Raw genomic sequence first — 57,671 nt, forward strand, 5'->3', positions numbered from 1 at the left:
ACTGCAGCATAAAAAAATTCCGAGCAACCAGTTTAGGTTACTCGGAAATAAAAGTCTAACTTTTTGGGGTCACTACAGTATCAATTAGTTCTAGTAAGGCTTTTTTCTATACATATTATGTTCTGTATGTTTTCAACAATTCGTGTAATTTTTGTATATATAGAGATAATTAGTACTAAACATGTACTATATTACACCAATCAGCATAGATAATATCTAGATTTGTATAGTTTCTATACATTATCCATTCATTATGAATACACTTGAATAGTAATGTTACTAGCTTATATCATTATCCGCTATAGGATTATTGGTTAGCACTTTCTTGAGCTTTTTTGATTTCCATGTATTTAACCATGCCATCCACAGCTTTTTTAGCTTCGCGCATCGCCAATACTACAGTAGCAGGTTTATGTACAACGTCACCACCAGCGAAGACGCCGTCACGGTTAGTCATGCCATATGGATCTTCAGATGTAATGATGTAGCCTTTTTCGTCTACTTTTAGGTTATTACCTTCGCCGATAAGACGAGCATTTGGTTTATGACCAGCAGCGATGATAATTTTATCTACAGGCATAACTTGGAACTTACCAGTACCGTGGATGCCTGCGCCATCTTCGTTAAGAGCCATCACTTCATATTTGAAGCCTTCTACCTTGTCTTTACCTTCTACGCCTACTGGAGAAGCGAACCATTGGAATTGGACGCCTTCAGCACGAGCCTCTTCGTATTCAGACAATAATGCTGGCATTTGTTCTTGGCTACGACGGTATGCCACAGTAACAGATTCACAGCCTAAACGTACGCATGTACGAGCCGCATCCATCGCTACGTTACCACCGCCGATGATAATTACGCGATCGCCTTTTTTAACAGGAATTTGAGCTTCATCAAGCTCGCCATTTTCCACTAATTGTACATTCGTCAACAAGTACATTGCTTGGAATACACCATGCACTTCATCGTTTTCCATGCGTACTTCTTGAGGAATATGTGTACCAGTACCGATAAAGATGGAGTCAAAACCTTCTGCGAAGAGTTCATCCAATGTTTTATCTTGACCGATAAATGTATTACATACGAATTTAACGCCTAAACCTTCAAGACGAGCGATTTCACGACGTACAACGGATTTAGACAAACGGAATTCTGGAATGCCAAATAAAAGTACGCCACCTGGTTCAGATTGACCTTCGAATACAGTTACCTCGTAACCAAGTTTAGCGATATCACCTGCTACGGACAAGCCTGCAGGGCCAGAACCTACAACGGCAACCTTACCAAGATCTTGTTTAATCTTCTTAGGTTTGCGAAGTTCATTGATACTTTCAAAATCAGCAGCAAAGCGTTCCAATTTACCGATATTGATAGGCGGTTTTTTCGCCTTGTTCATGATACAGTTACCTTCACATTGGTTTTCGCGTGGACATACGCGGCCACAAATGGATGGCAAGTTTGTACGTTCTGCCAAGATATCATTGGCTAAACCAAAGTTACCGTGTGCAATAGCTTGGATAAAACGAGGGATCTCGTTTTCAATAGGGCAACCCATACGGCACAATGGTTTTGGACAATTTAGACAACGTTTCGCCTCAGCGAGCGCTTCCTCCATTGTATAATCCGCATCAAAATGTAGTGGTTTTAATTCGTTACTCATGGCACATGCCTCCTAACAAGGATCCAGTACTATACTTATACAGCGTTGCATGTACCTGAACAATCCGATGAGCCCTCTCACATAGGGATGCCGCCACATGCTGCTAAGATTTATCTTTTGTAACCATTCGATAGACGTGTGGTCACTGGTCAGACACACACTATTCTATAGTATATTCTAAATTGTGAAAGTCCCAACAGTCAAGCAAATAAAGCACCTTTTGTATACGAATATAGCCCCTATTCATGCAAGGATTGCATAGAAACGAATGGTAAGGTAACAGCAATTCTTAAGTGTATATTTACATATATATCTATGCATGTATACTGATAATAGACAGAATAATTGATTTGCACCACATTAACATACACTCATAGATGTTGGTGACACCGAACTGATATATATAATTACACAAGATTTCTTATGAATCTAGCAGAATGTAAGAGGTTCACTATGAACACAGTAGACTTTACTAAAACATACTATATTGATCGACGCGGTTCTCATTCCCGCAAATGGGACAGCGAGCATTTAAAATTCAGCCGTACTGACCTATTACCACTATGGGTAGCCGATATGGACTTTATGCCGCCTCAGTGCATTCAAGAGGCCATTTGTAACTATGTGAAAGCCAATCCTCTAGGCTATACCATGATAAATCCGGATTATATAGAGGCAGTTATGAGTTGGTACAAACGCCGGCATAACTGTAGTCTTGAGCAAGAATGGCTCACCAGCGCGCCCAACGTCATTACAGGGATCATGTGGTGTATTGGGGCTTTTACCAAAACCAATGACGCCATCGCCGTTCTAAGTCCTGTATATGGCGCCTTTGATACAAGCGCCAGCGATGCCCAACGTCAAATCATCGCTATTCCTATGAATCGCACTGAAGATAATCGCTACACCGTCGATTACAAAGCCTTTGAAACAGCGATTACCAAGCACGATATGAAATTGTTCATTCACTGCAATCCGCACAATCCTGTAGGCCACGTATGGACTGAACAGGAAATGGCTCAGTTATTCAGCATCTGCCAACGGCACCATGTGCTCATCATAAGTGATGAGATCCATCAAGACCTTATCACGGGACCAACGCCCTTTACATCTGCCTTGACGGTAAATAATGGGGCCTATGCAGATAGCATGATTGCAATGTCTTCCCTCTCTAAGTCATTCAATATGGCTAGCTTGCACCACGCAGAAGTTATCATTCCTAACGAAAAACTACGAAGCCAATTCAACGCCTATAAAGCTCATGTGTACCACACAGACTCGGACGTTATTGCCGAAGCGGCCATCACCGCAGCCTACACGCATCCAGAGACGGAAGCATGGCTCACAGATGTACTGGCTGTCATTCGTGAAAACTATGAATATCTGTTCCGAGAGCTTGGTATGGCATTACCACACATCCGCATCAGCCCTATGGACGGCACCTATTTGGCTTGGATCGATTTCGGCGCCTATGTAAAGGCGGAAGATATGCATGACCTATTCGAAAATAAATGCCACATCGCACCTAGCTTTGGCGAATGGTTTGGAGGCGAAGATTACGCCACCTTTGTGCGACTTAACTTAGCTACAAGCCTTGAAAATATTAAGACTGCTATCCATAATATAATCAAGTACGTACGTCCTTAATAGGCACCTCTCATCAGGAAATACATTAATTCAGGAAATACATTAATCATATTAGAGAATTCATTTCGTACAAATAAAAGAGGCTGCTCTAGCATTATTCAATGTTAGAGCAGCCTTTTTGTATCAAAGTTTCACTGTATCACACAACTAGTATTACACTAGTTTTTATTTAATTCTAGCGAAATGTTCCTTTGCAAATTGCATGTCTTGTACAAGTTCTAATGTACCAATATAGTTATTGTTTTGATCGCGTACAGCCATGTAGTTTACATAGAATGGACGGCCTTGTTTTTCAAGCCATACAGCTACATTATCGCGGTCACCTTTACGGAAGGAATCGATAATACCGCGTACAATTGGTTCAACCTTTGGTGGATGGCAGGAATACACATCACGACCGATAGCTGTAGTAGGACGTTTAAATACCTTTTCACCATCGTTGAAGTAGCGGTTGATATCTTCATGGTCAACGAAGGTTACTTCCATTGGCATTGTGTTGAGCATAGCATCAAGTTGATCTACAGTTAGCGTACCACCAATTAAACCAATAGCATTGTCATCACCACTTGATTTTGAAGTTTGTGTAGCTAATGCTGCATCAGCCTCTGGCCATGCAATGCGTTTTACGCCAAAGATTTCTTCATACTGTGCTGTATCTTTGTAGATTTGGTACCATTCTTCTTTACTGAAGTTTTCTGCACAGATTGGGAACAAGATATTTTGTTCTTTGTAGATCATTTCTTGAGCACGTGTAAGAAGCTCATCAAAACGTCTATACCAGTCGTCTACACTTTGACTAGATTTTGCTAAATCGCCCAATTGGTCGCGAATGTCGCCATCAACAGTCCACATAACCATGGATGGACCACCGATTGCATAATCTACTTTCAATTTTGGATATAATAAGTCGCCTTTTTTAGCATAGTGAACAGATACTTGGCGTACTGTATTTACATCATCGATGGTTGCTGTTTTATCTGCTACTTTAGGACGAATAGATTCAATCAACTCATCAAGGGCTTTATTTTCCTCTGTTAATTGGTTGAGCGGATGACCTACAGTTTCTACCAATATTACTACGCTCTTGCTCTTTTCTTGAGCCTCTAGAACAGCCTCTACCTTAGCATGTTCAGCATCCATTTGTTCATGAATAGTAGAACCATGGAACAATGCAGAGTGAAGGTCGCATAATTGTTGTACCTCTTCTAAAGGTGTACCTTCGCGCATAAGACCTTGTTCGGCTTTCATGATTTCACTCGCCTCAACATGTTTGAATTGGCTCGCAAAATCTTCACGAACAGAACCAAGCTCTTCACCTGTGCCCAAACGTTTCAAGAAACCTTTCAATTGCTCTACACGTTCGCTATCTTGTACAGATGCATCAGCATCAACTTTAGAACTGTCGTCAGACTCAGCTACGTCTACACTAGTAACATCTTCTTTGGCAGTACTATCTTCAACTTTAGAAGTTACTACTGTATTAGCGCTACTCTCAGCAGAAGCACTTGCGCCGGCATTAACACTTTCGCCATGTAAGTTAGGCATTTCACCTTCCAAGGTAAAGCCTGCTTTCATAAATGCGCTCACGATATCTATCATGGATACGCCTTTCATTTTAGCCCCTTTAGGAATGGTCATAATTTTGCCTACAGAGTTCAACATCACCTTATTAGTGATTTCGCTGAACCCTAAGCTTTTCATAATCTCTGTTACTTCAGGATATTCTTTTACCAAATCATATACAGATTTGGACAAATCTAATTTCTTTTCCATTTTGATCCCCTCGTGTCAAAAATATTGTTTATTACATATGTGAGTAACCCTCTATACGTCTTCGTATACAAGGCAATTTACATTCTGAAAGGTTTATCTAAAATAACCTATGACACTATGATAAACGATATCGATTGGAAAATCTGTATCCATGGCTATACTTTTGAAAGATATTCCAAAAATATTGAAATTTCATATAAAAATAACGGATAGCTGAGAATTCAAAGTCACCTAAGCAATCAAAGCGCTTTGAACCAACTATCCGTTATCTATTAAAATATATATCTATTTTTTAGAAAGATGAAAGTTCTGAGAGATTTATTAGCTATGTTTCAATGCTTTTTCGTAGTTTTCAGAAACCTTATCCCAGTTAATAACGCGGAAGAATTCCTTGATATAGTCTGGGCGACGGTTTTGGTAATGCAAGTAATATGCGTGTTCCCAAACATCTAAGCAAAGGATTGCTGTTTTACCTTCTAGTAGAGGATTATCTTGGTTCGCAGTAGATGTCACTTCTAGTTTGCCATCTTTGTTTACCACAAGCCATGCCCAACCAGAACCGAAGCGTGTAGCCGCTGCAGCGGAGAAGCTTTCAACAAAAGCATCATAACCGCCAAGATCAGCGTCGATAGCCTCTTTCAAAGGGCCTTCCAATTTAGATGTGTCTGGTTTTGTCATGATGTCCCAGAACATAGTGTAGTTCTTGTGACCGCCACCGTTATTGATAACTGCTTGACGGATATCTTCTGGCACATTAGCGATATCACCGAGAATACAATCTACACAGCCATAAGCAAGATCAGGATATTTTGCGATAGCAGCGTTCAAATTATTAACATACGCTTGATGGTGCTTGTCATGGTGCAATTTCATTGTTTCTGCGTCGATAACAGGCTCAAGATAATCATAAGCATATGGTAATGGTGCGAGTTCGAAAGGTTTCATAATAGTCCTCCTTAAATATAGGGCACGAACGATGTTGAAATGTATCTATCATTCTTGTGAAAGCGTTTCGATGCACCTGCATCTATATTTTATTTAATTGATATAAATTATCATTCTTTATTTATTGTACATTGTATATAGAAAATCGTCAATGTATTTTCCCATAGAAAAAGGCTATAGGATTTCCTATAGCCTTTGAGTTCGTTTACCAATATAAAGCACTCTAATATAGCTAGAACACGATAACTACTCAACAATACATTGGCACATTTTCATTGTTGTTAATGCTGCTTGGTGGGATTCTTCTGTTACACCCGCACAGCAGCTAGAGTCTACATAAACAGGGATTTCTGGTAAGCCCGCTTTCAGTATAATCGCATTAGACACAACGCAAATATCAGTGCATAAACCAACGAGCGTAATGGACTCAATAGGATTTACCGAATTCATGCCTTCCAATCGAGATAATAGTTCAAAGGATCCGAAGTTTGGCTTGTCGATAAAGGATACAGGGCTCATGATAGGACGACCTTCTGCTGCTTCGATTAAGCCAGGCACAATATGCCAACCCTCTGTATTCTTCACACAATGTGTGACAGGCAAGAACTTTCCCTCTTGGCTTTCAAGATAGTTAGTATCATGCGTATCGCGTGTAAATATTATAGGCCCGTCAAAGTTCTCAATTTTGTTGCGCACATTATCTACGATTAACTGTGCTTGCGCTGAACCAAGGGCGCCATCTACGAAATCTTTTTGCATATCGATAACAACTAGAACCTTTTGCATAGTTCCTCCTGTATATAGTCTACATAGAATACATTAATTATTCATTTCACTACTAGTTATACTCTTAATTTTTAATAACATCAACGACAAAAATTTATGCTTTTTCCTCAGCTAAGGCATGACGCACGCGGTGTGGCTCATTATGAGCTAGTTTTCCTGCTGCCGCAGCTGCCACGGCCCCCACTAAATCATCGAGGAATGTATTACAATGACCACCAGCCTTGCTATCTAACTTTTTAATGATGCCAGGCTTAACCTTATCTAGATAGCCATAGTTCGTAAAGCCTATGGAACCGTATAAATTAACGATGGAAAAGGCTAAGATTTCGTCGATACCATAGAGGCTTTCATCATTAACCACAATACCTTGCAAGGGCTGAGATAATTTATTTTGTTCCGTCAACTTGTCTAGCTCAATGCCCGTAATAATTGCATTATGTACCTCTCGTTTTGAAAGGACCGACGCCACATGTTCACGGCATTCTTCAATTGTTAGATTAGGCATATATGGTTTTTGAACATATAAAACGAGCTCTGCAATATCCTCTAACGTAACGCCACGCTCCGCCAGAAGATCGTAAGTATATTTCTCTAAATCCTTTGTAGATTCCATAACCGCTCCTTTATTTTTTATGAGGGTGTTCACCTGATACGATTACAATACTAACTGGAATTGTCACAACTAATGCTTCATCAGTATCCACATGCTTTGTATGCCAAGCGGCCTCTTTTGCAGCCTCTTCAAAGATAGGATATGCATCGCGGTCTAATTTCCAATTATTAGGCCCCGCTTCAACGGCTACAATATTCCCTTTATCATCTGTTTTAATTTCTAGAGGAACAATCAAGGTGCCATCGGCACTCGTCTTGAAAGCCTCACTAGGAATGACTACATTATAAGAAATTTGTTGCTGTAATTCATAGGTACGCTTATCTGTGGGCTTTAAATCTGCCGCTAAAGAGCTAATATTCCCCATCATAGACGCCAATACAGCTAATAATACAACCCTTTTAAACATAGTTTTTCTCCCCCAAGTACTTTCCACTACACGCAGTATACGTTGATTATACCACGAAAAAATCCCTACCGAACGTATCGATAGGGATTTCTTAAATTAGATTTTCTTAACCATTTCAGATTTCAATGCCATCGCACCGAAACCATCGATTTTACAATCGATATCGTGGCCATCGCTCGCATCAGTGATGAGGCGAATGTTTTTAACGCGCGTACCTTGTTTCAATACGCCAGCGCCTTTTACTTTGAGGTCTTTTACAACAACAACTGTATCGCCATCAGCTAGCTCGTTGCCGTTAGCATCGCGAATGATACCTGCTTCAGCTGCAGCTTGTGCATCAGCCGCTGTCCATTCATGTCCGCACATAGGACAGATAAACATATGACCATCTTCATATGTGTACTCGTCGCCACACTTAGGGCAGTTAGGTAAATTTGCCATTTAGATCTCCTTTTCTCACTACATAATGAAAGTATTATACCATATAAAACTTTATTCCACTAAAATATTATAACCACTCTATAAAATAGTTATATCTCTATTAATCAATGCTTATTGTATCGCATATTAGTTCGCATTATAATAATAATGTAGCCTACGAGGTTGGGAAAATTAAAATAGCCCTTCGTTACAGCTCGTAGCTAGATAAAACGAAAAGGCCATTTCCTGATTTTTTCAGTTTTTTGAGATGAGCCTGACGTCTCTACTCGCTCGGCTATCTACTCATATTATAGGTTGAATACCATATATCGTCAAATTATGATTAATAAGAGGCACCTACCTCCATATTGATACTATAACTATAAATATCTACAATACAAAACTACTTAATTCCATTTTTCTCTACTAAAGTTTCATACAACTTCAATTTATCTTCTAAATTATTCTTATAGCCTTCCAATCGTTTGATTTCGGCATCAATAAATCGATAGTGTTCTTGCAACAGGGTCATTCTTTCACGGGCCGTATGAGCTCCGGCATACCGTAAGTCCGCATATCGCTTGATATTCGCAAGCGGCATTCCCATGTCTTTCAGCCGTTTAATAAACTGCACAAAGCCTACATCCTCCGCATGGTAATTGCGAATGCCGTTCTGTCGCTCGATGTGAAGGAACCCCTGATCCTCATAATATCGCAATGTAGAAATAGACAGTCCTACCAATTTTGAAAATTCACCGATTTTCATACTTTCACCACCTTGACCTCAAGTATACTCGAGCATATATCATACGTCTAGACGGAGGTAATAATTATGAAAGAAACACGTTTTAACATCGGTATGAACACATTGAAACAGATTGACGGGTTGCACGGCGAGGAGGTATATAACACAATTCATGAGATTTCACCGGCCATAGCCGATTTATTGGTCGAACTATTCGGCGACATCTACACGCGCCCCAACCTGGATTTCAAGGAACGGGAACTGATTACTCTCGCGTCCCTGTTAACGCTGGGCGGTTGCGAGGCTCAGCTGAAAGTACATACCAATGCGGCACTCAACGTCGGTATTGCGCCCGAGCAAATCGTAGAGGTCTGCACCCATTGCATCCCCTATGCGGGATTTCCACGCGTGCTGAACGCACTGTTCACGGTGAAAGCGGTCTTTGAAGAACGAAACATACTGTAATTAAGGAACGACAGTAATAAAAATCTATTAATAAATATTAGTCTATTTAAAACTAACAAAGGGAGACTCTTGATAAAGTCTCCCTTTTATTCGTGTAAAAGTTGTACGAAATTAATTCGTATTTTTCAATATTCAAAATCCGCTATATACTAATAACGAAAGAGCCATTAACGTGAGTTAGGTTCATCTCCGTCTTTTCGAGGGAGGTGACATTATGACTGTATACGAAGCATTATCATTAATGATTTTATTCGCTACCCTCGTAGTGTTAATTCTTAAAAAGTAACTAGTAAATAGCTACAAAATAAGATAAACCTAACGTTTAAGACTAAGTACTGCAATACTTAGACACGTTAGGTTTATCAAATTCGTAATTCTTTGATGAGCCTAACGCCTAGAACACGTTAACTGGCTCTTTTGTACTTATAGTATAGTCTGAATTCTAGAGGCTGTCAATTTACATCGTCCTTAGAGGATATTATAAAATGAAAAGGAACATAAATAACAAGATCTTCTTTAACATCAATATACCCTATATTCCAAACTGTATCTTTTGCAGACTGTACTAATTTTGAATATATCTCATCATTAGATATATTCTCATTTGAATCTAACTCAACAGAAGTAATACGTCCTTGAGAATCCGTTCTTATCATTAATGTAAAACTATAATCTTTATCATTCTTCGTTCTAAGGACTTCAGCCGGAACCTTTAACTGAGAATGTATATGCTCATTAAGAGAGCGTTGTATATCAAACGTATCCCTCTGATAATCAGCAAAAGCATTAATAGGACTCAAAACAACTAGCAATAAAAATAAATATAAAACTCTAACCATAAAACTTCACCAATCATAACACACAACATAAAATTATTATTGAGTTTTATATTAACAAAACAAATAAAATATGTCCATTCAGTCTAAGTTCCAATTAATTTACAATGATGTCATATTTACTTATCTAGTTCAAATTGACTATATATGATAATCCCTCTATTAATTAATTAATAGATAGATAGTCGACGAGTGGTTCCGTCAGGCTCATCCCAAAACATTATAAAACATGCAGAAATGGCCTTTCGTTTTCAGCTACCAGTTGGTAACGAAGGGCTATTTGTCGTTATTACGACAAATCATCACTATCAATGCTCTAAAGGAAATAACTACAAAAGGGAGACTCACAACGGAGTCTCCCTTTATTCATCTATACCAAATCAACTAAACATCTACAATCCTTGCAGAAGTTGTAAATAATCTTGCCGTTGACTAAATATATTATATATGCGCACTTCTTTTTCATCATCAAAGACACGATATAGAATAATATTTTTATTAATAATCAACATACGATAGTTTTTATTACGTAAAACAGTATGTCTTGGAATCATGCCCATATAAGGATTATCCGCTAATAAAAGAATTCTATCCTTAATCTCTTGATAAACAGACTTGGCAGTTTCATTGGAAAAAGATTGCTTTACATGCAGAACAATATGATGCAATGCCTGATCGGCCTGCGCCATAATAATGATACGATAAGCAGTGTCTTCCATAACTATTCCGCCTCAGCTAACAACTGTTCTATGCTGACAAAAGTATCCTCAATAGGACCCATTCTACCTTTTCGTTCATCTTCCTCTGCCAAAGCAATAGCCTCTAATAATTCTATCTGTGCTTTCAATTTATTATAGGTTTCATATCCCATACATACCGTATCACCACGACCATTTACCGTCATAATACAAGCTTCATCCCCTGTTTTCAAAACTGTAGAGATTTCATTATATTTATTTCTTAAATCCGACGATGGCCGGATACTTTCACGTAATAACCCCATAAAAGCACCTCCTCATATACAAATTATATCATAATTTGTATATGAATTGTGAATCACTAATCCTATCCCAATCGTTTACGCAAGATAGCATAGAGAATCATGCTAATAATAACGCTCATAACGGCTTGAATAGTATTGGTCACAATACTAGCAATGGCTACGCCTGGATCAAATACAAAGTATTCGGCGATAAAGTAGCCCGCTACGATGATAATGCCACCTATGATGGTTGCCACCAAGGCAGAGGCAGTTGTCTTATTGTTATAGACAGTACCGACAAGATAGCCTTCAATGCCTTTCACCACGAGAGTGATTGGTACAAAGACTGCGTAGCCGAGGAATAAATCAGCTAACGCTGGGCCGATAGCACCAATATAGGCGCCGTATTTTCGACCTAATAATAGAGCTGACGTCATAATAACGACATCTCCAACATTGAAATAGCCGCGAATGCCAGGTACTGGAATTTTCGTGTACATGGTAAACAGTGTTGCGAGGGCAATCAATACGGCTGTGAGTACTAACGCGGACGTAGTACTGCGGTTTTGAACGTGTTGCATAGCGTCCTCCTTATAAAAATAGACATGTGACTATATCCATCACATGTCTATACTATATACCTTTATGATAACACCTGCAAATACATGGAATTAACTATAAAAAATACTATTAACAGTACTCTTCAAAACGTTCCTCTACATTGTAGAGAACCTCGCAATCACAACCGCCACCTTCGTTGATAATCCAGTCTAATACGCTTTCAACATCTACCTTTTGTTTTTCTAAAAACTCTCTTGTGAAAGTCAGACTATGATCGCAACCGTCATTTGTTTCTAATTTCTCGTCTACATAATCAAAGAGATTCCAAAATAATTCTTCGTCCATAGGTAAACTATCTTGAAAATTCTGTTTTTCTTTAGCTTTATAGCCTTTCAATAATTCCTTTTTACGCGCTTTATCCATTATGATTACTCCCTTTTATGTCTTATAAGTTATAGCTCATGACTTATATCTCAAGCCTTATTTCTCATATAATTCTGGTCGTTCTAAAACTGTGCCATATTTTAATTTTGGTAGTTTAACGAATTGAGGATACAACTGCTTAACCTCTTTACAAGATTTTAACGTAAGATGTTCTAGATTATTGAGTTCTAAAATGGGAGAGTAGTCTGTATCCATCACTTTAGCGGTCAAGAAGCTAAAAAATCGCAGCTGTTTCATATGACGTAGGAATCCCAAAGATTGAACCTTAAGAATTTTAGGAGCTGCGAAATCACCTTCTAGAGCAAGACTTTCAAGGTGCTTCAGATGCGCTAATGGCGTATAATCATCAATTTTTTGAAAGTTCTCAATCGACAGAGCCACTAAATTTTCTAATTTTGATATAGGCTCTAAACTCGATACGCTTCTACCGGACCCAATGTGTAAATATTCTAGTTCTTGTAAGTTCTCTAATTTTGAAATATCTGGATAGACGCCCCATTTTATATGTAATTTTTTAAGTCTACGTTGAGCACACACCGCATCAAATAAGTCCTGTGACATTCTTGTACAAAACATAAGCTCTGTAAAAGTATCTGGATTATTTACTAGGAAATCACACCACTCCATCCAAATTCGCTTCTTATCTTTAGCAGAATAGTTTTCATCTAGCTGTGTGCAGTTGATTATTAACTTATCTTCACCATTATATTCAGAGACCTCTACCACAGATTTAGGCCGTGCGTCATCCTTATGATAGTAGTCAAATCCATATTTAACTTGCTTTTCTGTTAACACTGCCATGTTACAATTCCTCATCTTCGCCAGTCGCATAATTGGTTTGTCTACAACTGGATCCATAGCCAACAAATTTTAACGACCTTAGCAAATCGATACAAGCACATGTCCATTAGCTTCGAGCACTTGTTTATAGAAGCGTTTCATTTGCTCGAAATCATGAAGAAGTTCGTCTTTGATTTCTTCCTCTTCCTCATCGTAATCCCAGATATTTGGATATAGCTCTGCCTCTTTGCAGGCTGCCATATCAAAAGATTCGAGGGCTTCTTCCATATCAAACTGCTCTAGAGCCGCCACGATATCTGCTAATTTATCGTGTTCGGTATACGCTAAGTAATCCGATATTTCTTCAACAGCTGTTATGCCAAGTACAACTTGGCTAAGAGGGTTATTATCATCCTTATGGTCTGTTCCTACGCCAGTTAGCACAAAGTGAAGTACATCCCACATCTTATCGATATCGAGCAATAATTCATCATCGTCATTCCACTCTTCAACGCTTTCAAGAATTTCCTCTTCTTCTGAGCCCATAGCTTTAAGCTCTTTTAAATTCGCATCGCTTAAACAGCTATAATTTGCAATTAGTCCCATAATTTAATCCTTTCATAAATTCTTCTAACCATTAGAAAAATAAATTTTCCGATTCTGTAACGCTTCCATCATCTTCATGGAAATAGCAGGTATATACAGGTTCACGATGCGCCGCGTCATAGAATTTCTGTAAAATAGGTGAAAGTTTCATTTCTATTGGTATATGTAAAGCTTTCATAATGGGTTCCCAAAGTTCCATTGGCGAATAAGAGATAATATGAGACTGCTTATTCTGACCATATTCTTCAAGTGTTGCCGCATCAGAATACTTACTTGAGTCACAGTAATCATGCCAACAAATACTAAAAACGATTAAATGAAATAAATCGTCCATACTTTCAGCTAAACGACCGGCGGCACCCTCGCTACTCCAATACCCTATGGATCCGTCCTCCAATAGATGATATTCACCGCCAGCGCCATCTACAGCAAATGCCATACCGGGCACAGAGAACGTGCAGCGACCTTCAGCCGTATCTCGTTCCTCCAGCGTATCTAGCAAGCGAAAATCGAATAGCGTATCAAAATCTTCAGCTAACTTGGCATCATTTCGCAATATATCTAAATAATCCATCTTACACGCTCGTATTAGCAGAAATTATTCCGAGCAATTTAGCCTCTCCTTCATTAGATGTATCTAATAGCGGAATAGCTAATAAAAGCACTTGCTGGGAGTAATAATAAAAGCTAAAAAATAAATCATCAGGGAATACGTCCTCTTCCTCATATCTAAGAACATCATCGTCTTCATCATATTCTTCCGACCAAAGGTATTCTTCGTTGAGCATATCCTCAAAGTTCGGCAATGGATCTGCATGCTCTAGCATAAGACCATCTCGAATGCACTCAGCAATCACAGTAAACAACTCAACCAACTGTTCTGCTAAATACTGAGCCACCTCATTATGAGCTCTCTCTTCCTGAGCTTTCTTAAAAATACGAAGCAAGAAAATCATGGCAAATGGTGTAGCATGCCACAATGTCAATTGGTGCTCAATATTCTGTGCTAATGCCTCACCAGCCGCATCAACAACTTCTATGCTTTCCATATTCCACAACACATCAAGCTCTGTAGGAAAGTCTGTAGCACGGCCGTAGGTTGTGGTTAACCGGTGCCACGGTATATCACTGACTTGTACAGTTTCTATATATTGTTTCGTCACAGTATCCATTATAGTTATACCTTTATATATACGCCCATGTAGTAACGCCTTCGCCCAATGATTATTTCTCAATAACCTCTTTCACCAGTTCATAGGTATCTATAAGACGTAGTTTTCCAATCCGCGGATTATCTATAATCTCCTCATAAATATCCTCAAGCGTTCCTGCTGGTGCTAGTTTCCATAGTTTACACGGATATAGTTCAACGCTTCCAATGACTTCCAAATGATCTAGCAATAGACCTAGGTCTTTATGATTAAACCAACAATCTGTATCGATACCAAAATTTGTATTATCTTTCCGGCATGCGATTTGGCTGTATAGAAACTCTTCCATTGTAGGTTTTTCTTTTTGTAAAAGCCGTGTACAGGCTAAATGATATTCGATTTTCCGCGGCGATTGATCCACCTCAGAAACGAATATAGCACCATAGTTTTTTTCAAACTTAACAGCTAATACATCGCCCACCTTAAAATGAGGTTCTCTCTTCGTTTTAGATTTACGAACCTTAAGCGGCTTCGGATTTTCGCTTTGTAGCTGCGTAGCTAACTTATCTAATACCTTTTGACGCTGCTTAAGAGCCTTATCATCGATTTCTAGCCAAAACTCATGAGGACCCTGAGCGATGATGTCTAAGGCTTTCTGTTTAATGTCAGCTGATAGATGCCCTATCTTCCACAACGAATAGGCCACTGCAGTCCAATAAATCTCTGTGTAAAACTCATCAGTACAAAAATTTTGTTCCTCACTTAAGATTTCAGAAATTATGGTATCAACACTGACGCCATCCTTGTACCGCTCAACAATGGCATTATAAATATCATGACCGTCATCACTATCTATGATTTTCACACCGTCAATCGCCATAAACGTCTCCTTTAGGACAACAGCTCTTATTCCATCTCGCCGTGAGTCGCTATAAATTCATCCTTAATCTGTTGCAGTTCTTGCTTAGCAACCATGTATTGTTTTAAATCAATTTGTCCCTTTTCTTTTTGTTCAGTTAAGGCTTTTTCTTTGTTTATGATTGTAATCCAATCTAACTGTACACTAAAGTCAGTATTCACACCTTCACTATTTTCTCGTAATGCCAGTAGTGCAAATACTTCGTCCATATCAAGATTAAACATGTTACTTTTAAGATTGATAGGTTCAAAATAATAACGAACCGTATCTACCCCAAATTCGTCGTTTAATTTAGCCCATTCTGCCCCTGAAAGCACGGTAAACCCAAGCGTATCGTTTCCAAGGCTTTCAGTAAACCAACGCACCTCATAATCAGGTTTAACAAATTCGTTGAAGTATTTGATGGTCACATCCCGATTTTTCTCATCACCGTAAGGAATTAAGAGTTCTTTATTGCCCTTTTGTAGCACAATATCATCACCATAAGGCTTGCCATTACTAGCGGTTTGAATGTCGATAGGCTCATCCACCATATCATTAAAATAGCGCACCACATCTTCGTCATCCTCGCGCCAGTCAATCCAGATGATAGCTTCAGAATCAAATAAATCATCTAAATCCATATCATGACTGAAGAAATCTTTGACTAATGTATACATATCTTCCATGGTCTCTCTCCTATATATCACTTATATTTTTAGGTAGTCTACAACACCAGCATCCCCACTTTAATACAACTCTATAAGGTTTCATAAATCACATCTTGTTGAACCGTAAAGTTTTCATCAAAAGAAACCAAAACATATAGATGTCCTGCTGGGGATTCACCTATATCATAGCCTAGCGCAAATGCGTCGTAACAACCTGATTTATCTAACATTATATCCGTTAGTGTTAGCACAACAGACTCTTCTTGTGGTATTTCCTTTTGTATGAGTTCCTGTGCTAATTGGTCTAATTCATCTAATTGAACATATAATTGTTTCCACATTGGTAGTGAAAGCACCTCAGCCTCAGTATAACTAGTACAACTAATATTGATTTTTTGAAAGGCTTGCGCTTCATTCTCTAAACAATTAGTGCCCAATCTGCGAGATACAAAGTAAACTCCATACGGTTCTTCATACCAGCTTTCAACATTCCATAAAGTCATTAATTCCGATTTTCTCATCAGGACGCTCCATTAGTTAATCATCCTGCAATATCCGCATCAACAGGGTTCCCATCCGCATCAATATGAGCTATGATACAGTGCCCCCAGAAGATATCATCGTCGTCATAATAGACCTCTATGGTGCCATCGTTGCGGAATGCCAATTCGCCCATCGTAATACGCTTAGCAAATACATCTGACGTAATCGGACCTTGGTCGTCATTGTCGAGCCAATCATTAGCAAGGTCTAGCAATTTTTCACTAATATAGGTACTAATTCGTTGTTCAAATGCTTTGAAATTATCGATTGTATTGAAAGCAGCCAATGCTACTGTGCAGCTTTCATCAGACCCCTCATCCACATCAAGGGTGAATGCATAATCATCAATTCTCGCTGTGTAATATTGATACTCTCGATTTAACAGGAAATCACCCCTGTCAGTATGAAGGTATTTAGGTGTTTTCAAATAAGCCGACAACGCCTCTAGCTCACTATGTTTAGCATGCTCCTCTAACACCTCAAGTACATAATAGCGATTATTCCAAGAAGGACGCATATAGCCCAAATCCTCTAAAGGCTTTGCTTTCTTAACTAATAATTTATAGACCCCATGGGGCTCAAAAGAATAACCCCATCTATCGTCAAGTCCCTCAATAATCCACGTCAAAATGCCTTCGCTACGGTCAAGCACGCCAGTTCGAGTATCTAGGATAGCATCGGTAGACACTAGTGGTCTATGGTACTTATCTAAATAAGGACTAGCCCCATTCGCATCACTGCGAGGCAATGCATAAATCTCAAACTCTTCCGCCTCAAACTCTGCTTCATATTCTGGTACACGTACAATACTCATATGACTCTCTCCTGTTCATCACATTTTACAGTGCAAACTATTTACAGTTTAGAACTCCATCCTTTTATAGATGATGCCATAGTATAATTGCTTCTATAACATTAAAATGTTCTATTGCATCACAAGCGCTCAGCTACATCGATTCTATGTAATAGCTCTTTAGCTAGTTCTTGGGCTATTTTGAATTCCTCATTTGAAAGCACCAGAAGTACAAAGCTATCGGTTCCGATGTCCATGCCTGCTAACGTATAGTTTTCCCATTTAGAGTTAAGATCTGCACACCAGTCCATAATAACTTGATCTTCATCTAATACTGCTGTATCAATAGTTAGATTTTCACTAGTATCTAAAGACTTATTACATATTAACTTCTGTACATAATAAATAAAATCCTCTAGTTCACATTTACAGTCTAACTCTACGGCATATCCTTTAGAGACTAGTTTCTCATAGAGGTTCCACCAGCTATCTTCTAATTCTTCCAAGGAGCGCAACTTAACCTTGGTCATAAACGACTTAGCTTGTTTAGCATCGCCTAACAACAACGTTGCTAACTCTGTAAATGTCGATCGCATCTGATCGATATCTAGATACACTGCTTCTACACACAAACTACAATCAGGTACTCTGCGTTTTTTCATAAAAGCCCGCATCATCTTCACTGCATCAGGATAACTTACATCAGCCATACGATACGTCTTACCATCTATGTCTAAGAATATATCTACTGCATCTGGTGTTTTTCCTACACGCGCTTTCATGGCAGTGCAACCATCGATGGCATGAGGTGGGTATACCTCCATGTACATATAAAATCCATCATGCATAGCCTGTAAAGTATTATCTATTCCGACTATATTAAAACCATTTCCATTAGAACCAGGGCTCTTCAAGCACCATTCTTCGTATTCATCAAATAGTTTTTCTTGAATCCAATTGTAAAATCTCATATACTACTCTCCACTATATACTGTCGCTTACATTTAATGTTTAACTGAGTATGTATCTTAATTATATCATTAAGAAGAGACACTTATCACCGAATTATATCTAATTAACATATAGACTTTCAGTAATAAAAATAAGTTCTAAAACATAGCTTACACTATACAAATAATACCTTAATAATCAAAACCAAAAAGAGCCAAGAATTAAATCTTGGCTACTAAAAAGACATAATCCTGTATAAAAACTTATGCCTATTAATGATATTTTGGTGCGCCTAACCGGAATCGAACCAGTGACACGCAGTTTAGGAAACTGCTGCTCTATCCTACTGAGCTATAGACGCATGTATACTTTATTATATCGTTTTTAATAAAGTATACGCAAGGCGTCCTTATTGTTGTAGGTATTGGTTATTCACTTGTTTTTGTTCTTCTGGGCTTAGGTTTTGGTAGCCTTTTGCTAAAGCACTGACCCAGGATCCATAGGCAGGATTTGGGAATACCACAAATGTAGTACCAAAGTCTTCTTTATGTTCATCGATGATAGCGTTTCTTTCAACTAAGGTCTTACCTTTTGTACCAATTGGGAAGTCACCGGCATTATCACCCATATACAAAATTACGGCGTACTTCTTAGTAATGGCATCAAAACGAGGTTGTTTGTCTGAGTCTTTTTCAAATAGTAGTACATGTTCTTTATCGACGGATGGGAATCCTAGTTCCTTAAAGTTTTGTACTGTTGCATCATAGTTAACAGGTGCATAGCGGTTTGAAACGTAGAATATTTCAACACCTTGTTTATGTACTTCATTTAGGAACTCAACAGCACCAGGCATGGCTTGCGATTTACCTTGATGCACAGCTTGACGCCACCAAGGAGCATCGAAGCGACCATTGCCATTAGCAACGCTTTCACCCATCAGTTTAGTATTATCCACTACTGTTTCATCAGCATCAAGAACGATAGCAAGAGGTTTTCTTTGATGAGATGGATCAGTAACGGCCATCTTAACAAGATTTAGCGCCACATTGTACCCTTGATACGCTAGTGCTCTGTACTCTGCAGAGGTGCGCATCCATAAGAGACCCATTGTTTCTGTTTCGGCTTGATACTGCTGTTTTTGCTTCAATGCTGCCTGCTCATCTAGCGGTACTGCAGCTTTTGTGGCCTCACTATTAGCAGCTACCGTATTCGTAGCCACTATACTATTAGTCGGTTGAGTTGATTGAACCTGCGTTACCATCACTGTAGGAACTACAGGATTTGCTTTCACCGTCGTCGGAGAATCCGCCTGCACTACAGAACCTACGCAAAGACTGCCGCCAAAGCAAGCCACCGCTACATACCATGCCAAACTACTACGTTTCATAATTGCCTCCTATCCACATTGGCTCTCTGTATACATACAATACATAGTGTAATTCTACATAGTTATGCAAAATCCCTCTATGGATTTGTATGTATTCCCAAAATAATAAAGAGTCTATACATAATATCTCCAGTCAATTCAGTTTAGGTAGCTGTATAAACTCTTTTAGAGATACGTAAATACATCTCTAAATCTGTCTACACAAAGAATATGCTATAATACAGCTGTTGATAGTATTAGAGAGTTCTTATAAAAAAGAGGTATATGTAATGAAAGTATGTAAACGTTCAATTATTACCAGTTCACTATTAGCTATATTGGCTATATCATCTGCGTACGGGGCTACACCAGTACAGCCAAGTGAAAGCACAGATACTGCAGTGGTTGATATGGATTATTCTAATATTCCAGAGTTAAAAAAATCTATCGAGAGCGCAACACCTGCTATGATACAATCTACGCTTGATGCTTCTAAGGGAAAACCTACTAAAGATAAGCCCATCTATTCAACAGTGACTATGTCTGGTAACCGTGTTGTATCCGTAAAAACTTACAAAACTAAAGAAGAACAAGAAAAGGCCATGTTAAAAGAGCGTAAACGCTTAGACAAGGTCACTGCAGAACGTCAGGCTAAAAGAAAAGACGAAACACGCACAGATATGCTAAAAGGTTTAACACCAATACCGTCCTATCCACCTGTTAGTGAAACACGCGTATTACAAAGTGAAATGTTCTCTAGACCATTTGGTAGACAACTCGATTTGCGTTTAGTAGAGGCCTATACACAAGATTATGACAAGGCAAAACCTGGCGATATTTATGTCTATGCAGATTATGTGGACTACACATCTAAACAGCTATTAGGTGAAAAAGATGGCACCACTGCTATTTCAGCTATGATTCTACGTGTACTCATGAGAAAAGACGAAAACAAAGCTTTCAGCATCGATGTAAATGCGTACTTCATAAATCCAACAACACATACCATTTCCATAAGTCGTTCTGAAGATGCAAAGGGTATCGATATCAAGAAAGAGGAAAGAGCTGAAGCTGTATTTAAACTACCATCACACCAACTACAAGCCGGCGATCCACAGTATGAAATCGCTAAGCTTATGTATCAGGACCTAACTAATAAAAAATTTGATTAACAATATTTAAATACACTCACCACGACAAAAGCCCCACCTTACTATGAACTACATAGCAAGGAGGGGCTTCGTTTTAGTTTAAGGAAGTTCTTTTAGTCGTTTATGTTGTTTAGATAGAATATCATTTACATAAATAGTTATATAATGTGTGCAAGTTTATAGGATTGTTTTATGTTCTTTTAAGGGGTTATTTATGTAAATATAAGAGAGTTTTGTAAGGGATTTATTAGTTAGAGAGATCTATTAATTTATTTTACATCGCTGAAATCGATGTTCATGCCCAAGGCTTTAGCTACGCCTTCACCATAAGCTGGATCACATTGGTAGCAATGTTTTGCATGGCGTTCTTTAATGAAATCAGGTACACCATCCATAGCTGCTGCTGTGTTTTTAAACAAGATTTGCTGTTTTTCAGGGCTCATGAGACGGAACAATTTACCTGGTTGTGTGTAGAAGTCAGAGTCATCTTCGTAGAAGTCGTATTGGTATGCTGCACCAGATACGTCTAGACCAGGGTTTTTGAATTGTGGTTGTTCAGCCCATTCGCCAAAGCTATTTGGTGCATAGCCAATTGTGGAACCATGGTTACCATCTACACGGCCTTGACCATCACGATGGTAGCTGTTTACAGGGCATTTAGGCGCATTAACAGGGATTTGATGGTAGTTTGCACCTAAACGATAGCGTTGTGCATCGGCATAGGAGAACAAACGACCTTGAAGCATTCTGTCAGGGGAGAAGGATACACCAGGAATGATAGTAGATGGTGCAAATGCAGCTTGTTCTACATCTTGGAAGTAGTTTTCAGGGTTGCGGTTAAGCTCCATTACGCCTACTTCGATCAATGGGAATTCATCATGGTACCATACTTTTGTTAAGTCGAATGGGTTGTATGGCATGTTATTAGCTTGTTCTTCTGTCATCACTTGGATGTATAATTTCCATTTAGGGAAATCACCGCGTTCAATAGCATCGAAGAGATCACGTTGATGGCTTTCACGGTCATTAGCCACAATCTCAGCCGCCTCAGCATTGGAGAGATTTTCAATCGGTTGTTGGCAAACCCAGTGGAATTTAACCCATACGCGTTCATCGTTTTCATTGATAAGACTATATGTATGGCTACCGAAACCATGCATTGTGCGGTAAGATTTAGGAATACCACGGTCACTCATTACAATTGTCACTTGGTGAATAGCTTCTGGCAAGCTAGTCCAGAAATCCCAGTTTGCTGTCGCATCGCGAAGATTTGTCTTAGGATTACGTTTTACAGCGCGGTTTAAATCAGGGAATTGCAATGGATCGCGGATGAAGAATACAGGTGTGTTGTTACCTACGAGGTCCCAGTTACCTTCTTCCGTATAGAATTTTACAGCAAAACCACGAATATCGCGCTCTGCATCAGCGGCACCACGCTCACCGGCAACGGTGGAGAAACGCACGAATAACGGCGTTTGCTTGCCTACTTCAGAGAAAAGTTTTGCTTTTGTATATTTAGTAATATCATTAGTTACTGTAAAAGTACCGAATGCACCGGAACCTTTAGCATGCATGCGACGTTCAGGAATTACTTCACGCGCAAAATGACCTAATTTCTCCATCAACCAAACGTCTTGCATCAAAACAGGACCACGTTTACCTGCTGTTGCAGAATTGCGATTATCCGGCACAGGAGCGCCAAAGGCTGTTGTTAATTTCTTTTCTTCACTCATGTTACAAACTCCTACTTAGAAATACAATATAAGAATCTTCTATATTTACATATTAAATAATTATCCATTAGATAATTATTACTAACGGATAATTATTATTGTTATATAAATCATAACATAGTTTTGTTGGAATAACAAGATTAACTTTCCATTAATCATATATACATAATCTTAATGAATATACCTATCAACAGCCTAATAAGTAACATAAAATCCTATCATACTACCTTTGCCATCTAGTATTTTAAGATACACGCCTACTTAATTAAGCATATATAAAGAAAAAACACCTTATAATCAACAAAGCGATTATAAGGTGTTTTTATTATGCTGGACGACTCCAATCAACTTGCACGTCGATAGCTTCCCACATGCGTGTTAAAGCTAATTTTAAGTTGTCCAAAGATTCTAATGGTTTTACGTTCAACCGTTCATACGTATCAAGACCTGTAGCATGCTCAATAGCATGTTCATCGTTCAAGTAAGCGAGAACCTTATCTGCCCATTCTTGTTCAGGTAACTCTACGGATACTGTTTTTGCTTCTGTATCATAGGATAAGAAGCCGTTGCTGTTGATGCCATAATGGATGGCTACACGAAATAAACTCATATCTATACCTCTCTTGCGGTAATTTTTAAACACTATATCCATATTGTAACATGAATAAATATATTAGCGAAAGTATTCAATATAAACTTTATAAGTCTATTGAATCGAGTTATATATCCTCGTTAATGTCGCCTACATCACCATTTTTATCTAGGCCAAAGCCCTTATCCATTTTAGTAAATTCCACATCCTCATTAGTAGACTGTGCATCTACTGCGGCCTTTAGTTCCGATCGTTTTCTACGCGTTCCATTGTCTCCGTGAAAGCGCTGCCATAATGCACCACTCATAACGGCCGTTTCACCAAATTTAGACTCTAATGAATCTAATACCCCAGCCAGTTTATTTTCAGTTTCATTTTTAGGTGATTCAAAAAGACTATCTTGCATAGGCACCTCTTCATCGAGACCACTCACGGTAAGGCCTAATAAACGGATAGGACCCGGAGGATCCATAAAGGCAATCTCACTAGAATCACCATAGTTTGAACTACTATAGTTTGAATTAATAGATTTTAAATTTGTAGATTTAACCTTCGTAGTAGCTCCTAACACTTCAATGTCTTTCTTTGTGCCGTTCGGTTTTTTACTGGTCTTATCTTGCATGAGTTTATTCCACAAGAGCAATGCGGTTTCAAAAAACACATGCTCATGGTCTGATGGCGTATTTAATCGCTTTTGGCGGGATACGGTGGTGAAATCATCGTACCGAACCTTAATGGACACGGTGTGACCTAAGAGGTTACGTTTTCTTAATCGTTTTGATAAGCGGTTCGCAAAGTATCTAAACTCTAGTTCTATAGCACTGCCATCCATTAAATCTTCTTCGTAGGTTTCTTCAGCTCCGATAGACTGTATTTTACGATCTGTTTCCACCGGTCTATCGTCAATCCCATTCGCTAGCTCCCATATGCGGCGCGCCTGATTACCTACGAGGGGAATTAAACTGCTTTCATCAGGTAACGCTTGAATATGACGCATCAAGTGAAAGCCACCGTTTTTCAAGATTTTCTCCGTACGAGGACCTACTCCCCAAATGCGTTTAATCGGTAACGGAGCTAAGATTTCTTTTTCACGGCCATAAGGTATGACTACAAGGCCGTCGGGCTTATCTAAATCGGATGCCAATTTGGCAAGGAATTTATTCGGTGCTAGCCCTGCAGAGATGATGAGTCCAGTTTCCTCAAACACTCGGTCTTTAATGGCTCTGCCCAGTGCTTTTGGTCCACTATACATGGTAGACATACCGCTAACCTCGAGGAAGGCTTCGTCGATAGATAGAGGCTCAATGTGAGGAGTAAATTCTTTCATAATAGAAAAAATCTGATGGGATACCTCTTTGTAACGATCCATACGCGGGTACACATAGATGCCATCGGGACAGAGTTTCTTAGCACGAGAGATGGGCATGGCGGAGTGAACGCCAAATTTACGAGCCTCATAGGAGCAGGTAGCAACGACGCCACGTGAAGAAAGACCACCCACAATTACGGGGTGGCCTTTATATTCTGGATGATCCAATTGTTCGATGGACGCGAAAAATGCATCCATATCAACATGCATAATCCATCGTCTCATTGTTACGCTTCTTTTTCGTGCTCAGAAATACGGCAGTATTTAATTTGCGCGCAAATACACTCATCCTTAGATTTATATAGTTGAGGGATGATTTCTAAAATATCGCTAAATGTAGCTTCATTAATGGAATAACGAGTCCATAAGCCATTACGTTGAGAGTTAACTACACCTGCATCAATTAAGATTTTCATGTGGTAGCTCAACGTAGATTGGGACAAATTGAAGCTAGCTAAAATATCAGCTGCACATAATTCATTGCAAGACAACATATCGATGATGTGTAATCTTGTTTCATCGCTTAATGCCTTAAAAATCGTAGCTAAACGTTCATAAGAAACTTCAACCATATCTTTAACTCCTCAAATCCGTATCAAAAAATGTCAATCTACTTTCTTGCTCTATTATATACTATTTCTTAATGTAAATCTATTTTTTTCTTTATATTTGTATCTTAATAATTTATTATGAATATCAAATTCACATAGATGAGTAATTTTTACCACATTATAAACTGATTTAAGCACGTTGCAGTTTGTATATTGTGAATATTTTAAATAAATTTTCATCTCATAGATTTATTTAGTTATACACCAAATTGTATATATAAAGATTTTATGCAATATTTTTCTATAGAATTTTCGATATACACCTTTTACGATAACCTTATAGCATACTTCGATATACCGCACTATATTAGCAACCGAAAGGATTAGATGTATTATACTTTTTTTGTAGTCTAAATCATTTCATTACAAAAGGCTCCTCTTAGAGGAGCCTCATCTGTATAATTCTATAAATCGATTGCATAGCAGTAAAATTTTAGAAATTATACCGCTACATCGATGCTATCGAATGCAATCATTTGTATTATATCAAATTAGTATAACCTAGAATACGTTTACTAAATCGATAGTTTGATTACGGTTAGGGCCAACGGATACGATACCCAAAGGTACGCCTGTTACTTCTGCAATGCGTTCTACATATTTGCGAGCATTTTCAGGAAGGTCTTCGTATTTACGGATACCAGAGATATCAGTTTCCCAACCTGGTAATGTTTCGTAAACAGCTTCGCACGCTTCAAGATCTTTCAAGTTAGCTGGGAAGCCTTCTACGTCTTTACCATTCAATTTGTAACCTACGCAGATTTTCAATTCTTTGAATGTATCAAGAATATCCAAACGAGTGATTGCAAGGTAATCAAGGCTGTTAAGACCTGCAGCGTATTTTACAACCATAAGGTCTAACCAGCCGCAACGACGAGGACGACCAGTTACAGTACCGAACTCATGACCAAGTTCGCGAAGGTTATCGCCAGTTTCATCAAGAAGCTCTGTAGGGAATGGACCTGCACCAACGCGTGTTGCGTAAGCTTTTACTACGCCGAAGATATTTTTCAAGTAGTTTGGACCAATACCAGCGCCTGTGGAAGCACCACCTGCGATTGGATGAGAGGATGTTACGAATGGATATGTACCATGATCAAGGTCAAGCATAGTAGCTTGCGCACCTTCGAATAATACCTTTTTATCCTCTTTAACTGCTTTAAGAACAGCAATATTAGTATCTGTTACATATGGTTTCAATGCTTCAGCATATTTGATGTAGTCAGCTAAGATTTCATCATAGTTAACAGGTTCTGCATCATAGACCTTAGTAAGCATTTTGTTTTTGAATTCTACGTTGTATGCTAATTTTTGTTTGAATGTATCCAAATCATACAAATCACAGATACGGATGCCGATACGATTAATTTTATCAGCATAGCACGGACCGATACCGTTTTTGGTAGTACCGATTTTAGCATCCCCTTTAGATGCTTCCTCTGCATTATCTAAAGCGATATGATATGGCATAATAACATGCGCACGATCAGAAATATGAAGGGATTTTGCAGATTTACCTTGTTTTTCAAGGCCTTCAATTTCTTGTAACAATACTTTAGGGTCAATTACAACACCAGTACCAACGATATTTTGCTTGTTATCATATAAAATACCGCTTGGTAAAAGTCGAAGCGCAAATGCTTTGTCATCTACTACAACAGTATGACCTGCGTTATTACCACCTTGGCTACGCACTACAACGTCCGCACGTTCCGCGATCCAGTCAACGATCTTACCTTTACCCTCGTCACCCCATTGAGTGCCAATAACCATACTTGTTGCCATATCTATATCCTCCATGTGAAAGTCTAAATAATTCACTAACATTATACAACAATGTTCGGACTCTGTGAAAGTATTTATACAAATTCAATCTTTAGTTTCTTCCCAAAAGCACGCGCTATTTTGGTTCTTTTAGCCATAGGCTCATGAGGAGCCCCATAAGTCCTACAGGTATCAATGTCATCAAAGCTGTTTGCACACCATAGATATCGGCTAAATGGCCTACATACGGAGCTACAAGGCCACCTAAAGTAATGCCTAGGCCTAAGGTAATTCCCGATGCAAAGCCAGCGTTTTTAGCAAGGTATTTTTGACCGAGTACGGTAATTGGTCCATATTGCGAAAATACGCCAAAGGCCATCGGTATCATAGCACCGAAGAAGCCCCATATATTTGGGACAAAGATAAATACTAAAACGGATGGCAAGAATATAAGATTACCTAAACGTACCGTTTTAAGGAAGCCTAATTTATCGGATAGAGCCCCACCCATATAGGTAAGGACTGCCCCCATTGCAAAGTACATGGTTAGAGCCAAGCTAGAAGCGCTAGCTTCACCGTTAATAACGGTAATATACAAAATAGGAATAAAGATAGATAATACGGAGAACAATATAGATCGAGAAGCTATGACAAAGAATAGCTTCCCAAAGCTCGCCCAATCATTTATACCCGCGCTGGTAGATTTATCAGAATTTTTACTTTCACCAATCGCATCGGTATCCGGAGAGCCTGTAAAGGCATATACATATAGTAACACGCCAATTAATGCAATCGCTGTGAACAACCAAAGGAATTGACCGCCAAAGATGTACACCCCACTAGCAAGAAGCGGCCCCAGTGCAAAGCCAGCGCTGCCGCCTACTGCAAAGCGCCCCATAGCACTACCGATTTCATGAGATTGCGTACGCTTCACAAGGAGCGCCGCCTCAGGATGGAATAGTGCGGCCCCTACGCCAGCTAAAAGTGACAGGGCGAGAATCATTTCATAGCTCGTAGCTAGTGCCATAGAACTAATGGACACGAGAGTCACCGTAAAGCCGGCAGGAATGAACCAAGGTACGCGCCACCGATCGGCCACGTAGCCCAATGCGGGCTGCGCAATAGAGGCCACCACGGTGTTACAGAAAATAATGGTAGCCGATTGATAGTAATTAAGGCCAAAGTTAGCGATAAAAAACGGTATAAGCGCCGCTAGAGATCCTTGTCCAAAGTCATTAATACAATGAAAAATAGGTGGTCCGTATTTTCGTATGATACGTTTCATATAACCTCCTAAGATAAATAAAAACAGGTAGATATAGCCAACACCTAATGCATGTGCCATAGGCTGATTAGTCTATACCTACCCTAGTCTTTCATATGTTATATGGGAAGTACCCTACAATTATAGGCCAAAGCGAGCCATGATTGTATCAACATGTTTTAACAATTTATGAGGATCGAAGCATGCATCGATTTCTTCAGCAGTCATGTATTTCTTGATGTTTTCATCAGATTTAAGACCTGTAGCGAAATCTTTGCCTTCAAGCCAGCGTTCCATAGCGTATTTTTGAACCCAACGGTATGCTTCGTCACGTACTGCACCTTTATCTACAAGGTGAGTTAAAATTGTTTGGCTGAATACAAGGCCACCTGTAAGGTTGAGGTTTTTAAGCATTGTTTCAGGATATACCAACAATTTATCGATAGTGCGGATTGTTAAATGAAGCATGTAGTTCAATGCAATTGTTGCATCTGGCAAGATAACACGTTCTACAGAGCTGTGAGAAATATCGCGTTCATGCCACAAAGCTTGGTCTTCGTAAGCAGATTGAGCGTAGCCACGAAGCAAGCGAGCCATACCGCAAATTCTTTCACATGTAATAGGATTACGTTTATGAGGCATTGCGGAGGAACCCTTTTGTTTAGGGCTGAAGTATTCTTCTGCTTCGCGCACCTCTGTACGTTGCAAGTGACGGATTTCCAAAGCGATTTTATCTAATGTGCCACCTACAACAGCAATAGTGGACAACAATTCAGCGTGACGGTCACGTTGTACTACTTGCGTAGCGATTTTAACAGGCTCAAGACCTAATTTTTCGCATACATATTGTTCTACGAATGGATCGATGTTGGAATATGTACCAACGGCGCCGGATAATTTACCAACAGCAACGCTTTTACGAGCATGTTCCATGCGTTCGATATCGCGTTCTACTTCAGCCATCCACAATGCTAATTTCAAGCCAAATGTAGTTGGTTCGCCGTGAATACCATGTGTACGGCCGATCATAGGTGTGTATTTGAACTCAGCTGCGCGACGACGCAATACGTCGTGCAAGCGTTTCAAATCTTCAATCAAGATGTCGCATGCTTGTTTCATCATGTAACCAAGCGCTGTATCTTTAACGTCAGTAGATGTAAGGCCAAGGTGGATATATTTAGCCGCTTCAGGACCTACGTATTCGCCCACTGCTGTTACGAAGGAAATGATATCGTGGTTTGTTTCCTTTTCGATTTCATGAATGCGTTCAACGTCGAAATTGCCCTTTTCACGAATGGCTTTAGCCGCTTCTTTAGGGATAACGCCCAACTCAGCTTGTGCCTCGGATGCCAATGTTTCTACCAATAACATTGTGTCGAACTCGTTGCGTTCGCTCCAAATATGGCCCATTTCTTCTCGTGTATAACGTGGTATCATGATGTCTCCTTTGCATGATAAAAGCTAGATTTCTTATACAATAATTGTACCATATGTGAAAGCTCCATTCAATGAATGGACCTAAATTTTCCGAATGATAATTATATTAAATTTACTAATCGTTCGTATTTATTGAAAGTGACAGCCATTCATTAAAGTCTTATGATACGTTTCGACTTATAATGACTTTACTTATAATGACCTTACTTATGATGTCTTTTCTAAGTAAACAATTAATAGAATTGAGTTATATTAACTCCGTCTCTATGTATTCGTGCTAATAAAATGATATACTAGAATTATCTGAAATATACATAAACTTGTATATCATTATGGGGAGGCTTTCATGGCAAATTTAAATCGCAAAGAGCGTCGTGCGCAGCGCAATGAATCGAATACTATAGGCATGCTATTGCGCCTATTCTTTGGACTCAGCTTTATCGGCTTGGCTGTAGTTCTATTTGGAGAGTTTGATCTCAATTATGTGTTCTCTATCTTTACAGCAGATATTATCGTATCCTTAATTTATGTAATACTCAACAAATCTCGCATTACTACATCCTTAGCGGTTAACACCAATGTACGCGTTATCATTGCGTTTCTCATCATGCTAGTGACAATGTTCTTCTACGCCTTCGCGTTATGGCGTGTCGATCAATTTAGTGCACCTATGCAAATCACATTATTTATCGGTGGTGCTATCGTATATCTTGCAGTGTTCAACTCTACCAAAACAATGCTTACAAACCAAGATTAATAAGATATACAAAAGTAAAAGAGGCATATCTTACATACATAGTATGTGATATGCCTCTTTATTGTCCCATAACGACAGGGATTGTTAAGGTTTGTATACGTCCAGAGTTGTTGACGATGCTACCACTGGTTTTAACAATGCGCAGTGCTTCTTCCATCACATCAGGCGGCACGCCGTCCACCACGATGCGCGGTGTGTTCTGAGCAACAATGACATGTCCATCTTCACCAAAGTTTACCTTCACCGTAACAGTTCCTGCCACGGAAGATCTCGCCCCTTGTTCTTGCACGCGACGAAGATATGCACTTGGATTGATAGCTGGTTGTCGTAATAGCTCTTGCTGACCTGGGGTCAACAAACTCCACGCAAGATCTGATAGGAATGACAAGTCAGCTGATTCCGTACGACCATCACCATTGGCATTAGGGTCAGATGTAACATCCTTACCCATAGGTGCCTCTTTCGGTTTTGATTGTTTATCATGAGTCACAACTGCTTGATCTACGCCAGCCGCTTCAGATTCGATGGCCTTAGGAATAGCCCATTCTCGTCGCTGCTCTTGTGTACTAGCATTTGTATCTAATGTTTTAGTTCGTTCACTTTCATCAGGCGTCACGGACTCCACCATAAGTTGTGACTGAGATTTAGACTTTGGTTCTGTACGTTCTGGCACAGCCTCTGCAGGTGCTACCTTCTCCTCCGGTTGTGGCGTTGGTTCGGTTACCTCTGCGCTACTTTCACCATCATCAGGCAAATCAAAGCTAATTTCAGCCGCATCATGAGCTGCCCCAGTGCCCGCCATGCCTCGCAAGGAAAGCCCCATCCCAGAGACGAGTATCGTCGTAATACCTAAGGACACGATGAACGGTTTCAAATAATGCGATTCAAACATAGAATCACTTCCGTTCCGTTGCGACACTAATATATTTAGCGCCATTAACCTTGAGCATATCTAACAGAGCGATAACCTCGCTGTAGTATACATCCTTAGATGCACGGATAACAAAGGCTTGTCGCGGTGCTTGTTTAACAATAGAGCGTACCTCTTCCGCCAAGCGTTCCGAAGAAATTTCCTGATTATCAATATATAACGTATGCGTTGTAGTTAAGGTAATCGTAATAGGCTCGATAGATTTTGCCGTAGATGTCGATGCAGATGGCAAATTAAGCGGAATTTGCTGCTCTGTATTCATGTACAGCGTACCCACCATGAAAAATACCAATAAGAAGAATACGATATCAATCATAGGGATAATCATGATGGTTGGTTCTTTTTTAACCCCTAATGTGCGTCGTCTCATATATCATGTTCCTCGTTATACGCATCGAGGATATTACCACACGCATGCTCTAATGTAGTAATAGAATCGTTGACCTTTGCCGCACAGTAACTGTGAAAGCCTAGTGCAATAATGGCTACCGTCAAGCCTGTCGCTGTTGCTACCAATGCCTCAGATACACCGCCCGTAATGATGGTAGGTGCCCCAATATCACCACCTACGACAGCAAAGGCGCGAATCATGCCAAGCACGGTACCCAATAGGCCCAATAGTGGAGCCATTGTTACAATCATGCTAAGCCAGCTTAAACCGCGTTTCAAGCGTTCATCTGCATAGGATACGATATCTTGCAAACGATTTTCCAAGCTATTGTAGTTCTTCGCACTGCGAATGGCACGAGCAAACAAAGAGCCTAGCTCCAATGTGTCACGTTCCAACACGCTCGGCAACATAACCCAGCTTTGGTTCTTTTCTAATACCTTATTAAAGCGACGCAAGTCCTTTGTAAACTTGCGATATAAAACGATACGCTCAATGCCAATCATCAACGCAAAGAGCAAAAAAATTACTAGCGGATACATTACAAATCCACCAGCCACAAATAAATGCGCTATGCTACTCATACTAACCTCCAAAAGCCGTTACCCTCTAGGCCCCATTAGAGTTAATTATATCACGTTTTAAGGCATCTAAAAATATGTATGGGACAAAAAAAAGGCTATACTAATAGTGATACACATATTAGTATAGCCTTTAATGTAATCTTAATTTAACTATAATCCCGATTTAATTTGACCTAGGAGGTTTGTAATCTCTTACAGCCTATTAATCTTTTTTAAGGAATTTCACAAGTATGCCACCGATTGTTAAGGACACGCCAAAACCAGTAAAGAACATACCGAGGGAATACATCCATGCATAGGTTTGATTATTAGAAGAAATCGCTTTAGCTGCGTCTCGTGCATTAGTAGCGTTTCTTGCAATTTCCAAATTTGTTGTAGCTGGATCTGGATTTAATAATAGGATAACAATACCTATAATTAGAACAACTACACCAACGGGTAATAACATTTTCTTGCTCATTTAAATGTTCCTCTCCTAACATTACATAACATGGTATATACGATTAGATATTATTTATCAAGTTTATTCATATCCAAGCGATTTACACTGCCAATAAAGCTATTGTAGGATTCAATCATATCATTGTAATGATCAGCTGTTTGGTCACCTAAGAATGTACGAATTCTACCAATAGTTGTATTTAAATGATTTTTAGCAGAGTTATAGTCCGGACTAGTAATGCTGCTGGACACATCCATGATACCTTGCAACTCTTGGTTCGCCGCATTTACATCGATTTGCTTGCCTTCTTCAAAGCTATCCAATAATGCAGTTAAACGTAAATGAACTTCTTGAGCAGCAGCTGCATTTTTCTTACCGGAATCTTTAAGTTCTTTCAACTGTTCTTGTTGATTTTCCGTATTATGTTTGTGAATTACTGCGTCTAGCTGATTATACGCTGCATAGAATTGATCATATAATTGAACGTATTTAGGTCCTAATTGTTGTTCCTTAGCATAATTATCTGCTTGATATGAATTAGTTTGGTAGTACGTATCCAATTCATTTGCTACTGGTACAATGTCCTTTAATACGGCTAATACGTTGTCAAGAGGTTCCTTCATATCATCATATGGTATACCCGCATCTTTAGCGGCTTGTAATTTTTGTTGTAAGCTATCAAACTTTGGTGCCATAAAGCTTGATAAATGTTGACCCTCTCTTAGTTTTTGAATAGAAGGATTAATAGCATATCCAAAGCGTACGGTACCACTGTTAAAATTACCAACTGCTTCAATATACTGATTAAAGACTTGAATGTCTTTTTGCGATGCCTTTTGAGCGCCTTGCTGCACCCCATTGGCAATCTTAGAAAAACTACAACCACTCAAAAATAATGGAGCTGTTAGAGTAGATGCACACAATACGGCTGTTAACATTTTCTTTACTAGTGGTTTCATAATGACCCTCTCATTTAAATCACACACACAAGTAACAGTTTATGATTAAATTATATATCATATATGTTATTTATGAAAGTATCAACCGTATTTTTTATGAAATTTGTTTCATGAATATGCTTTCACAAGCACATAAAAAGGCATAGTATACATCTCCATTGGGGTAAACCCAATAGTAATGTTTATACTATGCCTTTTCTGGATACAGCTTATATGTCTAAATCAGTATGATAGCTAATCGGAGTGTCTTAATAGATAAGTTATGCCAGCTTATCAAATAGGTATGTAGCTATCTACTTATTTAATGGACTTATCGAAAACGCCAATTAATTCTTCAACGGCTTGAGATTCGCTCATTTCACCATCTAAGACGGCTGCTTCCACTTCGCCCATACGACCTTGAATGACGACATTATTAAAGAATAGGTTGTGCAAGTGTTCGTCAATCATATCGCGTACCCAACGGAGGGATTGTTCTTGACGGCGTTTTAAGAAGACCCCATTTTCTTTACCTTGTTCAGTAAATTCTTGGATTACATCCCACAATTCATCGAGGCCATCCTTTGTAACGGCTGAGCAAGTGTAGGCTTGGGTTTTCCATTTTTCCGTAGCAGGACGAATGTAATGCAACATCCGATCGTAATCGCTACGAGCGATGAGAGCGCGCTTGAGGTTATCCCCATCAGCCTTGTTGACCACAATAGCATCGGCCAGCTCCATAACGCCTTTTTTGATGCCTTGTAATTCATCGCCTGCACCTGTTAATACGATGAGCATAAAGAAGTCTACCATGGAACGCACGGTAACTTCACTTTGCCCAACCCCAACGGTTTCAACGAGAATGATATCGTATCCAGCAGCCTCGCAAAGTAGCATGGTCTCTCTACTTTTACGAGCTACACCGCCTAGTGTACCACCTGCCGGCGACGGACGAATGTACGCGTCAGGATGTTTCGTCAATGTTTCCATCCGCGTTTTATCGCCCAAAATACTGCCCTTTGTGACTTGGCTCGTAGGGTCTACAGCAAGTACGGCTACCTTGTAACCTGCTTCAATGAGCATGTTACCAAAGGCTTCAATAAATGTACTTTTACCAGCCCCAGGCACACCAGTAATACCGATGCGCAACGCCTTGCCCGTGCGAGGCAATATAGCTTGCAATACTTGTTGAGCTAATTTAAAGTGTTCCTTATTATTACTTTCTACTAACGTAATAGCCCGTGAAAGTATAACGCGGTCCCCCTGCTCGATACCGCGTACATAATCAGCGACAGTTAACTTCTTTCGCCGCTGTACGGGACGTACCGACGGAGCCAGATGAGCGGAGCTAGACAAGAGGCCATCATGCATTTCCTTGACGCCTTTCATCACGTGAGACGCAAAGGTATCATCTTTCTTCGCATCTTCTGGCACCCAATCCGGACGATACGTACTACCCTCGGTGTTTGCGTTTTTTACACCTAATTCGGGAGCGTTACTGCCACGAGCAATGCTTTGTGCATTGCGCAATTCATCCGGAGTAGGCCGTTTATTATCAGTCATTGTCTTCGTCTTGAACGTGGCTAGTCAATGTTTCTAGTAATTTTTTCGCCGCTACAGGCAAAACTGTACCAGGGCCAAAGATAGCCACTGCGCCATGTTCGCGTAGGAACTCATAGTCCTGAGCAGGGATTACGCCACCAATGGCAACTAAAATATCTCCACGACCTCGCTTGTTGAGTTCTTCTACAAGTTGAGGTAACAATGTTTTGTGACCTGCCGCAAGAGAACTGAAGCCGACGATGTGAACGTCATTATCCACCGCATCTTGTGCTGTTTCTTCTGGAGTTTGGAACAAAGGTCCAATATCCACGTCAAAGCCCATATCCGCGAAGGATGTAGCGATAACTTTGGCACCGCGGTCATGACCGTCTTGGCCCATCTTCGCAATCATGATACGAGGGCGACGACCTTCGAGTTCTTCAAAGTCATCCGCCATTTGACGTACTTCTTTGATAACATCGTCATCTTCATATTCGCTGGAGTATACACCGGAAATAGAGCGAATAACCGCTTTATGACGGCCACAAACTTTTTCAACAGCAAAGGAAATTTCACCCAAGGATGCACGAGCACGAGCAGCTTCAAGTGCAAGAGCAAGCAAGTTGCCTTCCCCAGATTCTGTAGCATTGGTAATCGCTTCGAGACAGGATTGAACCTTATCTTCATCACGGTTAGCGCGCAATTGTTCAAGACGACGAATTTGCGCTTCTCGTACAGCTGTGTTATCTACGTCGAGGATATCCAATGGATCTTCTTTGTCTAGACGATACTTATTAATACCGATGATAGCTTCACGGCCAGAGTCGATACGAGCTTGACGACGAGCTGCCGCTTCTTCGATACGCATCTTAGGAAGACCAGTGTCAATTGCTTTCGCCATACCACCAAGGGATTCGATTTCTTGGATATGACCCCAAGCGCGACGAATCAATTCATCAGTTAATGCTTCTACATAGTAGGAGCCGCCCCATGGGTCGATAACCTTACATACTTTAGTTTCATCTTGGATATAAAGCTGAGTATTACGGGCAATACGGGCAGAGAAGTCCGTAGGCAATGCGATAGCTTCATCAAGTGCATTAGTATGTAGGGATTGAGTATGACCCAATGCAGCACCCATCGCTTCCATACATGTACGAGCCACGTTGTTGAATGGATCTTGTTCTGTTAAGGACCAACCAGATGTTTGACTATGTGTACGAAGAGCCATGGATTTTGGATTTTCAGAACCGAAGCTCTTAATAATCTTAGCCCACAACATACGAGCTGCACGCATTTTCGCTACTTCCATGAAGTAGTTTTTACCGATTGCCCAGAAGAAGGACAACCGTGGGGCGAATTTATCTACGTGAAGGCCTGCATTTACACCGGTACGGATGTATTCAAGGCCATCGGCCAAGGTGTAACCTAATTCGATATCTGCCGTAGCACCTGCTTCTTGCATATGGTAGCCAGAAATGGAGATACTGTTGAATTTAGGCATGTACTGAGAAGTGTACGCAAAGATATCACCGATAATGCGCATGGACGTAGCTGGAGGGTAAATATAGGTATTACGCACCATGAATTCTTTCAAGATATCATTTTGGATTGTACCAGCCATAACCTTTTTATCAACGCCTTGTTCTTCACCAGCTAGGATATAGAACGCCATGACAGGCAATACGGCGCCGTTCATTGTCATGGATACGGACATTTGGTCGAGAGGAATACCGGAGAACAGAATTTCCATATCGAGGATGGAGTCTACCGCAACACCGGCTTTACCAACGTCACCTACTACGCGCGGATGGTCGGAGTCATAGCCACGGTGTGTAGCAAGGTCAAAGGCAATGGACAAACCTTTTTGGCCCGCTGCCAAGTTACGACGGTAGAACGCATTAGATTCTTCTGCTGTGGAGAAACCAGCGTACTGACGTACTGTCCAAGGACGAGTTACGTACATTGTGGAATAAGGTCCACGCAAGAATGGAGGTACACCAGCCATGTAGTCAAGGTGTGTCATTCCTTCATAATCCATCTCTGTGTAGAGAGGTTTTAGTTGGATTTGCTCCATTGTCGTATTATATAAATCTTCAAAGCTTTTTCCTGTTTCTTTTTGAAGTTCAGCAAGCCATGCATCGCGAGATGTCGGCGACTGAGATCCCAAGCCAAGAGAGGAGAAGTCTGGATTTTTAAACATGAGCTCACATCCCTTTCTTATCTTGTAACGTATGTAAGATTTCGTAGCAATTTGCACGAACGGAAATGAAGTCGTCTACGCCAGCTTCACGATATACAGGCTCTAGGTCCTTAGAAGGTGCCCCTGCCAAAATAACCGTTACATTCGGCATAGTTTCTTTCAATTCTTTTGCAAGTGGTGGAACCAATTCAGGATACGTATCATCTGTAGAACAGATAACTACCACATCGGCGCCACTTTCACGAGCCGCTTTAGCCGCATCAGCCGTTGTTTCATGACCATCATTTTTGATGACTTCGAATGCCGCTACTTCAAAGAAGCCTGTGGAGAAGTCCGCACGAGGTTTATGTTGAGGGATTGGGCCCATATTAGCCAAGAATACCTTCACATTGTCTTTCGTACGTTGTTTATACGCTTCCGTGCGCATGCGAAGGGCTTCGAATTGTTCAGTCCAGCGATGTGCTGTAATTGGTTCGATTGTTTCAGAAGCAATATCACCGGCATCTAAAGCCTTACGGATTTGACGGATTGTCAATTTTTGTAATGCACCAAGCTCAATAAGTCCAATCAACGCGCCTGGTTCTGTTGTACTTGCTTCTAGAGTAGCCTGTGCTTTCACAACCGCATCAGCCTCTGCACCTGCCAAGTACTCATCAATTTGAGCAGCACGTTTTTGACGCAATGTTTCTTGATTTTCTGGTTTTGGATCAAGCAATTCTTCCGTCATGTTCGCATACATGTTGTTACCAACTGCAACGTCCTTACGGAATGCAAGGTTCTTGAAGCGTTCTTCGAGGATTGCTTTCACTTGAGCTTGAGGATAGCCTTCTTTCAAGGCTGCAATAATGCCTCCTTTAGACTCGATGGTTTGGAACTCAGCCCAAATTTTTTCACATAGTTCAGCAGCCAATGTTTCCACGTACCAAGAACCGCCTACAGGATCCACAGGTTGACGCAACTCGAATTCAGTTTGCAACATAACTTGGATGTTACGAGCAATACGGCGAGAGAAATCGTCAGCTTTGCGAATTGGTTGGTCAAACGGAGATACTTCAAGGCTGTTCAAACCGCCTACAACGCCAGAGAATGCTTGTGTCGTATTGCGCAACAAATTTACATATGGGTCGTATACAGTTTTTGTGAAAGCAGATGTTCTGCCGTGTACATGAACGGCGCGGTCCGCTTCTTCAGCACCGAAAGCTTCCATAATGCGAGCCCAAAGTACGCGTAAGGCACGTAATTTAGCAATTTCCATAAAGAAGTTAGCACCTAAGGAGAATGTGAACATCAAGCTCTTCGCGATGGTGTGAATGTCGATGTTACGTTGTGCTAATTGACGCACGTAGCACACAGCCGTTGCCAATGCATAGGCAACCTCTTGCACATCGTTAGCGCCGCCATTAGCGTATACATCGCCGGATACAAGCACTGTTTTAAGCTCTGGTGCCTGTTCTTTAGCCCATACAACAGTATGTGCCATTTCATCAAAGGCTGTATCTAAGGAAATGTGCAAAGCACCGTCTTTCGCCATAACGCCGATAGGGTCAGCACCAACGAGACCTTTCAAGTCAGACGTTTGTTTTTTAGCGCCTTTCACTGTAGCCGCTAACATACCAAGCAAGATGGCTGCAGAAGCACCAGTTTCAATGTACAAAGGGTTTTCCTTCAAATTGAAGCGGTCGATTAATTGTTTGCAGTCATCCATGGTGGATACAGATGTACCACCAACGCCAACAGATGCGCCTACTTGCACGTCTTGATCATGACGTGTTGCTTCATCGAGGCGGATATTGTGAATAGTGCCACCTTTTACAATCTCGTATAAACTTGCATGATTAGCATCTTTAGGCAAAGAGTCATCTACATATTGGGATACACCCCAAGAGTCTTTAATATAACCACTTGCCTTAGTGCCACGTAAGAACTCACCTGCCCCAGGGTATACGCCCTTTGGAATTGCTTCTGCATGCAATGCAGGTGTGTAAATCGGCTGCAACGTAATACCTTCATAGGTTTTCGTGAACATCTTCTTGTGGAAGTCGCCACCCTTTAACGCCTTTTCAACCTCTGCCTGCCATTGTTCATACGTAGGTTTCTCAAATTCATCAAAGGATACAGGAGCTAATAGATCGCGTTCAGCATCCTTTGAAGTCTTTTTGTCAGACATATATGTGCCTCCTTTTCAACTCGAAACCATACCGAGAAACAGCGCACCGTACCTACAATTGTTATGCTTATACACCACCAAAGCTTTCCTATCTATGGATCACATCAACCTCAAATCTGTGTCCATCAGTTTACTAACAATAAAGCCTGATGTATATGCTCAACAGTCACTTTCAAGGGCAACAAAAAACGTGCCACCCAAAAGTGACACGTAAGGTTCCTTGTTGAAAAGTATGCCAAAAAACACTGAAACCAGCATACCTCAATCCCCTTCCTATCGCTCGTAGGTACATAACGGTGATTATCAAATAGGCAGTTCTCCTGGCTCGGGCTCATCGCCTTGCTTTCGCCTTCCCAGATTGCTCCAGTGACATTTTTGAAAGCAGGCTCGTCCTTACAGTGGCGGGACCGCATCGGCTTGTACCGATTTCTCTATTAAGTCTTGCGACACCTATTCTCTATATTCGTTGTTCTAAGTCCAATATAGTGTAAGATTATGCACAAAGTCAATGAACATAACAGTTAATCATAAGTATCAAATTTTAGGTTATAACTAATGCATATTTAAAATGATAAAAACTCATCACTTTCAAATACACGTATTCATCGCTATCAAATATACGTATTCATTGTCTGCAAATCGAGTTATAAATCGAGTACAAATCATCATAAAATCTAAGCCCACGCACAAATGCAAACACAATGCGTGATATAATGAATACAATCACAAGGAGGCATTATGGAGCATACAAGTAAAAAAGGTCTAATGACAGCCCTTAGTTGCTATATCATCTGGGGCTTACTCCCTCTCTATTGGGCATTATTAAACCATGTTTCACCATATAATATACTGGCGCAGCGCATTATCTGGTCAGGCATTTGCATGGCCATCGTTGTATTTGGCTTACATTTTAAACAGTTCAAAAAGGACTTTCAATTACTAAAAGAACAGCGCTCACAACTATTACTACTGTTGCTAGCATCAGTCATCATCAGCGTAAATTGGTTTACCTACATTTGGGCCATCGCCAACAACCAAATTATGGACACGAGCCTTGGCTATTACATCAACCCACTCTTTAATGTAGTGTTAGGTGTCATCCTATTTAAAGAGGTTCTATCTGTACCGAAAAAACTAAGCGTCCTCATCGCTACCATCGGCATCGTCTTGCTCACCTATCAAGTGGGATCCTTGCCGTTAGTGTCGATGATCCTCGCCATTTCCTTCGGTCTCTATGGGGTCGTAAAAAAGAAACTGCTCATCTCGCCCTTTACAAGCATCGCCTTTGAGGCTTGGCTATTAACACCACTAGCCTTACTCTATACGACCATGGTCGATAATACAGTGTGGTCCTATTTCGGAACAGATTGGTATACATCCATGCTACTCATAGCATGCGGTCTGACTACATCGGTTCCATTGGTGCTATTCTCCTATGGCGCCCAACTGTTGCCGCTCAACCTACTAGGCTTCCTACAATATGTATCCCCTACTATTGCCTTGTTGCTAGCTATTTTCTACTTTGGTGAAAGCTTTGGCACACCACAAATGATCGCCTTTGGTTGTATCTGGATAGCCTTAGTATTGTTCTCATTATCAAATCAAATTACAACGCGCATTAGCCTAAAAAAGTAAGTAATATACTAACAATATAATAATCAACTAAAAAAGCTGTATCAAATGATATCCTCATTCGATACAGCTTTCTTTTTATATCTTATATATGCCTATTAATTTATCACACTATTCTTCTAGCTTGCTTATTGATCCAATTCATTCATATTGGTTGTATTCATATTTGAAATATAACGGTTATAGGCCTCAACCATATGTTTATAATCGTTATCTTGTTTGGATCCCATATAGGTACGGATCGCACCAATCGTAGAATTTACAGAGGTCTTAACAGGGTCATACTTAGGGCTAGAAATACCATTCGCTAAATCACCAATAGCTTGTAGCTCTTGATTGATCGCATTTACATCTGGTTCTTTTTCACTATCTAGCTTTTCTAGGACTGCAGTAAGTCGCAAAGAAACCTCTTGTGCAGCGGCTGCATTTTTCTTACCTGCATCACGCAATTGTTGCAACCGTTGTTGCAATCGGTCCGTGTTAATCTTATGCATCAAATTATCAAAGTCAGCATAAATAGGAATAAATTGTTCGTATAACTGAACATATTTAGGGCCTAATTGTTGCTCCTTAGCATAGTTATCTGTAGTATACCCTTTAGATTTATAGTATGCATCAAGTTCTTCCGCAACCGGTGTAATTTCGTTTAATTTTGAAAGTAGCTTATCTAAAGGCTCCTTCATTTCATCATACGGAATACCTGCTTGCTTAGCCTCTTCTAATTCTTTTTGTAGCTGTTTAAAGTTCGGCGCATTAAATACAGTTAAATGCTGCCCCGCTTTTAACTCATTAATAGTTGGCCTATTCGCATAATCAAACATTACAGCCATACGATTAAATCGGCTTATTGCTTTTACATATTGATTAAATAACTGTACCTGATTCTGCTCAGACCGCTGCGCAATTTCCTTGCGACTCTGTTCAGTGCCCTGCCATAATTCTGACATACTACAACCGCTCAACAATAAGGGGGATGTCAATGTAGCCGCACACAACACAGCCATTGCAATCCGTTTACCCAATGGTTTCATGATGAATTCTCTCCTTTCATCAATATACAACCCTATTTATATACTTTAATTATATACCAATATGATTTATATAAATAGAATTAATGCGTATAAATCATATATCTATTTTGTCAAGTGACTAATAGAGTCAGGGGTGACCAATGGTCACCCCTGTTTTCCTTTATATACGGTTAGACTATAAATAAGAATATATAACTCCTAACAATTGTTTTATACGTATACACGTGTTACCATAAAAGGAGAGCATATGAAGGATAAAGATCTATTAAAACTGCTACTCAAAAACGGCTGGAAGGATGTACGGAACGCGGCAGTCATCATCGCTTGAAAAAAGATAATCGAGTTGAAGTAATTGCCGTACACGGAAAAGATGTACCTATCGGCTTATTAAATGCAATTTTAAAACGTACAGAACTAAAATGAGGAGGATCTATGAAATTTATATACCCTGCTATAATCCATGATGATGCTGATGGTTTCTGGGCTGAGTTTCCAGACTTAGAATATACTAGCAGTACTGGCTCAACGCTAACAGAGCTCGTAACTAATGCCCAAGAGGCAATGGAACTATATATTTTAGGTGCCTTAGAGGATGGAGAAAGCTTACCTACACCTACATCTATTCGCAACTTACCTTGTACGGATACAACGTATCCTACATTAGTGCAAACAGATATTGATTTAGCTAAAAATAGTAAATCCGTAAAGAAAACCTTAACAATTCCTGCATGGCTAAATGATCGAGCGCTAGCTAAAGGAATTAATTTTTCTCAACTTTTACAAGAAGTATTAGTAGAGAAAACAATGTAAATGTAAATGTACATCATCAATTACTCAGCAAAATTAGGACTACTGTCCACGCAATAACTGCTAAGGTGAGTAATATGATACAAAGCATCCACAGAATTGTTACGAAATAGAGCAATAATTTTAGTACATATAGCACATCAAACCATATGCTATGGCGATCTTCTAATCGCGCCATAAATTCGGAGAGATGGCGCACCAAAAATGGAACTTTCACATTAGGATTTAGCTTCTTCCAATACAGCATAATATACGGTGTTACAAAACATCCTACAAATACTAAGTATGTAAGGAATAGAGGTGTTTCTATATTATGTTGGGACATAAACCCTGACCAGTCTACGACCATTAGACCACCAAGATATAGAAAAACAAACCAATATATAAATCCTATCGCCTTTATAATAAGGCGAATCATCTGTTTCACATCCATGCCTATAATCCTACTAATGTTTTAAATCGCGCATTATTGTGAAAGCGTTCAAAATGGTCTTGTTCAGCAGCTACGGCTTTCACAGATGGATCAATTGTAATCGCTTTTTCAAGCCAATCAAGGGCCTTCGTATCATCCCCTTGGTCTGCATAAATAGTAGCAATGCCATACACAGACCAAGTGTTACTAGGGTCCTTTTCTAATACCTTTTCAAACCATTGTTTAGACTCATTTAATTGGCCTTGTAATTTGTACACCATAGCCATGTTGTAGTAGTTCGCTACATTATTAGGATCTAGGTCATATGATTTTTTAGTATCTGTTAAGCCCTTAGCTGTATCACCATTTAACGCCGTAGCGAAGCCACGGATGGAGTACGCCTCAGCATTATTAGGATTATCCTTAATAGAAGCTGATGATTCCTCAATAGCTTTAGCATAATCGCCAGAGGATAAAGCCTGCTTAGCTGCCATTACATGAGCATCTTGATTTTGACCTTGATCTGTCTTAGCTTGTTCGTTAGCTGTTGTTGTAGGTTTAGAGTCTTGCTGGGTCTTAGTGTCTGTGCCACAACCTAATAGGCTAAGCAAACAAAGACATAATAAAATATATTTCATACCATACCTCTATATTATCTATATAATACAACCACATTATGTCGTATATATTCATTATTTAATATGATGACAACATGTAGTAGTAACTTATAATTTATTTAATACCATTACAATTATACCAAAACTATATACAAAAAAGGACGAGCCGCAACTCGTCCTTTTTCGTTATATGGTAGGTAATGTTATAAATCTTATTGTTTTGCTTTAGAGCAACGGTCTAATAGGAATGCAACGCCTACGAATGGGATGCCACCGCTTTCACCAAGACCAATTTCACATGTGGAACTGGAGCTTACGCCTAGTGTTGCGCCGTATTCAGCAATTTCACCAGCAAGGTCTTTTGTAGCCGCTTTGTTAAGTTCTGGTGTGAAGAAACCTTTTTGACCAGCAAAGCCGTCGCATGCGAAGGATTTAATGTTGAATACATGGTCTGTACATAGACGAGCCAAGTCTTCGATGTATTGGGATTTACCCAAAGATTTAATCTTACATTGTTTATGTACGATTACGCGTTCATCGCATTTTTCAATGTCGAGATGAGGTACTACGTATTTGCACAAGAATTCAGAAATATCGTTGATTTCTAAGTCTGGCATGTGTTTGAACGCATGGTTGAAGCATGCACTATGGTCAATCACAATTGGATATTTACCATTTTGAGATGCTTTCATCAATGCATCGTGCAAGTCCTTAACAGCACGTTCGTGAACGTCATCGTAGTTTTCAAAGCTCAAGCCGCAGCAGAGGTTTTCAATATGTTGAGGATAGATAATATCGATATGAGCCTTGTTGCAGAGGCTTTCCACAACTTGTTGTAAGCTACGATCATCGTCATAACCTTGGTTAGGTTTGAATGCGCGGTTCGCACAAGTACTGAAGTATACAACCTTTTCAAAGTTAGTAGGTTTAATGCGGTTTTTCAATTTATAGCGATTAGCCTTAGGAGTTGTTTTAGGTACATATGGTGTAACACCTGTTACGCCATGTAAGCCTTCAGTAATCTTAGAAATCGCTTTTTGTGTAATGATAGAACCAGCAATACCTTCAAGACTTACACCAGCACGACACATTTGAAGTGTTGTGGAGAAGTTATCGTAGATTTTCTTAGCCAATTCTGGTGCAGGTGGATCGATGCGGCGCATGGACAATGCGATTTGAGCAGTATCGATGCTAAGTGGGCAAAGACCTTTACACATAGAGCAAGCAGCACAAGTATCTACGCCGAAGTATTCGTAACCTTTTCTAAGTTCAGATGCCAATGTGAAGTTACCTTCGTTTTCAAGGCGTTTAGTTTCGCGCAACAATGCGATACGTTGACGTGGAGTCAATGTTAAGTTACGGCTTGGACAATGTTTTTCACAAAAACCACATTCCATACAGATTGTGAAAGCATCATCGATAACGCATTGAGCTTTAAGGTTTTTCTTGTACACATCTGGGTCATCAGTAATCATAACATCAGGGTTCAAGATGCGTTCAGGGTCAAAGATGGCTTTGATACGACGGTTGATTTCGTACGCTTTTTTGCCCCATTCCATTTCAACGAATGGTGCTACCATGCGGCCTGTACCATGTTCGGCTTTCAAAGAACCACCGAAACCAGATACACGTTCAGACATTTCTTTTACCAAGTCGCCAAAGTTTTTAGTATCTTTAGGGTCGCTGAAGTCAGGTGTAATGTTAAAGTGAACGTTACCAGACAAAGCATGACCGAAGATTACACCACCGTCTACGAAATCGTATTTATGGAACAATTCCGTAATCATTTCGATGCCCTTAGTGAAGTCTTCAATTTGGAAGCATACATCCTCTGTAATAACAGTAGTACCTTTTCTACGTTGACCACCAACGATTGGCAAGATACCTTTACGGATAGCCCACCAGGAATCGTATTCCTTAGGATCTTGAGAGTAAAGACTTGGGATAGCTGTTGGGATGTCTTTCAATTTATCTTTAATAAAAGCTAGATTTTCATCTACAGTTTCTTTGGAATAGCTTTCAGTTTGGAACAAGATAGCACTTGTACCTTCTGGCACTTCACGAACGAAGTCAGGTACATTATCTAGAGATTGAACGGCTTTCAAGGATTGATAGTCCATCATTTCTGCAGCTACAACCTTTTCACGGCCCATATTAGCTAACGCTACAACCGCCAAGGATGCATCGTTCAATGTTTTGAAGAACATGAGGCCGCAGCCTTTATAAGGCACGTCTTCAACGGTGTTGTACACGATTTCAGATACGAAGCCCAATGTACCTTCAGAACCGATGAACAAGTGGTTGATGATGTCGATGATATCTTCGAAATCAACAAGAGAGTTCAAGCCATAGCCTGTAGTATTTTTGATTTTGTATTTGTGATGAATCAAATGAGTCAATTCTTCGTCGGCTAAAATTTCTTTGCGCAATTGCAAGATTTCTTCTACCATTTGAGGTTTTTCACGAAGGAATTGTTCAATGGATTTTTTATCGGATGTATCAAGAACAGTACCATCTAGTAATACAACGCGGATGGAACGGATTGTTTTATAGGAGTTTTGAGCCGTACCACAGCACATACCAGAGGAGTTATTGTTCAAAATACCGCCTACTAATGCTGTTGCAAGAGTAGCTGGATCTGGACCGATTTTGCGGTTGTATGGTTTCAACAAATCGTTGGCATCAGAACCGATAACACCACATTCGCATTTTAAAGCCTTGCCATCGTCGATAACTTCCATTTTTTTGAAGCCATCATTACATACGATGAGCACGTCTTCACTGGAGCATTGACCAGACAAAGAAGAACCAGCCGCACGGAATGTAAATGGTGTACCACATTGTTGGCACAAACGAATAAGGCGTCGTACTTCACGTTCATCCTCAGCCTTTACAACAACCTTTGGTAAATAGCTATAACAGGACGCATCAACACCATATGCATAACGACGTAAATGGTCAGTATAGACACGATCTTTGCAAATCTCTTTTGCCTCCTTGGCAAAACGTTCATAATCTCTAGTAAGCGTACTCACTTATATTTCCTCCTATCCTCTCTTAAGGAATATATCTTATAATGTCTTATATTTAGTATACGCCGTTCTCATTCTCACTACTATAATTATGCATAAATTATATGTCTCCTAACAATTCTCGATATGCACAGCTTTTTTATTTCTTTAGTTGAAAGTGCATCTCAATAGCATTATCATATACTCATCTTTTCATATGTTATATTAAAACTATTTTATTTACTAAGCATATTCATAACGCCATAACAAATGAGTGCTAAACATCCCATAAAACATGAGTTACACTGCATATAATTCTATAGGAAATAGTTTACAAAAATTATGCATAAATTCGGTATAATTTATTTGTTTTAGTTTTCTCGTTCTCATTTATATTTAACTATGACTTTTACTCATACCTTTTTAATTACCTATCTAATATGCCTATTCATAGTTTCTTTACATATAAAAAGCCCTCTAGTGATAACTCTTACGAGCAACCACTAGAGGGCTTATATTATCCAAGAATACCAGATTTCAAAATAAGGCGTACTGCCAACGCAAAGACTGCCACACTCATGAGGGCAAGGATAGATTTTGCTTTCAAACGTTTAGCAATGCGCGCCCCTGCTTGGGCACCAAAGATAGCACCAATACTAGTAGGGATAGCAATACTAAATACAATATGATTTTCAATTAAATGTGTTATAACACCTATCGTTGTAGATACAGCCAAGATAGATTGGCTCGTAGCTGTAGCCATATGGGTTGGGAAACCCATGAGATAAATCAAGGCAGGCACATGGATGAGGCCACCGCCGATACCAAAGATACTGGAGATAAAACCTACAAAGAAGCTAATGCTAATACCGATAGGCTTGCTATATGTTAGCTGATCAAGGGTAAGGCTTTCTTCCTTCCGCTCCCCTTTGCGGAAATTCTTAAACCCAATCAAACCAGAAGCACAGAGCATAAAGCACCCAAAGGCAAACATAAAGCCTTTACCAGAGAACCAACCAGACATTTGAGCACCTAAGATAGCACCTGGTAAAGTTGCTAAACTAAATACAATAGCTGCGCTGATGAGTACCTTTTTCTGTTTAATATAGGCAATGGATCCAGAAATGGCATTACACATAACAGAAAATAGCGATGTCCCTACAATCATAGATGGAGACCACTCAGGGAACCAGTACATAAAGAGAGGTACAAATACAAGGCCCCCTCCGGCACCAATGATGGTGCCAAGCATAGCGGCTAAAAAGCCAACTATAGTAAAGAAGATATAAAATACTATAATATTATCCAACATAATGGGGCCTCCCTTTACTTAGATTGGAAAAAGCTCTTTGCTATATCTGATTCGATTGGAAAAATTCTTTCGCTGCTTTTAATCGTCCTCGTTCACAAGAGACTTGTAGTTCGTCACCTGGTTCAAGTTTTACATCCCCTAACGGCACAATGTATGTTCCATTGCGACGAATACTTACGATGAGTGTCCCATCTGGCAAGGCCAAGTCTTGTAATTGTACATCTGTATAATTCGCTACTACAGGTACCTTCGTTTGGAAGAAGGTTTGTACAGATTCTAAATTGTTTTGACCACTCATAGCTTGTAATAAGGAATCGTAAATAGGTGGTTCTTTTAATAGTTCTGCCACAAGGTAGGCCACCAGTGTAACAATGCCGATGGCGTAAATATTGGAGAAACTATTCGTCATTTCAAGAACGAGCAAAATCGCCAAAATTGGAGTCCGCATAGCCGCCGCTAACATACCACCCATGGCGCAAATAACGAATTGCGGTACAAAATCAGGCGCGATGATACCCACTGATGAAAGCAAGCTTTCACAAAAGGCGCCTGCCGAAGCCCCTATAACGAGCATAGGCAAGAATATACCGCCTTGCGCACCACTGCCATAGCAGAAGGTAGTAAGCAAAATCTTACCTAATACGATGCCCCCCAAGAGCAAGACACCATGAGATTGAAAGGCTAGCTGCCCCACAAGATCATTGCCACCGCCCAAGAGAAGTTGCGAGTCATAGCCGATAACGGCCACAGTCACAAAGGTAAGGGCTAATTTCAAGAACCGAGAGCATTTAAGCCATTCAAAGAACTTCTTAAATGCAAAGATCATGCGACAGAAGAACACCCCACAGAGACCCATGATAACGCCAACCATAAGAAGGACTGGGAAGTACTCAAGAGGTACACCGGAGGTCACCGAAAATCCAAGGGCCGGTTCGAGGCCGAAGATACTAACCGTAATATAGTTAGAAATTAAGGTAGCCACGAAAGTAGGCACAACGAGGTACGGATAGAAGCTTTTATGGACCTCTTCAAAGACGAACATAGCCCCCGATACGGGTGCACTAAATGCAGCCGTTAAGCCTGCCCCTGCCCCAGCAGAGGTCAAGATGCGCTGCTCACGCAGCCCTGAATTCATCCAATAGGACACAATCTTGCCGGCAGAGCCACCAATTTGTACGGCTGGACCTTCACGACCTACAGAGAAGCCGGCAAAACCAGTCAACACGCCACCAATCATCTTGGAAGCTAGCGTCCGATACGGCTTCATATCAAAGAGCCCTAGCATTTCCCCTTCGATTTGAGGAATACCAGAACCACCAGACAATGGAGCCCATGCAAGCAATCGATCTACGATAAAGGCAAAGATGACCATCATCACAAGCCAGCCTATGGCCCATTCTAGGGTAATGCCATCCATCAAATGCCAGCGAATATGCTCAGATTCAAGGATTAGATAACGATATGTAGCACCACAAAAGCCTGCAATCACGCCCACAAGAGCGCCCTTCGCAATGAGCTCCGTCAACAACATACGATTCATGGACATATCTGCTAAGGTAGAACTTCGCTTATTAAATTTCCATAGCTTCATAACATTCCTCCTTAGCACTGACCAAATCTGGCTTATTATCTAGTAACATACATACAACCAAACTATGTATTCATATCCTTAGTATACTTATGTAAACCACCATTTTCAAGAAAGGATTACGTATCAAACAGCTATCTCACTAAATGCGAAATTAAAATTTCGAGTCATAAGACATTCCATAGGACTTCAAACGCAAAGCTAGCCACCTCTAAAACGAGATGGCTAGTTTTGTTAAGCAAGTGTGTAAATGTATTTTCTTTACATATTCGGAGGCATCTGAAATATGTAAAGATTCTAAAGATGTAAAGTTCTTAGGGCTAGAGCTAGGCATCATTTAGACTATTAGATTATTTAGACTAGCAAAATATTTAGACTAGTCTAAATATTGATACCACATTATAGTATTAAATCCTATACATCATGAAACACTATATACTAGCAAATCCTAAAATTCCTTAGAATATGGATTCATAGATACCAATGATTTCTTCCATAGATGCATCCCGTGGATTACCAGGTGTACATGCATCGTTGAACGCAGATTCAGCGAGGAATGGAATATCTTCTCGTTTTACGCCCGCTTCGCTAAGGGATTTAGGAATGCCTACATCGTCAGCTAGTTTTTGGATCACATCGATAGCTGCTTGACGATATGTTTCTTGATCCATGCTGTCTACATCAGGAACCCCCATAACGCGAGCGATTTCACGATATTTTTCGCCTGTTGCTGGGGCATTGAATTTCAAGACTGCTGTTAAAAGCATAGCACACGCTTTACCATGAGGGATATCGTACACAGCGCTCAATGGATGTGCCATGGAGTGAACGATACCGAGGCCTACGTTGGAGAAGCCCATACCTGCAATGTATTGACCTAAGGACATGGCTTCACGGCCTGCGAAATCACCAGCTACGGCGCTACGCAAAGAACGACCAATGATTTCAATGGCTTTCAAATGAAGCATATCAGTGAGTTCCCATGCACCTTTGGTGATATATCCTTCCACAGCATGAACGAGGGCATCCATGCCGGTAGATGCGCAAAGACCAGTTGGCATCGATGCGGACATATCAGGGTCTACAATGGCTACGATTGGGATATCATGAGGATCAACGCAAACGAATTTACGATTCTTTTCAACGTCTGTAATAACGTAGTTAATCGTAACCTCTGCAGCCGTACCAGATGTAGTAGACACAGCGATAATCGGCAAGCATGGATGTTTCGTAGGTGCCAATCCTTCAAGGCTACGTACATCGCCGAACTCAGGATTTGTAATAATCGTAGCAATAGCCTTACTTGTATCGATAGCACTGCCACCACCTACAGCAACGATAGCTTCAGCACCTGCCGCCTTACAAGCAGCCACACCAGATGTTACGTTTTCAATGGTTGGATTTGGCTTAATATTGTCATATACATCGTAAGCAATACCTGCCGCATCAAGTAGGTCTGTTACCTTTGTAGCCACCTTAAACTCAAATAGATCAGGTGTAGACGTAACAAGAACCTTTTTAAAATGGCGATTCTTAATTTCGTTCACAATCTCCTGAATCGCCCCTTGCCCAAAATAGGACGTACCGTTCAACATAATTCTCCGAGCCATATACATTCACTCCTAACGAATAAAAAATAAACCGATAGAGAATAACTATACTAAGTAATTCTCTATCGGTTTATTAAAATCCTTGAAGCTGTGTTATGTATACACTATATAATTATTGTAATATTTCGTTTTCTCATCAAGCGTAATAGGGAATCTAAAGACTTAAACGGCTTAGACATAAGTCCCTCCTACAAACAAAAAAGCTCGCCGACCCTTGAGTCGACGAGCGTTGTACGTTGCCCGTAAGCTTCGCACAGTTTCTCTGTGTAATAACTATAACAAAGTTCTCCCTTGAGTGTCAACTCAGATGCGATTTCAATGAATAGTACTTCCACTTTCTATATTCGTTATATGGTTAATTAATTCCTGCAACAAAAACAAATAGTCTAAGAAATTTTAGTTATCTTCATAAGCAAAATCCGTTTCACAGATTCATCGAGTCGTTCTTTAGAGATTCGGCCGTCTTTTACGGCTTTCATAAGGCCATTGTACGCTTCTTGCATGTGTTCGTACTCGTGGCATACGAGCAAGATATCGCTGCCAGCCAAGATAGATTGAACCGCCATATCGCCAAAGGTGTAGTGTTTTGCAAGAGCGCCCATATCCATATCATCCGTTACGACAACGCCGTTATAGCCCATATCCTTGCGCAACCAGTCTGTAATGATAGCTTTAGATAGACTAGATGGATGGTCTGGATCGATTTGAGGATACATCGCATGAGACACCATAATTGCATATGTATTCGGTTTAGACTGTTTAATAAGGTCTACAAATACCTTCGTATCTTCATTCAGCAATGTTTCCTTAGATACTGGCACAACACTGGTATCAGCATGTAAATCCACGTCTGTTTTACCAATACCCGGGAAATGTTTGTAAGAATACCACAAGCCCGCTTCATCATAAGCCTTGCCTACTGCACTGGCATAGCGTACGACCTCATCAGGATTCGTACTAAAGGAACGACCATAGGTCAAGCCCAAGTCCGCTACAGGAGCAAAGTTAATATTGAATCCCAAGTCTTTAAGTTCCGTACCAGACTGTTTGGCCAAGGATACTGCTTTCTCAATAGGTTCCTTACCTAACTCTTCTGCAGGAGGAACCTTGATGAGCTGATCCTCCATGCGCGCCACGGCACCACCCTCTTGGTCGATACCGATGAATAATGGCGTTAAACCGGCGCTTTTACCAGTTTTATTAATATCCGCAATGAGCGATTTCACTTGATCCTTGGACTCCATATTGCGATCAAATAAGATAATGCCGCCCACGCGGTACTCATTGAGCATAAACTTAGCATCATCGTTCAATGTCTTGCCATGAATACCAATCATCAACAATTGGCCCACCTTGTCTGCATCAGACATATTAGCTACTAATTTATCCACCTTTTCCTCTGGTGAAAGCTCGCTCTGAGCCACAGATTCATAGGTCACAGGCTCCGCCTTAGAAGTAAATGGATTATGTAAACCGCAACCCGTTGTAAGCGCCAACGCGCCAATCATCGTAGCTGCTACGATACGTCGAAACATATATACCTCCAAAATCTCTAAAAAGTATTATGTATAGTATATCAAATAATAAAGACAACCCCAAAACGCCAATACATCTCGTGAATCGATAGCGTAAAAAAGACTATTACTCAAAACCTACGAATACATACCGTATTGATTCCAAGTAATAGTCTTTATATGAGTTAAGAGTAAATTTACGCTTAACTTTTGCTTAGTCTTAAATTTTGCTTAGTTTTAAATTTTACCTTGCTCTTTCATTTCTGCTAAGAGCTTTACGATGCGAGGGCCACAGCCTTTACCACCGCAAGCGCCTGTGCCAGCACGAGTTGCTTCTTTTACCTCAGGAAATGTATGAGCACCATTCAAAATGGCTTCTTTAATCGTTTTACGTGTAATGCTACGGCATGTACACACCTTTGTAAGCTTGTCCAGAATCGCCTCTGGCACTTGATTTTCTTCAAAATCCATATGTATTCCTCTTCTATTCACTTGAATATCTATATACTATATCAATTTAATGTATCAATTTAATGTATCGATTTAGTGTATTGATTTACATATCGATATAGTAGATCAATTTACTCTATCCATAGTATCTAATAATACACTGTAACATTAATATATCGAAAATTTACGATTTCTATACACAGTATATCATATATTAAGAACTATATCGATAGTTTTTAATATAAATATAACCATAATTTTGTTCATACTTATAACACAAAAAAGCCTCTACCATAGATTTATCACCTATACGGTAGAGGCTTTCACCAAATATATTTATAAAATCGTCCCAATGATTGCAAAGTAAATTTTGAAAATTGTTTGTTGCAATGGACGGATTACCATAGAAATAATCGGTGTATTAATAAGGATGATAAAGAAAATCAAGTTAATCATCCCTAATTGGTAATATTTAATTTGCCATTCTGTCGGTAGCCACGGCAAAATGATATTAAAACCAGGTAATGGTGGGAATGGAATTAAGCAGAAAATGGAAAGGCCGATGCTATACAAAATAATGTATTGCATAACCATTGGTAAACCCGGAGACTGCATAAGATTCAAATTACCCAAAAGTACGTATATGAAAGTAAATACGAACCCTGTAATCAGGCCTGCTATAGGACCTGCAAAAGCAAGTAGACTCATATCACGGCGTGGGTCTTTAAAGTAAGATGGATTAATAGCCATCCCTTTAGGCCAGCCAAATCCAACTAGAATGATACAGATAGTACCTATTAAATCAAGGTGTGCCAAAGGAGATAATGTGAGGCGCCCCGCCATCCGAGGTGTTGGATCGCCAAACCAGGTAGCTACTTTGGCCTCTGCATATCCAAAGACAGAAAAAACGATGATAATAGCAGGAATACTAGCTAATATCTGTATCGGATTTAAATCAAACATAAAACTCCTTTATATGTTACCTAACATGTTTATGAACTATATATCATATATAGATTACATAACACGTTGATGTATTACATAAATTTTTATTGTTTAGCTTCCCATGCGGTGTAGCCATCTTGAATGCAACGAAGGGCATTCAATGTACGAGGATAACCGATGTACGGCACGCATTGGGATGCGATGTTAATCAAATATTGTTTACTGTTGCCTACGTTCAAATTGCCTTCTACGTGAGCCTTAAGCTGAGGTTCACAGCCACCTTGAGCCGCTAAGAAACAGAAGGTAATCATTTCGCGATGAGCCACACTCAAGCCTTTACGCGTGTAGTAGTCACCGAACATATTAGCAAGCCATTTCTTGATATGACGTGTCTCTTCAGGGCCTTCTTGGTAAGAATTACGGATAGACTCACCAAAGATTTCAACTTGCTTTTCAACGCCCTTTTCAAGGCGAGACTCACTAGTGATTGTGCTGCGAGATGGATCTACAACAGTTTCCCCACGATAGTCAAAAATCTTATTTGTGACCTTAAAGAATGGACGCACACGACCGATGCCAAGATATGGCACAGCTTGATAAAGGAGCTCTATTACTTCATCGGGAATCAAGCCAAAGTTAAGTGCTGCTGGTAGCATCAACGCATATTCATCGACGGCAGATACACCCACTAATGTAGCAAGGATAGCCAAGAAACGATCCTTGGCAGGCACATTGCGACCCTCTTCGGTAATAACTTCGTCAAAGGCAAAATTATCAAACAATACTTCAAACTCAGGGTCGATATAACCTGCAGGGGCTGCAATATCAGGGAACATGCGCTCCGTATAGGCTTGAGCAAATTCAGATTTAGACATAGGAAACCTCCATAAACAACACTGGTGAAAGCCCAAAGGAGCTTTCACCAGCAATAGTTATGTAATTATTACGGCTTGCGCCATCAAATTATAAAGCTGGGAAAGAGAAATCAGTGCCGTATACTTCTTTCCAAGCAGCCAAGAACATGTTGTATTCATTAGAACCAGGAGTGATTTGGTACGCTTGACCATCTGGAGAGAAACGATATACAGTATGCAAGCTTGGGTGAACAATGTATTTGAACAATGTAGCTTCACCATATTGGTTGTTATGCATATTCACTACATTAATGCCGAATACATAGTTACGGCTACTATCAATACCACTGAATTGGGATGCTTTATCAAAGAAGTATGTTTCAGAACCATTTGCACTGTTTGGAACCTCTGGATAGTTAGCTAAACCATTCCAGTTTGCTGCGTTAGCAACACCACCAACTAATAATGTACCGGCTAATACAAATGCGCCTAATAAATTTTTATTCATAATGCTCTCCTTTTGCCTGAACGGCATCTCACGAACAGGTCATATCTCACATGACCTCAGTACAATACGTTATATGTATAGTATATCACATTTTATGAAAATATTAGATATATTAAATTACAGAATGTATGCATATGAGATCTTACTAAAGTACACTACATTAGCGCTTAAGCTTCTCTGCTGTTCTAGCATTAGCGTTATCGATTGCGTCTAACAATTTGTTAAGCAACATGCGCAATTGACGCGTTTCTTCTACGTCGAAAATCGGACCTGCAGATTCAGACAAGCGGCGCGGTATATGAACTGCTTCGTCACGTAATGCTTTACCAGTATCAGTAAGGGTTACCATAACGACACGTTCATCTTGACGACTACGCTTACGCTTTAAGAATGCTTTAGCTTCTAATTTCTTTAAAAGTGGTGTTAATGTACCAGAATCAAGGCGCAATACTTGACCTAGTTCTTTAACGGACAAATCACCATATTGCCACAATGCCATCATTACGATGTATTGAGTATATGTCAAATTTAACGGATCTAAGTGACTGCGATATGCATTAACAATTTCCTTCGCCACTACATAAAGTGGGAAGCTCAATTGGTTGTCTAATTTCATGTACTCTGCATCAGGTACATCTTCTTTATGTTTGTAACCTTCCAGTACGCCAATTTCTGCCATATTCTACCTCCATATGCACACAATAATCTACAAATTAATTGTACACAATTCTACAGCAAGCAGTCAACGTAAAAAACCTACTTTGTACATAAATTTTTAAATTTGTCAATTAATTAATATATTTTTTCTTTTTTATTAAGAAAATGAGTGCATCTATAGAATTTATGGGCAGAAATCACACCATAAAGCTGTGAAACTATTAATAAATTTTTTTGATATTAGAATTCAATACCACATCCCGCCATGTGCTGCATCTTCTGCAGCTCTTTCTAAATCTCATTCTAAATTTCTTTCTAGATCTATGTCCTGTAGTATAATAAAAGAAACTCTATATAAAACTGATTGATAATAGGAGGACTATATGAAAACCTTAGAATGTATTAAAACTCGCCATAGTACGCGTAAGTTTAAAGCGGGTCAATTATCTCGAGAACTTATCGATCAAGTCCTCGATGCTGGCCGCCGTGCTCCATCTGGCGGTAATACACAATTGACACATTTCATGGTCATTACGAACCAAGATGTACTCAAAGAGTTAGTAACACTCGTTCAAGAGGAATACGGCAAAATGCCGATTACAGAAAATACATTACCTTACATGGTGAATATCATCAAAATGTCCGCAGAAGGCAAGTTTGTATTTAACTATGGCGCGCCTGTACTTATCGTATTGGCTAGCAAACCAAGTTATGCCAACAACTTTGCTGACGTGTCATGTGCAATGCAAAACATGATGCTTGCTTGCAACGAGCTCGACCTTGGCAGCTGCTGGGTTAACCAAATCCG

General features: G+C 39.9%; 59 protein-coding genes, 1 tRNA gene and 1 riboswitch (1 of these 61 running past the window's edge). Of the genes, 9 read left to right on the forward strand and 51 right to left on the reverse strand.

What is annotated here, in order from left to right; genetic code table 11:
* Positions 1 to 307 precede the first annotated feature (307 nt).
* Complete coding sequence (locus tag LKD20_RS06580) at positions 308 to 1,660, reverse strand: NAD(P)-dependent oxidoreductase (RefSeq protein ID WP_227721234.1); 1,353 nt, start codon at positions 1,658 to 1,660, stop codon at positions 308 to 310.
* Positions 1,661 to 2,113: 453 nt separating this feature from the next.
* Here LKD20_RS06580 and LKD20_RS06585 point away from each other — a divergent pair, with 453 nt between their 5' ends.
* Complete coding sequence (locus tag LKD20_RS06585; protein WP_227721235.1) at positions 2,114 to 3,307, forward strand: MalY/PatB family protein; 1,194 nt, start codon at positions 2,114 to 2,116, stop codon at positions 3,305 to 3,307.
* A 165-nt stretch (positions 3,308 to 3,472) separates the two neighbouring features.
* Here the strand turns inward: LKD20_RS06585 and LKD20_RS06590 are convergent, their stop codons facing one another.
* The 7 genes from LKD20_RS06590 to LKD20_RS06620 form a co-directional block, all read right to left on the reverse strand.
* On the reverse strand, positions 3,473 to 5,080 hold the full coding sequence (locus LKD20_RS06590) for a DUF438 domain-containing protein (protein WP_227721236.1): 1,608 nt from the start codon (positions 5,078 to 5,080) through the stop codon (positions 3,473 to 3,475).
* A 321-nt stretch (positions 5,081 to 5,401) separates the two neighbouring features.
* Positions 5,402 to 6,025: a superoxide dismutase gene (locus LKD20_RS06595; protein WP_227721237.1), complete on the reverse strand. Its 624-nt coding sequence runs from the start codon at positions 6,023 to 6,025 to the stop codon at positions 5,402 to 5,404.
* 246 nt (positions 6,026 to 6,271) lie between these two features.
* Positions 6,272 to 6,811: a cysteine hydrolase family protein gene (locus LKD20_RS06600; protein WP_105089894.1), complete on the reverse strand. Its 540-nt coding sequence runs from the start codon at positions 6,809 to 6,811 to the stop codon at positions 6,272 to 6,274.
* 94 nt (positions 6,812 to 6,905) lie between these two features.
* Positions 6,906 to 7,424 carry a phosphatidylglycerophosphatase A family protein gene (locus LKD20_RS06605; protein WP_227721238.1) on the reverse strand — a complete coding sequence of 173 codons (519 nt, stop codon included), beginning with the start codon at positions 7,422 to 7,424 and terminating at the stop codon, positions 6,906 to 6,908.
* Between the two features lie 10 nt (positions 7,425 to 7,434).
* Positions 7,435 to 7,830, reverse strand: coding sequence for a hypothetical protein (locus LKD20_RS06610; RefSeq protein WP_105089896.1), 396 nt, complete (start codon positions 7,828 to 7,830; stop codon positions 7,435 to 7,437).
* A gap of 96 nt (positions 7,831 to 7,926) precedes the next feature.
* Positions 7,927 to 8,271 (reverse strand): zinc ribbon domain-containing protein YjdM, encoded by a 345-nt coding sequence (locus LKD20_RS06615; protein ID WP_005385054.1) that lies wholly within the window; start codon positions 8,269 to 8,271, stop codon positions 7,927 to 7,929.
* A 382-nt stretch (positions 8,272 to 8,653) separates the two neighbouring features.
* The gene (locus tag LKD20_RS06620) at positions 8,654 to 9,016 is read right to left on the reverse strand and encodes a MerR family transcriptional regulator (protein ID WP_227721239.1); all 363 of its coding nucleotides are present in this window, start codon (positions 9,014 to 9,016) and stop codon (positions 8,654 to 8,656) included.
* Between the two features lie 66 nt (positions 9,017 to 9,082).
* Here LKD20_RS06620 and LKD20_RS06625 point away from each other — a divergent pair, with 66 nt between their 5' ends.
* Positions 9,083 to 9,460, forward strand: coding sequence for a carboxymuconolactone decarboxylase family protein (locus LKD20_RS06625; protein WP_227721240.1), 378 nt, complete (start codon positions 9,083 to 9,085; stop codon positions 9,458 to 9,460).
* Between the two features lie 214 nt (positions 9,461 to 9,674).
* Positions 9,675 to 9,746, forward strand: a complete 72-nt coding sequence (locus LKD20_RS09605) for a putative holin-like toxin (protein WP_219565824.1) — start codon at positions 9,675 to 9,677, stop codon at positions 9,744 to 9,746.
* 166 nt (positions 9,747 to 9,912) lie between these two features.
* Here LKD20_RS09605 and LKD20_RS06635 read toward each other — a convergent pair whose 3' ends face one another.
* The 16 genes from LKD20_RS06635 to LKD20_RS06710 all read right to left on the reverse strand — a co-directional run bounded on the left by LKD20_RS06635 (position 9,913) and on the right by LKD20_RS06710 (position 20,063).
* Positions 9,913 to 10,299: a succinylarginine dihydrolase gene (locus LKD20_RS06635; RefSeq protein ID WP_227721241.1), complete on the reverse strand. Its 387-nt coding sequence runs from the start codon at positions 10,297 to 10,299 to the stop codon at positions 9,913 to 9,915.
* A 389-nt stretch (positions 10,300 to 10,688) separates the two neighbouring features.
* On the reverse strand, positions 10,689 to 11,015 hold the full coding sequence (locus tag LKD20_RS06640; RefSeq protein WP_024066750.1) for a type II toxin-antitoxin system RelE/ParE family toxin: 327 nt from the start codon (positions 11,013 to 11,015) through the stop codon (positions 10,689 to 10,691).
* A gap of 2 nt (positions 11,016 to 11,017) precedes the next feature.
* Positions 11,018 to 11,299, reverse strand: a complete 282-nt coding sequence (locus LKD20_RS06645) for a type II toxin-antitoxin system Phd/YefM family antitoxin (RefSeq protein ID WP_024066751.1) — start codon at positions 11,297 to 11,299, stop codon at positions 11,018 to 11,020.
* 62 nt (positions 11,300 to 11,361) lie between these two features.
* Positions 11,362 to 11,859: an ECF transporter S component gene (locus LKD20_RS06650; RefSeq protein WP_227721242.1), complete on the reverse strand. Its 498-nt coding sequence runs from the start codon at positions 11,857 to 11,859 to the stop codon at positions 11,362 to 11,364.
* A gap of 109 nt (positions 11,860 to 11,968) precedes the next feature.
* Complete coding sequence (locus LKD20_RS06655; protein WP_024066753.1) at positions 11,969 to 12,262, reverse strand: DUF2695 domain-containing protein; 294 nt, start codon at positions 12,260 to 12,262, stop codon at positions 11,969 to 11,971.
* 57 nt (positions 12,263 to 12,319) lie between these two features.
* A complete protein-coding gene (locus tag LKD20_RS06660; RefSeq protein ID WP_227721243.1) occupies positions 12,320 to 13,084 on the reverse strand; it encodes a leucine-rich repeat domain-containing protein in 765 nt (254 codons plus the stop codon).
* Between the two features lie 78 nt (positions 13,085 to 13,162).
* Positions 13,163 to 13,669 carry a YfbM family protein gene (locus LKD20_RS06665; protein WP_227721244.1) on the reverse strand — a complete coding sequence of 169 codons (507 nt, stop codon included), beginning with the start codon at positions 13,667 to 13,669 and terminating at the stop codon, positions 13,163 to 13,165.
* A 31-nt stretch (positions 13,670 to 13,700) separates the two neighbouring features.
* Positions 13,701 to 14,243: a hypothetical protein gene (locus LKD20_RS06670; protein WP_005385045.1), complete on the reverse strand. Its 543-nt coding sequence runs from the start codon at positions 14,241 to 14,243 to the stop codon at positions 13,701 to 13,703.
* A gap of 1 nt (position 14,244) precedes the next feature.
* Positions 14,245 to 14,841, reverse strand: a complete 597-nt coding sequence (locus LKD20_RS06675; protein WP_227721245.1) for a hypothetical protein — start codon at positions 14,839 to 14,841, stop codon at positions 14,245 to 14,247.
* A gap of 52 nt (positions 14,842 to 14,893) precedes the next feature.
* Entirely contained in the window at positions 14,894 to 15,700 is an 807-nt protein-coding gene (locus LKD20_RS06680; protein WP_227721246.1) for a hypothetical protein, read from the reverse strand.
* A 26-nt stretch (positions 15,701 to 15,726) separates the two neighbouring features.
* Entirely contained in the window at positions 15,727 to 16,407 is a 681-nt protein-coding gene (locus tag LKD20_RS06685; RefSeq protein ID WP_227721247.1) for a hypothetical protein, read from the reverse strand.
* Between the two features lie 71 nt (positions 16,408 to 16,478).
* Positions 16,479 to 16,910, reverse strand: a complete 432-nt coding sequence (locus LKD20_RS06690; RefSeq protein ID WP_227721248.1) for a hypothetical protein — start codon at positions 16,908 to 16,910, stop codon at positions 16,479 to 16,481.
* A 20-nt stretch (positions 16,911 to 16,930) separates the two neighbouring features.
* Positions 16,931 to 17,746 carry a DUF2262 domain-containing protein gene (locus LKD20_RS06695; protein WP_024066812.1) on the reverse strand — a complete coding sequence of 272 codons (816 nt, stop codon included), beginning with the start codon at positions 17,744 to 17,746 and terminating at the stop codon, positions 16,931 to 16,933.
* A gap of 119 nt (positions 17,747 to 17,865) precedes the next feature.
* Positions 17,866 to 18,696, reverse strand: coding sequence for a DUF6630 family protein (locus tag LKD20_RS06700; RefSeq protein WP_227721249.1), 831 nt, complete (start codon positions 18,694 to 18,696; stop codon positions 17,866 to 17,868).
* Positions 18,697 to 18,960: 264 nt separating this feature from the next.
* Positions 18,961 to 19,037: transfer RNA gene (locus LKD20_RS06705), tRNA-Arg, on the reverse strand.
* Between the two features lie 48 nt (positions 19,038 to 19,085).
* A complete protein-coding gene (locus LKD20_RS06710; RefSeq protein ID WP_227721250.1) occupies positions 19,086 to 20,063 on the reverse strand; it encodes a 5'-nucleotidase, lipoprotein e(P4) family in 978 nt (325 codons plus the stop codon).
* A gap of 269 nt (positions 20,064 to 20,332) precedes the next feature.
* Here LKD20_RS06710 and LKD20_RS06715 point away from each other — a divergent pair, with 269 nt between their 5' ends.
* Complete coding sequence (locus tag LKD20_RS06715) at positions 20,333 to 21,214, forward strand: hypothetical protein (RefSeq protein WP_227721251.1); 882 nt, start codon at positions 20,333 to 20,335, stop codon at positions 21,212 to 21,214.
* 248 nt (positions 21,215 to 21,462) lie between these two features.
* Here LKD20_RS06715 and LKD20_RS06720 read toward each other — a convergent pair whose 3' ends face one another.
* The 7 genes from LKD20_RS06720 to purB all read right to left on the reverse strand — a co-directional run bounded on the left by LKD20_RS06720 (position 21,463) and on the right by purB (position 29,963).
* Positions 21,463 to 22,926: a catalase gene (locus LKD20_RS06720; protein WP_227721252.1), complete on the reverse strand. Its 1,464-nt coding sequence runs from the start codon at positions 22,924 to 22,926 to the stop codon at positions 21,463 to 21,465.
* A gap of 325 nt (positions 22,927 to 23,251) precedes the next feature.
* Complete coding sequence (locus tag LKD20_RS06725) at positions 23,252 to 23,536, reverse strand: hypothetical protein (protein WP_227721253.1); 285 nt, start codon at positions 23,534 to 23,536, stop codon at positions 23,252 to 23,254.
* Between the two features lie 109 nt (positions 23,537 to 23,645).
* Positions 23,646 to 25,112: a DNA polymerase IV gene (dinB, locus tag LKD20_RS06730; protein WP_227721254.1), complete on the reverse strand. Its 1,467-nt coding sequence runs from the start codon at positions 25,110 to 25,112 to the stop codon at positions 23,646 to 23,648.
* Positions 25,113 to 25,114: 2 nt separating this feature from the next.
* Positions 25,115 to 25,459, reverse strand: a complete 345-nt coding sequence (locus LKD20_RS06735; RefSeq protein ID WP_227283635.1) for an ArsR/SmtB family transcription factor — start codon at positions 25,457 to 25,459, stop codon at positions 25,115 to 25,117.
* 540 nt (positions 25,460 to 25,999) lie between these two features.
* Positions 26,000 to 27,283: an adenylosuccinate synthase gene (locus tag LKD20_RS06740; RefSeq protein ID WP_195186259.1), complete on the reverse strand. Its 1,284-nt coding sequence runs from the start codon at positions 27,281 to 27,283 to the stop codon at positions 26,000 to 26,002.
* Between the two features lie 115 nt (positions 27,284 to 27,398).
* Positions 27,399 to 28,547, reverse strand: coding sequence for an MFS transporter (locus LKD20_RS06745; RefSeq protein WP_227721255.1), 1,149 nt, complete (start codon positions 28,545 to 28,547; stop codon positions 27,399 to 27,401).
* A gap of 120 nt (positions 28,548 to 28,667) precedes the next feature.
* On the reverse strand, positions 28,668 to 29,963 hold the full coding sequence (gene purB / locus LKD20_RS06750) for an adenylosuccinate lyase (RefSeq protein ID WP_227721256.1): 1,296 nt from the start codon (positions 29,961 to 29,963) through the stop codon (positions 28,668 to 28,670).
* A 346-nt stretch (positions 29,964 to 30,309) separates the two neighbouring features.
* Here purB and LKD20_RS06755 point away from each other — a divergent pair, with 346 nt between their 5' ends.
* A complete protein-coding gene (locus LKD20_RS06755) occupies positions 30,310 to 30,720 on the forward strand; it encodes a hypothetical protein (RefSeq protein ID WP_005385004.1) in 411 nt (136 codons plus the stop codon).
* 58 nt (positions 30,721 to 30,778) lie between these two features.
* Here LKD20_RS06755 and LKD20_RS06760 read toward each other — a convergent pair whose 3' ends face one another.
* From LKD20_RS06760 to LKD20_RS06795, 8 genes are all read right to left on the reverse strand, one after another.
* Complete coding sequence (locus tag LKD20_RS06760) at positions 30,779 to 31,612, reverse strand: hypothetical protein (RefSeq protein WP_005385003.1); 834 nt, start codon at positions 31,610 to 31,612, stop codon at positions 30,779 to 30,781.
* Between the two features lie 4 nt (positions 31,613 to 31,616).
* Entirely contained in the window at positions 31,617 to 32,021 is a 405-nt protein-coding gene (locus tag LKD20_RS06765; protein ID WP_005385002.1) for an ExbD/TolR family protein, read from the reverse strand.
* Positions 32,018 to 32,623: a MotA/TolQ/ExbB proton channel family protein gene (locus LKD20_RS06770; protein ID WP_227721257.1), complete on the reverse strand. Its 606-nt coding sequence runs from the start codon at positions 32,621 to 32,623 to the stop codon at positions 32,018 to 32,020. The genes LKD20_RS06765 and LKD20_RS06770 overlap by 4 nt, the downstream gene beginning before the upstream one ends.
* A 202-nt stretch (positions 32,624 to 32,825) precedes the next feature.
* Positions 32,826 to 33,083, reverse strand: a complete 258-nt coding sequence (locus LKD20_RS06775) for a hypothetical protein (protein ID WP_105089925.1) — start codon at positions 33,081 to 33,083, stop codon at positions 32,826 to 32,828.
* Between the two features lie 50 nt (positions 33,084 to 33,133).
* Positions 33,134 to 34,024, reverse strand: a complete 891-nt coding sequence (locus LKD20_RS06780) for a DUF3829 domain-containing protein (RefSeq protein ID WP_005384998.1) — start codon at positions 34,022 to 34,024, stop codon at positions 33,134 to 33,136.
* 297 nt (positions 34,025 to 34,321) lie between these two features.
* Entirely contained in the window at positions 34,322 to 35,566 is a 1,245-nt protein-coding gene (gene meaB, locus LKD20_RS06785; protein WP_227721258.1) for a methylmalonyl Co-A mutase-associated GTPase MeaB, read from the reverse strand.
* Positions 35,559 to 37,748 carry a methylmalonyl-CoA mutase gene (gene scpA / locus LKD20_RS06790; protein ID WP_227721259.1) on the reverse strand — a complete coding sequence of 730 codons (2,190 nt, stop codon included), beginning with the start codon at positions 37,746 to 37,748 and terminating at the stop codon, positions 35,559 to 35,561. Before scpA ends, meaB begins: the two co-directional genes overlap by 8 nt.
* Positions 37,749 to 37,752: 4 nt before the next feature.
* Positions 37,753 to 39,915: a methylmalonyl-CoA mutase family protein gene (locus LKD20_RS06795; protein WP_227721260.1), complete on the reverse strand. Its 2,163-nt coding sequence runs from the start codon at positions 39,913 to 39,915 to the stop codon at positions 37,753 to 37,755.
* 293 nt (positions 39,916 to 40,208) lie between these two features.
* Positions 40,209 to 40,384, reverse strand: a riboswitch (cobalamin riboswitch).
* A 269-nt stretch (positions 40,385 to 40,653) separates the two neighbouring features.
* On the opposite strand from LKD20_RS06795, the gene rarD reads away from it, so the two are divergent.
* Complete coding sequence (gene rarD / locus LKD20_RS06800; protein WP_227721261.1) at positions 40,654 to 41,550, forward strand: EamA family transporter RarD; 897 nt, start codon at positions 40,654 to 40,656, stop codon at positions 41,548 to 41,550.
* A 125-nt stretch (positions 41,551 to 41,675) separates the two neighbouring features.
* Here the strand turns inward: rarD and LKD20_RS06805 are convergent, their stop codons facing one another.
* Positions 41,676 to 42,578 carry a DUF3829 domain-containing protein gene (locus LKD20_RS06805; RefSeq protein ID WP_227721262.1) on the reverse strand — a complete coding sequence of 301 codons (903 nt, stop codon included), beginning with the start codon at positions 42,576 to 42,578 and terminating at the stop codon, positions 41,676 to 41,678.
* 324 nt (positions 42,579 to 42,902) lie between these two features.
* Between LKD20_RS06805 and LKD20_RS06810 the strand changes: the two genes are divergently transcribed.
* Positions 42,903 to 43,001 carry a hypothetical protein gene (locus tag LKD20_RS06810; RefSeq protein ID WP_255621316.1) on the forward strand — a complete coding sequence of 33 codons (99 nt, stop codon included), beginning with the start codon at positions 42,903 to 42,905 and terminating at the stop codon, positions 42,999 to 43,001.
* Between the two features lie 9 nt (positions 43,002 to 43,010).
* Positions 43,011 to 43,388, forward strand: coding sequence for a type II toxin-antitoxin system HicB family antitoxin (locus LKD20_RS06815; RefSeq protein WP_227721263.1), 378 nt, complete (start codon positions 43,011 to 43,013; stop codon positions 43,386 to 43,388).
* A gap of 432 nt (positions 43,389 to 43,820) precedes the next feature.
* Here LKD20_RS06815 and LKD20_RS06820 read toward each other — a convergent pair whose 3' ends face one another.
* The 11 genes from LKD20_RS06820 to LKD20_RS06870 all read right to left on the reverse strand — a co-directional run bounded on the left by LKD20_RS06820 (position 43,821) and on the right by LKD20_RS06870 (position 56,885).
* Positions 43,821 to 44,435 (reverse strand): tetratricopeptide repeat protein, encoded by a 615-nt coding sequence (locus tag LKD20_RS06820; protein WP_227721264.1) that lies wholly within the window; start codon positions 44,433 to 44,435, stop codon positions 43,821 to 43,823.
* 191 nt (positions 44,436 to 44,626) lie between these two features.
* Positions 44,627 to 47,449: an FAD-binding and (Fe-S)-binding domain-containing protein gene (locus LKD20_RS06825; protein WP_227721265.1), complete on the reverse strand. Its 2,823-nt coding sequence runs from the start codon at positions 47,447 to 47,449 to the stop codon at positions 44,627 to 44,629.
* Positions 47,450 to 47,942: 493 nt separating this feature from the next.
* The gene (locus tag LKD20_RS06830) at positions 47,943 to 48,737 is read right to left on the reverse strand and encodes a sulfite exporter TauE/SafE family protein (protein ID WP_227721266.1); all 795 of its coding nucleotides are present in this window, start codon (positions 48,735 to 48,737) and stop codon (positions 47,943 to 47,945) included.
* A 40-nt stretch (positions 48,738 to 48,777) separates the two neighbouring features.
* A complete protein-coding gene (locus tag LKD20_RS06835; protein WP_105093742.1) occupies positions 48,778 to 50,328 on the reverse strand; it encodes a ClC family H(+)/Cl(-) exchange transporter in 1,551 nt (516 codons plus the stop codon).
* A 455-nt stretch (positions 50,329 to 50,783) separates the two neighbouring features.
* Positions 50,784 to 51,935, reverse strand: a complete 1,152-nt coding sequence (gene fucO / locus LKD20_RS06840; RefSeq protein ID WP_227721267.1) for a lactaldehyde reductase — start codon at positions 51,933 to 51,935, stop codon at positions 50,784 to 50,786.
* Between the two features lie 386 nt (positions 51,936 to 52,321).
* Complete coding sequence (locus tag LKD20_RS06845) at positions 52,322 to 53,470, reverse strand: glycoside hydrolase family 3 N-terminal domain-containing protein (protein WP_105093744.1); 1,149 nt, start codon at positions 53,468 to 53,470, stop codon at positions 52,322 to 52,324.
* Between the two features lie 216 nt (positions 53,471 to 53,686).
* Positions 53,687 to 53,920 (reverse strand): (2Fe-2S)-binding protein, encoded by a 234-nt coding sequence (locus LKD20_RS06850; RefSeq protein WP_024047871.1) that lies wholly within the window; start codon positions 53,918 to 53,920, stop codon positions 53,687 to 53,689.
* 315 nt (positions 53,921 to 54,235) lie between these two features.
* The gene (locus tag LKD20_RS06855) at positions 54,236 to 54,862 is read right to left on the reverse strand and encodes a site-2 protease family protein (RefSeq protein WP_024047872.1); all 627 of its coding nucleotides are present in this window, start codon (positions 54,860 to 54,862) and stop codon (positions 54,236 to 54,238) included.
* 86 nt (positions 54,863 to 54,948) lie between these two features.
* A complete protein-coding gene (locus LKD20_RS06860) occupies positions 54,949 to 55,719 on the reverse strand; it encodes a carboxymuconolactone decarboxylase family protein (RefSeq protein ID WP_105089941.1) in 771 nt (256 codons plus the stop codon).
* Between the two features lie 88 nt (positions 55,720 to 55,807).
* The gene (locus LKD20_RS06865) at positions 55,808 to 56,206 is read right to left on the reverse strand and encodes a hypothetical protein (RefSeq protein WP_105089942.1); all 399 of its coding nucleotides are present in this window, start codon (positions 56,204 to 56,206) and stop codon (positions 55,808 to 55,810) included.
* Positions 56,207 to 56,366: 160 nt separating this feature from the next.
* The gene (locus tag LKD20_RS06870) at positions 56,367 to 56,885 is read right to left on the reverse strand and encodes a MarR family winged helix-turn-helix transcriptional regulator (protein WP_227721268.1); all 519 of its coding nucleotides are present in this window, start codon (positions 56,883 to 56,885) and stop codon (positions 56,367 to 56,369) included.
* 361 nt (positions 56,886 to 57,246) lie between these two features.
* On the opposite strand from LKD20_RS06870, the gene LKD20_RS06875 reads away from it, so the two are divergent.
* Positions 57,247 to 57,671: the 5' portion of a nitroreductase gene (locus tag LKD20_RS06875; protein ID WP_227721269.1), read on the forward strand. The gene runs 166 nt beyond the window's last position; only the first 425 of its 591 coding nucleotides appear in the window; it begins with the start codon at positions 57,247 to 57,249; the stop codon falls past the right edge of the window.

It is taken from the genome of Veillonella fallax (assembly GCF_020687175.1).
In the GTDB taxonomy this organism is placed as follows: domain Bacteria; phylum Bacillota; class Negativicutes; order Veillonellales; family Veillonellaceae; genus Veillonella; species Veillonella fallax.

Bases quoted from the DNA above. Each gene is read 5' to 3' on its own strand.
- LKD20_RS06585 (WP_227721235.1), top strand. From the start codon at position 2,114: ATGAACACAGTAGACTTTACTAAAACATACTATATTGATCGACGCGGT.
- LKD20_RS06635 (WP_227721241.1), bottom strand. From the start codon at position 10,299: ATGGTTAGAGTTTTATATTTATTTTTATTGCTAGTTGTTTTGAGTCCT.
- LKD20_RS06670 (WP_005385045.1), bottom strand. From the start codon at position 14,243: ATGGATTATTTAGATATATTGCGAAATGATGCCAAGTTAGCTGAAGAT.
- LKD20_RS06845 (WP_105093744.1), bottom strand. From the start codon at position 53,470: ATGTTTCGACGTATCGTAGCAGCTACGATGATTGGCGCGTTGGCGCTT.
- dinB (WP_227721254.1), bottom strand. From the start codon at position 25,112: ATGAGACGATGGATTATGCATGTTGATATGGATGCATTTTTCGCGTCC.
- LKD20_RS06870 (WP_227721268.1), bottom strand. From the start codon at position 56,885: ATGGCAGAAATTGGCGTACTGGAAGGTTACAAACATAAAGAAGATGTA.
- LKD20_RS06695 (WP_024066812.1), bottom strand. From the start codon at position 17,746: ATGAGTATTGTACGTGTACCAGAATATGAAGCAGAGTTTGAGGCGGAA.
- LKD20_RS06650 (WP_227721242.1), bottom strand. From the start codon at position 11,859: ATGCAACACGTTCAAAACCGCAGTACTACGTCCGCGTTAGTACTCACA.
- LKD20_RS06740 (WP_195186259.1), bottom strand. From the start codon at position 27,283: ATGGCAACAAGTATGGTTATTGGCACTCAATGGGGTGACGAGGGTAAA.
- LKD20_RS06640 (WP_024066750.1), bottom strand. From the start codon at position 11,015: ATGGAAGACACTGCTTATCGTATCATTATTATGGCGCAGGCCGATCAG.
- scpA (WP_227721259.1), bottom strand. From the start codon at position 37,748: ATGTTTAAAAATCCAGACTTCTCCTCTCTTGGCTTGGGATCTCAGTCG.
- LKD20_RS06580 (WP_227721234.1), bottom strand. From the start codon at position 1,660: ATGAGTAACGAATTAAAACCACTACATTTTGATGCGGATTATACAATG.
- LKD20_RS06685 (WP_227721247.1), bottom strand. From the start codon at position 16,407: ATGGAAGATATGTATACATTAGTCAAAGATTTCTTCAGTCATGATATG.
- LKD20_RS06610 (WP_105089896.1), bottom strand. From the start codon at position 7,830: ATGTTTAAAAGGGTTGTATTATTAGCTGTATTGGCGTCTATGATGGGG.
- purB (WP_227721256.1), bottom strand. From the start codon at position 29,963: ATGATACCACGTTATACACGAGAAGAAATGGGCCATATTTGGAGCGAA.
- LKD20_RS06700 (WP_227721249.1), bottom strand. From the start codon at position 18,696: ATGAGATTTTACAATTGGATTCAAGAAAAACTATTTGATGAATACGAA.
- LKD20_RS06645 (WP_024066751.1), bottom strand. From the start codon at position 11,299: ATGGGGTTATTACGTGAAAGTATCCGGCCATCGTCGGATTTAAGAAAT.
- LKD20_RS06850 (WP_024047871.1), bottom strand. From the start codon at position 53,920: ATGGATTTTGAAGAAAATCAAGTGCCAGAGGCGATTCTGGACAAGCTT.
- LKD20_RS06725 (WP_227721253.1), bottom strand. From the start codon at position 23,536: ATGAGTTTATTTCGTGTAGCCATCCATTATGGCATCAACAGCAACGGC.
- LKD20_RS06805 (WP_227721262.1), bottom strand. From the start codon at position 42,578: ATGAAACCATTGGGTAAACGGATTGCAATGGCTGTGTTGTGTGCGGCT.
- LKD20_RS06665 (WP_227721244.1), bottom strand. From the start codon at position 13,669: ATGGGACTAATTGCAAATTATAGCTGTTTAAGCGATGCGAATTTAAAA.
- LKD20_RS06720 (WP_227721252.1), bottom strand. From the start codon at position 22,926: ATGAGTGAAGAAAAGAAATTAACAACAGCCTTTGGCGCTCCTGTGCCG.
- LKD20_RS06625 (WP_227721240.1), top strand. From the start codon at position 9,083: ATGAAAGAAACACGTTTTAACATCGGTATGAACACATTGAAACAGATT.
- LKD20_RS06710 (WP_227721250.1), bottom strand. From the start codon at position 20,063: ATGAAACGTAGTAGTTTGGCATGGTATGTAGCGGTGGCTTGCTTTGGC.
- LKD20_RS06660 (WP_227721243.1), bottom strand. From the start codon at position 13,084: ATGGCAGTGTTAACAGAAAAGCAAGTTAAATATGGATTTGACTACTAT.
- LKD20_RS06605 (WP_227721238.1), bottom strand. From the start codon at position 7,424: ATGGAATCTACAAAGGATTTAGAGAAATATACTTACGATCTTCTGGCG.
- LKD20_RS06760 (WP_005385003.1), bottom strand. From the start codon at position 31,612: ATGTTTGAATCGCATTATTTGAAACCGTTCATCGTGTCCTTAGGTATT.
- LKD20_RS06860 (WP_105089941.1), bottom strand. From the start codon at position 55,719: ATGTCTAAATCTGAATTTGCTCAAGCCTATACGGAGCGCATGTTCCCT.
- LKD20_RS06745 (WP_227721255.1), bottom strand. From the start codon at position 28,547: ATGAAACGTATCATACGAAAATACGGACCACCTATTTTTCATTGTATT.
- LKD20_RS06590 (WP_227721236.1), bottom strand. From the start codon at position 5,080: ATGGAAAAGAAATTAGATTTGTCCAAATCTGTATATGATTTGGTAAAA.
- rarD (WP_227721261.1), top strand. From the start codon at position 40,654: ATGGAGCATACAAGTAAAAAAGGTCTAATGACAGCCCTTAGTTGCTAT.
- LKD20_RS06690 (WP_227721248.1), bottom strand. From the start codon at position 16,910: ATGAGAAAATCGGAATTAATGACTTTATGGAATGTTGAAAGCTGGTAT.
- LKD20_RS06765 (WP_005385002.1), bottom strand. From the start codon at position 32,021: ATGAGACGACGCACATTAGGGGTTAAAAAAGAACCAACCATCATGATT.
- LKD20_RS06795 (WP_227721260.1), bottom strand. From the start codon at position 39,915: ATGTCTGACAAAAAGACTTCAAAGGATGCTGAACGCGATCTATTAGCT.
- LKD20_RS06620 (WP_227721239.1), bottom strand. From the start codon at position 9,016: ATGAAAATCGGTGAATTTTCAAAATTGGTAGGACTGTCTATTTCTACA.
- LKD20_RS06835 (WP_105093742.1), bottom strand. From the start codon at position 50,328: ATGAAGCTATGGAAATTTAATAAGCGAAGTTCTACCTTAGCAGATATG.
- LKD20_RS06755 (WP_005385004.1), top strand. From the start codon at position 30,310: ATGGCAAATTTAAATCGCAAAGAGCGTCGTGCGCAGCGCAATGAATCG.
- LKD20_RS06735 (WP_227283635.1), bottom strand. From the start codon at position 25,459: ATGGTTGAAGTTTCTTATGAACGTTTAGCTACGATTTTTAAGGCATTA.
- LKD20_RS06655 (WP_024066753.1), bottom strand. From the start codon at position 12,262: ATGGATAAAGCGCGTAAAAAGGAATTATTGAAAGGCTATAAAGCTAAA.
- LKD20_RS06675 (WP_227721245.1), bottom strand. From the start codon at position 14,841: ATGGATACTGTGACGAAACAATATATAGAAACTGTACAAGTCAGTGAT.
- LKD20_RS06595 (WP_227721237.1), bottom strand. From the start codon at position 6,025: ATGAAACCTTTCGAACTCGCACCATTACCATATGCTTATGATTATCTT.
- LKD20_RS06715 (WP_227721251.1), top strand. From the start codon at position 20,333: ATGAAAGTATGTAAACGTTCAATTATTACCAGTTCACTATTAGCTATA.
- LKD20_RS06600 (WP_105089894.1), bottom strand. From the start codon at position 6,811: ATGCAAAAGGTTCTAGTTGTTATCGATATGCAAAAAGATTTCGTAGAT.
- LKD20_RS06770 (WP_227721257.1), bottom strand. From the start codon at position 32,623: ATGAGTAGCATAGCGCATTTATTTGTGGCTGGTGGATTTGTAATGTAT.
- LKD20_RS06775 (WP_105089925.1), bottom strand. From the start codon at position 33,083: ATGAGCAAGAAAATGTTATTACCCGTTGGTGTAGTTGTTCTAATTATA.
- LKD20_RS06865 (WP_105089942.1), bottom strand. From the start codon at position 56,206: ATGAATAAAAATTTATTAGGCGCATTTGTATTAGCCGGTACATTATTA.
- LKD20_RS06680 (WP_227721246.1), bottom strand. From the start codon at position 15,700: ATGGCGATTGACGGTGTGAAAATCATAGATAGTGATGACGGTCATGAT.
- LKD20_RS06855 (WP_024047872.1), bottom strand. From the start codon at position 54,862: ATGTTTGATTTAAATCCGATACAGATATTAGCTAGTATTCCTGCTATT.
- LKD20_RS06615 (WP_005385054.1), bottom strand. From the start codon at position 8,271: ATGGCAAATTTACCTAACTGCCCTAAGTGTGGCGACGAGTACACATAT.
- LKD20_RS06820 (WP_227721264.1), bottom strand. From the start codon at position 44,435: ATGAAATATATTTTATTATGTCTTTGTTTGCTTAGCCTATTAGGTTGT.
- fucO (WP_227721267.1), bottom strand. From the start codon at position 51,935: ATGGCTCGGAGAATTATGTTGAACGGTACGTCCTATTTTGGGCAAGGG.
- LKD20_RS06830 (WP_227721266.1), bottom strand. From the start codon at position 48,737: ATGTTGGATAATATTATAGTATTTTATATCTTCTTTACTATAGTTGGC.
- LKD20_RS06815 (WP_227721263.1), top strand. From the start codon at position 43,011: ATGAAATTTATATACCCTGCTATAATCCATGATGATGCTGATGGTTTC.
- LKD20_RS06780 (WP_005384998.1), bottom strand. From the start codon at position 34,024: ATGAAACCACTAGTAAAGAAAATGTTAACAGCCGTATTGTGTGCATCT.
- meaB (WP_227721258.1), bottom strand. From the start codon at position 35,566: ATGACTGATAATAAACGGCCTACTCCGGATGAATTGCGCAATGCACAA.